This window comes from Kribbella sp. NPDC055110 (genome assembly GCF_053607525.1).
The window spans coordinates 113316-170986 of sequence record NZ_JBSGTS010000007.1; the positions used below are offsets into that span (position 1 = coordinate 113316).

At 69.1% G+C, this 57671-nt stretch carries 48 protein-coding genes and 1 pseudogene (2 of these 49 cut by a window edge); 31 read left to right on the forward strand and 18 right to left on the reverse strand.

Annotation, left to right across the window (positions count from 1 at the left end; all coding sequences use genetic code 11):
* Together ACWF0M_RS13530 and ACWF0M_RS13535 are read left to right on the forward strand one after the other, a co-directional pair.
* Window positions 1-421 carry the 3' portion of a class F sortase gene (locus ACWF0M_RS13530; RefSeq protein ID WP_452235935.1) on the forward strand. It extends 188 nt beyond the left edge of the window, so the window shows 421 of its 609 coding nt (coding positions 189-609); the start codon falls outside the window, past its left edge; its stop codon occupies window positions 419-421.
* Between the two features lie 11 nt (window positions 422-432).
* Entirely contained in the window at window positions 433-1050 is a 618-nt protein-coding gene (locus ACWF0M_RS13535; RefSeq protein ID WP_452235936.1) for an L-threonylcarbamoyladenylate synthase, read from the forward strand.
* 1 nt (window position 1051) lies between these two features.
* Here ACWF0M_RS13535 and ACWF0M_RS13540 read toward each other — a convergent pair whose 3' ends face one another.
* Window positions 1052-1699, reverse strand: a complete 648-nt coding sequence (locus tag ACWF0M_RS13540; protein ID WP_452235937.1) for a nitroreductase family protein — start codon at window positions 1697-1699, stop codon at window positions 1052-1054.
* Between the two features lie 146 nt (window positions 1700-1845).
* Here ACWF0M_RS13540 and ACWF0M_RS13545 point away from each other — a divergent pair.
* The 3 genes and pseudogenes from ACWF0M_RS13545 to ACWF0M_RS13555 all read left to right on the forward strand — a co-directional run.
* A pseudogene (locus ACWF0M_RS13545) lies at window positions 1846-1938 on the forward strand (peptidoglycan-binding domain-containing protein); the annotation flags it as partial.
* Window positions 1939-1986: 48 nt separating this feature from the next.
* Window positions 1987-2634 carry a penicillin-insensitive murein endopeptidase gene (locus ACWF0M_RS13550; RefSeq protein WP_452236099.1) on the forward strand — a complete coding sequence of 216 codons (648 nt, stop codon included), beginning with the start codon at window positions 1987-1989 and terminating at the stop codon, window positions 2632-2634.
* A gap of 13 nt (window positions 2635-2647) precedes the next feature.
* Entirely contained in the window at window positions 2648-3295 is a 648-nt protein-coding gene (locus tag ACWF0M_RS13555) for a nitroreductase family protein (RefSeq protein ID WP_452235938.1), read from the forward strand.
* Here ACWF0M_RS13555 and ACWF0M_RS13560 read toward each other — a convergent pair whose 3' ends face one another.
* A complete protein-coding gene (locus ACWF0M_RS13560; RefSeq protein WP_452235939.1) occupies window positions 3296-3787 on the reverse strand; it encodes a DNA polymerase ligase N-terminal domain-containing protein in 492 nt (163 codons plus the stop codon).
* A gap of 128 nt (window positions 3788-3915) precedes the next feature.
* Here ACWF0M_RS13560 and ACWF0M_RS13565 point away from each other — a divergent pair, with 128 nt between their 5' ends.
* Window positions 3916-4098, forward strand: coding sequence for a hypothetical protein (locus tag ACWF0M_RS13565; protein ID WP_452235940.1), 183 nt, complete (start codon window positions 3916-3918; stop codon window positions 4096-4098).
* A gap of 22 nt (window positions 4099-4120) precedes the next feature.
* Here the strand turns inward: ACWF0M_RS13565 and ACWF0M_RS13570 are convergent, their stop codons facing one another.
* Together ACWF0M_RS13570 and ACWF0M_RS13575 are read right to left on the reverse strand one after the other, a co-directional pair.
* Entirely contained in the window at window positions 4121-5182 is a 1062-nt protein-coding gene (locus tag ACWF0M_RS13570) for a serine hydrolase domain-containing protein (protein ID WP_452235941.1), read from the reverse strand.
* A 687-nt stretch (window positions 5183-5869) separates the two neighbouring features.
* Entirely contained in the window at window positions 5870-6769 is a 900-nt protein-coding gene (locus tag ACWF0M_RS13575) for a TIGR03564 family F420-dependent LLM class oxidoreductase (RefSeq protein WP_452235942.1), read from the reverse strand.
* A gap of 88 nt (window positions 6770-6857) precedes the next feature.
* Between ACWF0M_RS13575 and ACWF0M_RS13580 the strand changes: the two genes are divergently transcribed.
* The 8 genes from ACWF0M_RS13580 to ACWF0M_RS13615 all read left to right on the forward strand — a co-directional run bounded on the left by ACWF0M_RS13580 (window position 6858) and on the right by ACWF0M_RS13615 (window position 18482).
* A complete protein-coding gene (locus tag ACWF0M_RS13580) occupies window positions 6858-7709 on the forward strand; it encodes a LysR family transcriptional regulator (protein ID WP_452235943.1) in 852 nt (283 codons plus the stop codon).
* A gap of 285 nt (window positions 7710-7994) precedes the next feature.
* Window positions 7995-10634 carry an MFS transporter gene (locus ACWF0M_RS13585; protein ID WP_452235944.1) on the forward strand — a complete coding sequence of 880 codons (2640 nt, stop codon included), beginning with the start codon at window positions 7995-7997 and terminating at the stop codon, window positions 10632-10634.
* A 193-nt stretch (window positions 10635-10827) separates the two neighbouring features.
* A complete protein-coding gene (locus ACWF0M_RS13590) occupies window positions 10828-12111 on the forward strand; it encodes an SWIM zinc finger family protein (protein ID WP_452235945.1) in 1284 nt (427 codons plus the stop codon).
* 10 nt (window positions 12112-12121) lie between these two features.
* Window positions 12122-13537 (forward strand): DUF5691 domain-containing protein, encoded by a 1416-nt coding sequence (locus ACWF0M_RS13595; RefSeq protein WP_452235946.1) that lies wholly within the window; start codon window positions 12122-12124, stop codon window positions 13535-13537.
* A 115-nt stretch (window positions 13538-13652) separates the two neighbouring features.
* Window positions 13653-14735, forward strand: coding sequence for an ATP-binding protein (locus ACWF0M_RS13600; protein WP_452235947.1), 1083 nt, complete (start codon window positions 13653-13655; stop codon window positions 14733-14735).
* Complete coding sequence (locus ACWF0M_RS13605; protein ID WP_452235948.1) at window positions 14732-16900, forward strand: DUF5682 family protein; 2169 nt, start codon at window positions 14732-14734, stop codon at window positions 16898-16900. Before ACWF0M_RS13600 ends, ACWF0M_RS13605 begins: the two co-directional genes overlap by 4 nt.
* Window positions 16897-18045: a VWA domain-containing protein gene (locus tag ACWF0M_RS13610; protein ID WP_452235949.1), complete on the forward strand. Its 1149-nt coding sequence runs from the start codon at window positions 16897-16899 to the stop codon at window positions 18043-18045. Before ACWF0M_RS13605 ends, ACWF0M_RS13610 begins: the two co-directional genes overlap by 4 nt.
* 5 nt (window positions 18046-18050) lie before the next feature.
* Complete coding sequence (locus ACWF0M_RS13615; protein ID WP_452235950.1) at window positions 18051-18482, forward strand: GNAT family N-acetyltransferase; 432 nt, start codon at window positions 18051-18053, stop codon at window positions 18480-18482.
* On the opposite strand, the gene ACWF0M_RS13620 is transcribed toward ACWF0M_RS13615, so the two are convergent.
* Entirely contained in the window at window positions 18479-18823 is a 345-nt protein-coding gene (locus ACWF0M_RS13620) for a YciI family protein (protein ID WP_452235951.1), read from the reverse strand. The two genes, ACWF0M_RS13615 and ACWF0M_RS13620, sit on opposite strands and share 4 nt — an antisense overlap.
* Before the next feature lie 75 nt (window positions 18824-18898).
* Here ACWF0M_RS13620 and ACWF0M_RS13625 point away from each other — a divergent pair, with 75 nt between their 5' ends.
* Complete coding sequence (locus ACWF0M_RS13625) at window positions 18899-19468, forward strand: TIGR03086 family metal-binding protein (protein WP_452235952.1); 570 nt, start codon at window positions 18899-18901, stop codon at window positions 19466-19468.
* Here the strand turns inward: ACWF0M_RS13625 and ACWF0M_RS13630 are convergent.
* Window positions 19439-20605: a hypothetical protein gene (locus ACWF0M_RS13630; RefSeq protein ID WP_452235953.1), complete on the reverse strand. Its 1167-nt coding sequence runs from the start codon at window positions 20603-20605 to the stop codon at window positions 19439-19441. The two genes, ACWF0M_RS13625 and ACWF0M_RS13630, sit on opposite strands and share 30 nt — an antisense overlap.
* Window positions 20589-21641, reverse strand: coding sequence for a glycosyltransferase (locus ACWF0M_RS13635; RefSeq protein ID WP_452235954.1), 1053 nt, complete (start codon window positions 21639-21641; stop codon window positions 20589-20591). The genes ACWF0M_RS13630 and ACWF0M_RS13635 overlap by 17 nt, the downstream gene beginning before the upstream one ends.
* Before the next feature lie 327 nt (window positions 21642-21968).
* Between ACWF0M_RS13635 and ACWF0M_RS13640 the strand changes: the two genes are divergently transcribed.
* From ACWF0M_RS13640 to aceB, 4 genes are all read left to right on the forward strand, one after another.
* Window positions 21969-24842 (forward strand): S8 family serine peptidase, encoded by a 2874-nt coding sequence (locus ACWF0M_RS13640; protein WP_452235955.1) that lies wholly within the window; start codon window positions 21969-21971, stop codon window positions 24840-24842.
* Between the two features lie 79 nt (window positions 24843-24921).
* Complete coding sequence (locus ACWF0M_RS13645) at window positions 24922-25479, forward strand: TetR/AcrR family transcriptional regulator (protein ID WP_452235956.1); 558 nt, start codon at window positions 24922-24924, stop codon at window positions 25477-25479.
* Window positions 25476-26333, forward strand: a complete 858-nt coding sequence (locus tag ACWF0M_RS13650; protein ID WP_452235957.1) for an LLM class F420-dependent oxidoreductase — start codon at window positions 25476-25478, stop codon at window positions 26331-26333. Before ACWF0M_RS13645 ends, ACWF0M_RS13650 begins: the two co-directional genes overlap by 4 nt.
* 43 nt (window positions 26334-26376) lie before the next feature.
* Window positions 26377-27942 (forward strand): malate synthase A, encoded by a 1566-nt coding sequence (aceB, locus tag ACWF0M_RS13655; RefSeq protein ID WP_452235958.1) that lies wholly within the window; start codon window positions 26377-26379, stop codon window positions 27940-27942.
* A gap of 347 nt (window positions 27943-28289) precedes the next feature.
* Here aceB and ACWF0M_RS13660 read toward each other — a convergent pair whose 3' ends face one another.
* Entirely contained in the window at window positions 28290-28658 is a 369-nt protein-coding gene (locus ACWF0M_RS13660) for a cupin domain-containing protein (protein WP_452235959.1), read from the reverse strand.
* A 62-nt stretch (window positions 28659-28720) separates the two neighbouring features.
* Between ACWF0M_RS13660 and ACWF0M_RS13665 the strand changes: the two genes are divergently transcribed.
* Window positions 28721-28942, forward strand: a complete 222-nt coding sequence (locus ACWF0M_RS13665) for a hypothetical protein (protein WP_452235960.1) — start codon at window positions 28721-28723, stop codon at window positions 28940-28942.
* A gap of 39 nt (window positions 28943-28981) precedes the next feature.
* Here ACWF0M_RS13665 and ACWF0M_RS13670 read toward each other — a convergent pair whose 3' ends face one another.
* The 5 genes from ACWF0M_RS13670 to ACWF0M_RS13690 all read right to left on the reverse strand — a co-directional run bounded on the left by ACWF0M_RS13670 (window position 28982) and on the right by ACWF0M_RS13690 (window position 34681).
* Window positions 28982-29638, reverse strand: coding sequence for a Rid family hydrolase (locus ACWF0M_RS13670; RefSeq protein ID WP_452235961.1), 657 nt, complete (start codon window positions 29636-29638; stop codon window positions 28982-28984).
* Window positions 29635-31215, reverse strand: a complete 1581-nt coding sequence (locus tag ACWF0M_RS13675; protein ID WP_452235962.1) for an FAD-dependent oxidoreductase — start codon at window positions 31213-31215, stop codon at window positions 29635-29637. The genes ACWF0M_RS13670 and ACWF0M_RS13675 overlap by 4 nt, the downstream gene beginning before the upstream one ends.
* A 114-nt stretch (window positions 31216-31329) precedes the next feature.
* On the reverse strand, window positions 31330-32088 hold the full coding sequence (locus ACWF0M_RS13680) for a S1 family peptidase (protein ID WP_452235963.1): 759 nt from the start codon (window positions 32086-32088) through the stop codon (window positions 31330-31332).
* 35 nt (window positions 32089-32123) lie between these two features.
* Window positions 32124-34253: a bifunctional polysaccharide deacetylase/glycosyltransferase family 2 protein gene (locus ACWF0M_RS13685; protein ID WP_452235964.1), complete on the reverse strand. Its 2130-nt coding sequence runs from the start codon at window positions 34251-34253 to the stop codon at window positions 32124-32126.
* Complete coding sequence (locus ACWF0M_RS13690) at window positions 34250-34681, reverse strand: hypothetical protein (protein ID WP_452235965.1); 432 nt, start codon at window positions 34679-34681, stop codon at window positions 34250-34252. The genes ACWF0M_RS13685 and ACWF0M_RS13690 overlap by 4 nt, the downstream gene beginning before the upstream one ends.
* 260 nt (window positions 34682-34941) lie before the next feature.
* Here ACWF0M_RS13690 and glgX point away from each other — a divergent pair, with 260 nt between their 5' ends.
* The 4 genes from glgX (at window position 34942) to ACWF0M_RS13710 (ending at window position 41533) form a co-directional block, all read left to right on the forward strand.
* The gene (gene glgX / locus ACWF0M_RS13695; protein ID WP_452235966.1) at window positions 34942-37059 is read left to right on the forward strand and encodes a glycogen debranching protein GlgX; all 2118 of its coding nucleotides are present in this window, start codon (window positions 34942-34944) and stop codon (window positions 37057-37059) included.
* On the forward strand, window positions 37056-39452 hold the full coding sequence (gene treY / locus ACWF0M_RS13700; protein WP_452235967.1) for a malto-oligosyltrehalose synthase: 2397 nt from the start codon (window positions 37056-37058) through the stop codon (window positions 39450-39452). Before glgX ends, treY begins: the two co-directional genes overlap by 4 nt.
* A gap of 5 nt (window positions 39453-39457) precedes the next feature.
* The gene (gene treZ / locus ACWF0M_RS13705; protein WP_452235968.1) at window positions 39458-41185 is read left to right on the forward strand and encodes a malto-oligosyltrehalose trehalohydrolase; all 1728 of its coding nucleotides are present in this window, start codon (window positions 39458-39460) and stop codon (window positions 41183-41185) included.
* 159 nt (window positions 41186-41344) lie between these two features.
* Window positions 41345-41533: a hypothetical protein gene (locus tag ACWF0M_RS13710; RefSeq protein WP_452235969.1), complete on the forward strand. Its 189-nt coding sequence runs from the start codon at window positions 41345-41347 to the stop codon at window positions 41531-41533.
* A 93-nt stretch (window positions 41534-41626) separates the two neighbouring features.
* Here ACWF0M_RS13710 and ACWF0M_RS13715 read toward each other — a convergent pair whose 3' ends face one another.
* Genes ACWF0M_RS13715 through ACWF0M_RS13730 form a run of 4 tightly spaced genes read right to left on the reverse strand, consistent with a single transcriptional unit; the run spans window position 41627 to window position 46738 of the window.
* On the reverse strand, window positions 41627-43252 hold the full coding sequence (locus ACWF0M_RS13715; protein ID WP_452235970.1) for a right-handed parallel beta-helix repeat-containing protein: 1626 nt from the start codon (window positions 43250-43252) through the stop codon (window positions 41627-41629).
* Entirely contained in the window at window positions 43249-43890 is a 642-nt protein-coding gene (locus tag ACWF0M_RS13720) for a LuxR C-terminal-related transcriptional regulator (RefSeq protein WP_452235971.1), read from the reverse strand. Before ACWF0M_RS13720 ends, ACWF0M_RS13715 begins: the two co-directional genes overlap by 4 nt.
* The gene (locus ACWF0M_RS13725) at window positions 43887-45158 is read right to left on the reverse strand and encodes a hypothetical protein (RefSeq protein WP_452235972.1); all 1272 of its coding nucleotides are present in this window, start codon (window positions 45156-45158) and stop codon (window positions 43887-43889) included. Before ACWF0M_RS13725 ends, ACWF0M_RS13720 begins: the two co-directional genes overlap by 4 nt.
* On the reverse strand, window positions 45155-46738 hold the full coding sequence (locus ACWF0M_RS13730) for a BTAD domain-containing putative transcriptional regulator (RefSeq protein ID WP_452235973.1): 1584 nt from the start codon (window positions 46736-46738) through the stop codon (window positions 45155-45157). Before ACWF0M_RS13730 ends, ACWF0M_RS13725 begins: the two co-directional genes overlap by 4 nt.
* A gap of 68 nt (window positions 46739-46806) precedes the next feature.
* On the opposite strand from ACWF0M_RS13730, the gene ACWF0M_RS13735 reads away from it, so the two are divergent.
* The 7 genes from ACWF0M_RS13735 (at window position 46807) to ACWF0M_RS13765 (ending at window position 56015) form a co-directional block, all read left to right on the forward strand.
* Window positions 46807-47493 carry a response regulator transcription factor gene (locus tag ACWF0M_RS13735; RefSeq protein WP_452235974.1) on the forward strand — a complete coding sequence of 229 codons (687 nt, stop codon included), beginning with the start codon at window positions 46807-46809 and terminating at the stop codon, window positions 47491-47493.
* Window positions 47490-48758, forward strand: a complete 1269-nt coding sequence (locus ACWF0M_RS13740; RefSeq protein ID WP_452235975.1) for a sensor histidine kinase — start codon at window positions 47490-47492, stop codon at window positions 48756-48758. The genes ACWF0M_RS13735 and ACWF0M_RS13740 overlap by 4 nt, the downstream gene beginning before the upstream one ends.
* Before the next feature lie 81 nt (window positions 48759-48839).
* Window positions 48840-49802, forward strand: a complete 963-nt coding sequence (locus ACWF0M_RS13745) for an AAA family ATPase (RefSeq protein WP_452235976.1) — start codon at window positions 48840-48842, stop codon at window positions 49800-49802.
* 1 nt (window position 49803) lies between these two features.
* Complete coding sequence (locus ACWF0M_RS13750; protein WP_452235977.1) at window positions 49804-51858, forward strand: fibronectin type III domain-containing protein; 2055 nt, start codon at window positions 49804-49806, stop codon at window positions 51856-51858.
* The gene (locus tag ACWF0M_RS13755) at window positions 51855-52991 is read left to right on the forward strand and encodes a DUF58 domain-containing protein (protein ID WP_452235978.1); all 1137 of its coding nucleotides are present in this window, start codon (window positions 51855-51857) and stop codon (window positions 52989-52991) included. Before ACWF0M_RS13750 ends, ACWF0M_RS13755 begins: the two co-directional genes overlap by 4 nt.
* Complete coding sequence (locus ACWF0M_RS13760) at window positions 52988-55102, forward strand: transglutaminase TgpA family protein (RefSeq protein ID WP_452235979.1); 2115 nt, start codon at window positions 52988-52990, stop codon at window positions 55100-55102. Before ACWF0M_RS13755 ends, ACWF0M_RS13760 begins: the two co-directional genes overlap by 4 nt.
* An 88-nt stretch (window positions 55103-55190) precedes the next feature.
* A complete protein-coding gene (locus ACWF0M_RS13765) occupies window positions 55191-56015 on the forward strand; it encodes an SAM-dependent methyltransferase (protein WP_452235980.1) in 825 nt (274 codons plus the stop codon).
* A gap of 114 nt (window positions 56016-56129) precedes the next feature.
* Here the strand turns inward: ACWF0M_RS13765 and ACWF0M_RS13770 are convergent, their stop codons facing one another.
* Window positions 56130-57671, reverse strand: the 3' portion of a protein-coding gene (locus ACWF0M_RS13770) for a fibronectin type III domain-containing protein (RefSeq protein ID WP_452235981.1). The gene runs 756 nt beyond the window's last position; the window shows 1542 of its 2298 coding nt (coding positions 757-2298); its start codon lies beyond the right edge, outside the window — the gene reads right to left on this strand; the stop codon is at window positions 56130-56132.

The window sequence follows — 57671 nt, forward strand, 5'->3', positions numbered from 1 at the left end:
CAGAGCGAGCGCATCGGTGCTTCCGGCAACTACCGTCTCGGGTCAGCTCCAGGTGCCGGCCAAGGCGCAGCGGGTCGGCTGGTGGGACGGTGGCGCCGAGGCCGGCGATCCGTTCGGTTCGGTGGTGCTGGCCGGGCACGTCGACACGAAGACCGAGGGGCTCGGGTTCTTCGCCCGGTTGCTCGGCGTACGGCGCGGTGAGGTCGTCGTACTGAACGGGTCCGGGCATACGGCGTCGTACCGGGTCGTCTCGGTCGTGTCGGTCCGGAAGGACGCGCTTGCGACGAAGAGCGGCGCGTTCGACCAGACCACCGACCACCGGCTCGTGCTGATCACCTGCACGGGCGCGTACGACGCCTCACGCGGCGGCTACGAGGACAACTTGGTGGTGACCGCGCTGCCCATCGGCCTGGCCAAGTAGGCTCGGCCGTCATGGCCAGGTATTTCGACATCCATCCCGAGAACCCTCAGCGGCGGTCGATCGGGCAGGTGGTGGACCTGCTGCGTGAGGACGGGCTGATCGCGTACCCGACCGACTCGTGCTACGCGCTCGGCTGCCAGCTGGGCAACCGGGACGGAATCGACCGGATCCGCACGATCCGGCACCTGGACGACCGGCACCACTTCACGTTGGTGTGCGAGAACTTCGCGCAGCTGGGTCAGTTCGTGCACATCAGCAACGCGGTCTTCCGCTCGATCAAGGCGGCCACGCCGGGCAGCTACACGTTCATCCTGCCGGCCACCAAGGAGGTGCCGCGGCGGCTCCTGCACCCGAAGAAGAAGACCGTCGGTGTGCGCATTCCGGACCACGTGGTCACTCAGGCGCTGGTCGCCGAGCTGGGCGAGCCGCTGGTCTCCAGCACGCTGCTGCTGCCCGGCCAAGAGGAGCCGATGACGCAGGGCTGGGAGATCAAGGAAGAGCTCGACAACCAGATCGACGCGGTTATCGAGGGCGAGGCCGGCACCGACCCGACCACCGTCATCGACTTCTCCGAGGACGTCCCCGAGGTCGTCCGCGTCGGCTCCGGAGACCCAACCCCGTTCGAGTGACCTACCACCGGTCCCAGTGCAGCACCTGCTCGCGCGGGACCCGCTTGGCCGGCCGGAAGTCGGTCCCGATCGTGAACGCCAGCGGAATGAACGCCGCCAGCATGACCTGGTCGTAGGGAACGCGGAGGACTCCCGCGAGCTCACGTTCGAGCGGACCCTGCGCGGTGGTCCAGACCGTGCCGAGGCCACGTTCGCGGGCCGCGAGCATGAAGCTCCAGACGGCCGGCAGGATCGAGCCCCAGGTTCCGGACTGCTCGGTCGTGGAGGCCCGGTCGGTCCGTCCCTCGACGGCCGGGATCACGAACGCGGGCACCCGATGGATGTTGTCGGCCAGGTAGCGCAGGCTGTCGAACACCCGCTCGGTAGAACGAGCGTGATGGTTCATCCGCCGTACGTCGTCCGTGGTCAACGGCTGCCCCGGCGCCTGCGCGAGGGCCCGCCGGAAAATGCTCGCGACGGCCCGGCGCTGCGCGTCCTCGGTGACGACGAGGAAGTGCCAGCGCTGCCGGTTCCGCCCGGTCGGCGCCTGGGTGGCGAGGTCGACGCACTCCTCGATCAGGGTGCGCGGGACCGGCCGATCGAAGTCGAGCCGCTTCCGGACGGCGCGCGTCGTGGACAGCACGTCGTCGGCCGACAGGTTCAGAGCCATCGCCAAATCCTTCCACTAACAGATAGTCTGCTTCAGAACTATCTCACATCCTCTTGTCCCGTGGTAGCGAATGCCCGATGGTGGCGTATGTGCGTTAGTTAGTTACCTCACCCGCCCCGGAGGACGCCGGACAGTCCGTCGAAGCGGACGGGATGTTCGGCGCAACCACCGTGACCGCTGCGAAGGCGTTTCAGGCCGCCAAGGGTCTGGGCGTCGACGGGATTGTCGGACCGCAGACCTGGGGCGCGTTGGCGCCGACCGTCCGTTCCGGTGACAGCAACGCCGCTGTGAAGGCGCTGCAGGTCGAGCTGAACGCCAAGCGCCGCCTGAGCCTCCCGGTCGACGGTGTCTTCAGTACGGCGGTACGCGACGCGGTCGTGTCCTTCCAGTCGCACGCGGGGATCGGCGCGGACGGCGTCGTCGGTCCGATCACCTGGCGCAACCTGGCCTGGCACTACGACTACCCGGACTTCAGCGCGAACCTGTGCGACCAGGACCCGGACGGCAACGGTACGGCGGCCAACTGGGCTGCTGCTGCACCCATAGCGCAGCTGGAAGCCGCAGCACGCTCCTTTGCGAGCACTGGTCAGGGCAAGGTCCCGTACGGCGACGCGGGGTTCGAGCACGGTGGTGACACCCCGGGCCACGCCAGCCACGATAACGGGATGGACATCGACATCTGGCCGATCCGTACCGACAACGCCCAGTGCACCGCGGGCCGGATCACTTGGGAGTCCTCGACGTACGACCGGGCTGCTACTCGTCAGCTCATCCAGGCTGTTCGTGCCGCAGCACCGGGGCACGTGAAGTACATCTGGTTCAACGACCCGACCCTGATCAGCGAGGGCCTGACGCAGAACTGGCCGGCCCACGACAACCACCTGCACGTCCGGTACTGCGAGAAGGTCCACCCGAACAGCACCTACGTCTGCTGACACACTGCTCCGTGTGACCTACACACTCGACCTGAACCCCGACGAGTTGCTGACAACGACTCGTACCGTCCGCAAGCGGCTCGACCTCGAGCGGCGGGTGCCGATGGAGCTGATCCGGGAGTGCATCGAGATCGCGTTGCAGGGCCCGTCGGGGAGCAACCGGCAGACGTGGCACTGGCTGGTGATCACAGACGCTTCGAAGCGCGCTGCGGTGGGTGAGTACTACCGGCGCGCTGTCGAGTCGTACCTGGCCGGCCCGGGTGCGGCCGGAAAGCTCCACGCCGACGACCCCGAGCGTGGTCCGGTGCAGCGCCGAGTCGGTGACAGCGTCGCCTACCTGGGTGAGCGGATGGGGGAGGTGCCGGTGCTGGTCATCCCCTGTCTGCAGGCGCGAAACCTGCCGGCTGGGAACCAGTCCGGGCTGTGGGGCTCGATCCTGCCGTCGGCGTGGAGCTACATGCTCGCGGCGCGTGCGCGCGGCCTCGGTACGGCGTGGACGACGCTCCACCTGACCTACGAGCAGGAGGTGTCCGAGCTGCTCGGCCTGCCCGAGGACATCCGGCAGACGGTACTGATCCCGACGGCGTACTCGATCGGCACGAACTTCAAGCCGGCGCCCCGGCAGCCGCTCGACGACGTGCTGCACATCGACGGCTGGTGATCAGGACGCGGCCATCTCCTCGATGGTGAGGCCGCTCAGGACCGAGCGGGGCTCCGCGACGGTCAGGTCCAGACTCGGATCGGCGTCCGCGTCCTTCACCTTGACCAGCAGCCAGTCGCCGCCGGTGCGGGTGAAGGCCCAGGCCCCGTTCAGCTTCACGCCGTGCAGTTGCACCTTCAAGTGCCCGCGCTCGATCGCCTCGGCCGGGTCGACCAGCTGCCGCCGGTCGTCGCGGGTGAGGTTCGTGTAGACGCCGGCGTCCCACACGATCACCGCGCCACTGCCGTACTGCGCATCGCGGTGCACACCTTCGTACGACGCGTACTCGAGATCGTGGTCCGACGTGAACACCGCGAGCCGCTTCACGATCGGATCCAGCGACGGCCCGCGCGGAACCGCCCACGACTTCAACACCCCGTCCACCTCGAGCCGCACGTCGTAATGCAGCCGCCGCGCATCGTGTAGTTGAACGACGAAGATCGGCTTGGACATCGGGCTCCCTGACGAATTTTAGTTACCGCTAACGGTCTGTCATGTCGCGGTTGTACGCTTGCGACTGGTTGGGAAACCGGCCCCACAAACTTCCTCCATCATCCGCCCCTGTCCCTAAGCAGGTGCCCATGTCCGTAGCCTCTTCGACGGCGCGGCCGATCGCCGTCCAGATCCGCATCGGCGGACGCTGGATCGCGGGCCAGGAGCTGGGTCGCCGGACCGGGACGGCCGGGACCGACGAGGTTCTCGTCAGTCACCACGGCCATCTCGTCTGGATCGACCAGAGTTCCGTGCGCGAGTCCCGAAGCTGAATCCCCTTACAGGTAAGGCTTTTCAGCAAAGAGTTTTCGCAACCAGGTTACCGATCTCGACCGCCGACCCTGACCCGGTCGGGTCGTACAGCGTCCTGGTCAGCGCGAACGTGACCCCTGACCGCGTGTCCGCCCAGGCCACGCTCCCACCCATGCCCGGCCATCCGAACGACGCCGGGCTCTCCGCCGCGGTCGACCCCAGCCGGCCGATCGCGTAGCCGAGCGCCATCGTCGCCGGGTTGCCGAGCAGTTCGTCCTGTGCGACCAGCGCCGGTCCGGTGATCACCGGGACCGCTTCCGGCCGGACCAGCCGGACCCCGTCCACCTCGCCGATCAATCCGGCGTACAGCTTGGCGATTCCACGAGCATTGAGGATTCCGCTCGACGGATCCTCGATCGCGAGCTGCTCAGGCCGGTTCAGTACGGCGGCCCGCGGCTGCATCGCCCGCGGTACGACCTGCTCGAACATTCCGGCCAGCGTCGCGAACGTCTCCTCGGCGCCCTCAGGCTCCACGAGTTCGGCGAGCCGATGCCGCTGATCCACAGGCAGCGCGAAGAATACGTTTTCCTGCAGGCCGAGCGGGGTCACGATGTCCCGCAGTACATCGGAGATCGTCCGGCCCGTCGCGCGCCGGACGATCTCCCCGACGAGCAGGCCGAAGGTCTCCGCGTGGTACGTCATCTTCGTGCCCGGTTCCCACCAGGGCTTCGCCGCGGCCAGGCGCTCTGCTTGTTCGGGGAGCGTTTTCCGGGTTGTGCCGGGCGGTAGCGCAGGCAGGCCGACGGAATGCGTCAGCACGTGCCGCAGCGTCGCCCTTTCCTTCCCGCGCGCGCCGAACTCGGGCCAGACCTCGACGATCGGCCGGTCGTAGTCGAGTACGCCCCGATCCACCAGCACGTTGGCGACCGTCGCGGACGCACCCTTGCCAGTGGAGGCGGCGAAGTACAGCGTCTCCGAAGTCACGCCGTCGCCGGCCACCGCGTCCACGACGAGCTCGCCGTGCCGATACACCGCGACCTGCAGCCCGAGCTCCCTCTCCACCAGCTCGTCGACCCGCCGCTGCACCACATCCTGAAGCTCCATACAGCTACGTCGGCGCTACGGCGAGATGTTCGACATCACCTGAGGCATGAACAGGCAGCTTGGCACGATCTGCAGCTCGACAGGATGTGTCGAGTGAACAGGTAGTGCACCTGAGCGCGAACGCACCCGCGCGTACACCGTCCCACCGGTGCACTACCTGTCGAGCGTGCCCATCCCACCGCCACCAGCACCCAGCCGCTCGGTTTCCGTCCACAGCTCACTGCCATGCCGCCACCAACCCGACCACCCAGCGGGCTCCCCCGGCCGGTCAGCCTCGTGCCAGCCCGCCTGCAGATGACCACTAGCGGGTTATGTCGCCGCTGGCCTGCTGTTTCCCGCCATCGGACACATAACCCGCCAGCCGGCACCACACCCACCCACCCGTCCGACAGGAGAACGGATATCCCCTGGTGTTGTGGGTTCTCCCCTCTAGTACCAACGGAGAAGCCACAACACCGCCGGATATCCCCTCGTGTGCGGGGGCTCGTCGCCCCGGTCGAGGCCGGTGGGACGGACCGGGCGGCGCAAGCGGGGTGCGGTGGTGCGGGCGGGCGGGTGGTGCGGGCGGGCGGTGGTGCGGGCGGTGGTGCGTGCGGGCGGGCGGTGGTGCGGGCGGTGGTGCGTGCGGGCGGGCGGTGGTGCGGGCGGTGGTGCGGGTGGTCGTGTGGGTGGTCGTGTGGGTGGTGGTCAGACGTAGTTGTGGGCGAATTGGATTGTGCGGGCTTGCTCTGCGGCTGTTCCGACTGGGCAGATCAGGAACTCTGTCGTGCCGGCGTCGGCGAATCGCTGGAGTTCCTTCGCCACCGTTTCCTCGTCGCCGAGGACTGCGGTGTCCTCCGGGCCTGCTTTGCCGCCGCGGTCCAGGACGGCGCGGTACGCCGGCATGTCGCCGGCTGCTCCGAACTGGTCGTGGATCCAGCGCCGCGTCGTGTCCGGGTTGTCCGTGACCGCGACGCAGACGCCCGCGATCACCTGTGGCTCGGGCCGTCCGGCTGCGGTTGCGGCGCGGTCGATCGTGGGGCGGATGAAGTTCTCGATCACCTCGGGACCCGCCCAGCTGGTCGTTGTACCGGCGGTCAGTTCGCCGGCCGTCTTCAGCATCCGCGGACCGAGCGCGGCCAGGATGAGTTCGGGCGTCTCGGCGCCGGCGATGGCGACCTGCCCGCGGGCGGTCAGCCGTTCGCCCACGTAGTCGGTGGGCTCACCAGCGAGCAGTGGGCCGAGCGCCTCGACGTATTCGCGGACGTACGCCGCCGGGCGGTCCATCGACAGGCCGAGCATGCCCTCGACCATGTGCGGATGGCTCGAGCCGACCCCGAGCGTCAACCGGTTGCCGGTCAGTACCTGAACGCTGAGGGCCTGCGCAGCGAGCGCCAGCGGATGCCGCGGGTACACGGGCACGACGCCGACGGCGTACTCGATGGTCGAGGTGTACGGCGCGACGCCCGCGATCAGCGTCAGCGCGTCCCAGCCGAGCCGCTGACTGAACCAGATCCGGTCGATGCCGGCGTCTTCGGCGGCCTTCGCGGCGGCGCCGATCTCGTCGATGGTCTGGCCTTCTTCGTCGATCCACAGTCCGATCCTCATGTCCACCAGTCAACGGGTCCGGAGGCCGCCGACCCAGACGCAGTTACGCTGTGCAGCGATAAGGGATCGTGATCGCCGGAGGTGTCCGATGGAGCTGCGGCAACTGCGGTACTTCGTGACCGTGGCCGAGGAACTGCACTTCGGTCGCGCGGCCGAGCGGCTGAACATCGTGCAACCGGCCGTCAGCCAGCAGGTCGCCCGGCTCGAACGCGAACTCGGTCTGCAGCTCCTCGACCGGTCCTCGCGGCACGTCCGGCTGACCGGCGACGGGGAGCGGATGCTGCGCGAGGCGCGCGCAGTCCTGTCCGCTGCGGATCGGGCCGGTGAGGTCGCCGCGGAGCTTGCTTCCGGGCGTTCCGGCGTACTGCGGATCGGCACGGCGCCGGGGCTCCGGGACCGGTTGGAGCGTGGGCTTGCTGCGTTGCGAGCGCAGACGCCGGATCTCGACCTCAGACTCACTTCGGGCTCTACTGCCGAATATCTCGCGGCGTTGCGGGCCGGCGAGCTGGACTTCGCGTTCGTCCGCGGTGAGGTGGTTGCCGCCGACCTGCGGGTGATCGAGCTCTGGCGCGATCCGCTGTCTGTGCTGGTGCCGGCGTCGTACCGTCGCGACGACGGCGTCAAACTGATCGACCTCGCGGACCTGCCGCTCCGGCTGCCGTCCGACCAGTGGTTGCGGGATGAGCTGACCGCCGCCTGTCGGGCCGCTGGTTTCGAGCCGAAGATGGGCCGGCCGGCGGACGATCTCGAGGCCGCGATCGTCGAGATGGCGACCGGATCGCCTGCCTGGACAGTCGTCTACGGCACGGCGTGTGAGGCCGCCGAGGGTGCGCTCTGGATGGGGCCGTTCGCGTCGCCGCTGAGCGCACCGGGGCAGTTGGTCGTCGGACCGGGGCCGACCGCCGAGTGCGTCGACGTACTGGTGGCCGCATTTGCATGAGGACCTCCGGCGGGCCCTGACAGCTCCGCCGGAGGCCGGGTGTTGATTACTCAACAAGCACCGGATCGTACGTGGGAAATCGCGTTCCGAGGAGGGTCCGTCTCATAATGCGCCGATCAGGCGTTTGATGGCTCCCGGTGAACGGTCGCTGACAGCGCGGGATTAAAGTTGGTAGTTGCAACCAAATAGTCAGGTCGGGTGAGGGCATCGCCGGCCGCTTCCGCCTCGGAGCAGCACACCCCGCTGCTCCGGTCGTCGCGTTCCCGCAGTACGAAACGGAAGCTGATGTCTGCCACCAAGGCCTCGCCGGCCACACCTGCCGCCGGCTCCACACCGACCCGGTACCGCTCGCGGTACGCCGACGACGACCCCGCCCCGCCCGCGCCGCCGTCGGCCGGCCCACCTGCCGGCCCACCTGCCGGCCCACCTGCCGGCCCACCTGCCGGCTCAGCTGCCGGCGACCCGGAGCTCTCGCACCGCGAGATCCTGGAGATCCTCGCCGGGCTGCTCGCCGCGCTGTTCACCGCGGTCCTGAGCTCGACGATCGTCAGCAACGCGCTGCCGACGATCATCGCGGACCTCGAAGGGACCCAGACGCAGTACACGTGGGTGGTCACCGCCAGCCTGCTCGCGATGACCGTGTCCACGCCGGTCTGGGGCAAGCTGTCCGACCTGATGAGCAAGAAGCTGCTCGTGCAGCTCGCGATCATCATGTTCGTGACCGGCTCCGTGCTGGCCGGCGCCTCGCAGAATGTGCCGTTCCTGATCGGTGCGCGGGTCGTGCAGGGGATCGCGATGGGCGGGCTGATGGCGCTCGCGCAAGCGATCATCGGGGCCGCGATCCCACCCCGGTCGCGCGGTCGGTACTCGGGCTACATGGGTGCCGTGATGGCGCTCGCGACCGTCAGCGGTCCGCTGGTCGGCGGGGTCATCGTCGACACCTCGTGGCTCGGGTGGCGCTGGTGCTTCTACGTGTGCGTGCCGCTCGCCGTACTGTCGTTGATCGTCCTGCAGCGGTTCCTGCACCTGCCGGTGGTGAAGCGCAAGGTCAAGATGGACTACCTCGGCGCGCTGCTGATCGCGGGCGCGGCCAGCCTGCCGCTGATCTGGGTCTCGTTCGCGGGCGAGCACTTCCCGTGGTGGTCGTGGCAGACCGGTGCCTATCTCGGCGGTACGGCGGTACTCGCGATCCTGGCCGTGGTGGTCGAGACGCACGCGACCGAGCCGCTCGTGCCGATGCGCGTCGTCCGGGAACGTACGACGGCGCTGGCGATCCTCGCGAGCGTGGCGGTCGGGATGGGGATGTTCGGGAGCGCGGTGTTCCTGGGGCAGTACTTCCAGGTCGCCCGCGGGTACAGCGCGACCGAGGCCGGGTTGCTGACTATCCCGATGATGCTCGGGTCGTTCTTCGGATCGGTCGGGTCGGGGCAGTTGATCACCCGGTTCGGGAAGTGGAAGCGGTACCTGGTGATCGGCGCGTTGTTCCTGACCGCGGGGCTCGGGCTGCTCGGGACGATCGACCACACGTCGCCGTACTGGTATGTCGGCCTCGGGATGCTTGCCATGGGCATCGGGATGGGCATGACGATGCAGAACCTGGTGCTCGCGGTGCAGAACACCGTGGACGTCAGCGAGGTCGGGGCCGCTAGCGCGTCAGTCACGTTCTTCCGGAGCCTGGGTGGTGCGGTTGGTGTGTCGGTGCTGGGGGCGATCCTGGCTACGCGGGTTACTGATTTGATTACCGAGCATCTGCGTGAGCTCGGTCCTGGAGCCGCGGCTGCGGCGCAGGGCGGGTCGGGGAGTTTGCTGGACGTGAACTCGCTGCCGGGGCCGGTCCAGGAGATCGTGCGGCACGCGTACGGCGACGCAACCGGCCGAATCTTCGTGATCGCGGCGGGGGCTGCTGCGGTGAGCTTCCTCGCGGTCCTGTTCATCCGCGAAGTCCCCCTCCGCCAAACCGTCGCCATACGCACCTCAACCGAAGGCACAGGCGATGGCGCGAGCGAAGGCGTGGCCGGCGCGACTGGTGTCGGCGGAGCGGGCAACGGTGCGACTGGTGCGGGCGCAGTTGGTGGTGTCGCGGGTGACGGCGTGGGCGGGGATGGCGCGGGTGGTGGGGTTGCTGACGGTGCGGGTGGCTTGCGTGGTCCGGCGTACCGGGAGACGGTGGACGATCCGGCTGAGCGGGCTGCGGTGGTTGCGCTTGATGTGATTACCTCGGCGGAGCGTACGGCGCGTGAACGCGAGCGGGAGGCCAGCGAACGGGTTCAGGCCGCCGCGAACACGATCCGGCAGATGCGGACCGACGTCGCGGACCTGTTCACCCGCGTGGACCAACAGATCGCCGACCTCGAGGGCACCCTCCCGGACGCGATCCCGCAGCCGGCCGCGGCGATCCTCGACGCCCACCGTCCCGCAGGCGAACTGGTCGACGAACTCCGCCGGTACGAACTCAGCGTCCTCAGCGCCAGCCAACGCACCGCCGATCACCTCCGCGAAACCGCCCGCACCGAAGCCGACCACCTCCGCGGCACCGCGCGCGCCGAAGCCGACCACCTCCGGGGAACGGCCCAGGCCGAGGCCGACCAGCTCCTGTCCGAGGCCCGCGCCGAGGAACACGAAATCCGCACCCGCATCACCGAACTGGAAGCCGTAGAACACCGCCTCCTGGCCGCAGTCCGCGACAACCTCTCCAACACCCCACCTCCACTTGCCCACGAACCCGACTCATCCACCCAGGCGCCGGCGCAGGAAACTGCCCCACCCAGCCACGCACCGGCGTACGAAACGGCCCGGCCCACTCACCCCACCAGCCCGTCCGCGCATCAAACCCACCCACCGACCCACGGACCGGCAAGTCACGAGGCGGCGTCCTCCGGCAACGGCTATCCCGAGGAACTCCACAACCGCCAACCCTTCGGCTGATCCGCAGGTCGGGTTGTTGCCGAGTCGTGGAGAACGGTTCCGGCCGCACTCGGCGAGTCGTGGGAATCGGTTGTCCCAGGCAGCCCATATCCACGACTCGGCGAGCGAGCACCCGGTAGGGGGTGGGGGTGTCGGTGGGGGGTGGCATGCTTCGGGTAGGGACGTGGTGAGGAGTGGCGTGGGGTTGTGGGACGTGGAGCAGGTGGTGGGACTGGCGCCTGATCCTGCGTCCGCGAAGGCTGGGCAGGGGCTGGCTCGGGGGGAGAAGTGGTCGGCCGCCGGCGCGACCGATCGTGCGGTCTGGGGTTTGTGCCAGGGCAGCGGCAAGCAGCCGTACCAAACGGCCGTGGATCTCGGCGGTCCGGCGTACAAGTGCTCCTGTCCGTCGCGGAAGTTTCCGTGCAAGCACGCGCTCGGGTTGCTGTTGTTGCTGGCGAAGGACGAGATACCGCCGGCGGACGAGCCGGACTGGGTGAAGACCTGGGTCGACCAACGAGCCGAGCGAGCCGACCGGCCGGAGCGGAAGCCGGGCGAGGTCGCGGACCCGGTTGCGGCGCAGCAGCGGGCGGCCCGGCGCGCGGATCGGGTGTCGGCGGGGCTGGCCGAGTTGGCCGGTTGGCTGGACGATCAGGTGCGCCAGGGACTCGGCGGATTCGATCAGCGCGCGTATACCGAGCTGAGCCGCCTAGCCGCGCGGATGGTCGACGCGCAGGCGCCGGGCGTGGCAGGTGCGGTACGTCGGGCGGCGGGTGTCGTCGGCCGTGGTCACGGTTGGCCGGGCGAACTGCTGGAAGAGCTGTCCCTCGTCCACCTGGTCGTAGCGGCGCACGGTCGTCTCGCGGAGCTCCCGCCGTCGCTCGCCGACACGGTGCAGAGCCGGATCGGCTGGACGACCGAAACGGCGCGTGTCCGTCTCGAGGGCGAGAAGGTCGAGGACGACTGGCTCGTACTGGGCCGCGTGATCGAGCCGGACGAGCATCTCACCGTACGCCGCGTATGGTTGCGTGGGGCAACGACTGGACGGATCGGGCTGATCCTCACGTTCGCAGCCGCCGGGCGCCCGTTGGACCCGCTTCCGGCTCGTCCTGGTGAGTACGTCCCCGGGGCGCTCTCGTTCTATCCAGGCGCTCTCCCGATGCGCGCTCTCCTCACGCAAACCGATCCGCGCCTGCCCGCACCGCGCCCCGCCGGTCTCACGGTCCGCAGGGCGTCGGCGTCGTACGTCGAATCGCTCGCCGCCGACCCGTGGAACGAGCGCTGGCCGCTGGTGCTACAGGACGTACGACCCGCGCGGCACGGTGACGGCTGGGCGCTCGTCGACGAGGCCGGCGACGGACTCGAGATCCTGCCGGGCTGGGATGCGTTGAAGCTGCTAGCGGTATCCGCAGGCGATCCGATTACCGTGGCCGGTGAGTGGAACCGCGCCGGCCTCCGCCCGATGACCTGTTGGCACGCCGACCGGCCGGTGATCCTGTGAACGGCGATCGGTGGGTGCGGAAGTGAAGGGCTGGGACGGGCTGGTCAGTTCGGCGTTGCTCGGCACCGACCGGCGGCCGCCGCACTTCGACGAGCTGCCCGAGCACATCCAGGTGCGCCTCGGCGACGGCAACCTGCTCGATGCTGCCGCGCTGGCGACCGTGTACAGGCGGGCCGGACGCAAGCCGCTGCACGATCTCGAACCGCTTGCAGCTGCGCCGGGCGAGGATCGGCCGTTGCCGCGGGCAAACGCGGTGCGGCGGTTGGCCGCGATGCTGGGCGGGTTCCAGACGTCCGCGCTGGGTGAGTGGTTGCGTACGGCGGACGCGCACGGTTGGGGTGTTCCGCCCGAGCACCTGCCGGCGTTGGCGGACTTCGCGCGCAATCGTGCGGAGTACCGTCCGCTCGTCATCACCGCCGCCGGTCGTCGTGCGCGCTGGCTCGCGGATCTCAATCCCGAGTGGCGATTCCTGCACGCGGCGGTTGCTGAGAGCAACGATCCGGAGTTGTGGACGCACGGCAACGCGATCCAGCGACGTACCTGGTTGCGCGCCGCCCGCACCCAAGATCCCGCCGCCGCACGGGACGCGCTCAAAGAGGTCTGGCCGAGCGAGTCCGCCGCGACCCGGGCGGATTTTCTCGGACTCCTGCAGGACAACCTCGGGCCGGCGGACGAGGAGTTCCTCGAGTCCGCGCTCGACGACCGCTCCCGTGAGGTACGGCGGGTGGCCGCGCGGCTGCTTGCGCGGTTGCCGGGAGCGCAGTACGGCGTACGGATGACGGAACGTCTGCACGCGCACCTTCTGCCCAGCCAAGGTGTGCTCGCCGTCGACCTTCCGCGCAGCCTCACGCAGTCGATGGAGCGTGACGGGATCGACTCGCAGAACCCCGAAGGCGTCGGCAAACGCGCGTGGTGGTTCCACCAGATCCTCGCCAACACGCCCTTGCAGGCAATGGATATCACCTGGCTCCAGACGCCCGTCGAGGGCTGCGCCGCCGAGGTGCTGCAGTCCGCCTGGACCGAGGCCGCCATCCGCGAGAGCTCAGTCGAGTGGTCCCGCGCGATCCTGCAAGCCGGATCGAATACCGGCAGTCGGGGTCCGGCCGAGCTGTTGCGGTTGTTGCCCGCCGAGGAGTGGGCGAGCGCCGTCGACGTACTGCGGAAGAACGTCGACGTCGCCGAGTTGGTCGGTGGATTGCCCGTGCCGTGGCCCGCTCCGCTCGCGAGCATGATCCTCGACCAACTCGCCAAGGTCGGCACCAACCGCGCCTGGGCGCGCCTCGCCAGCATCGCGGCCCGCGCCGCGCCGCCCGACGTACTCGACCACCCGATCACCCGCGAACCCACCGGCGAGGAAGACACCTGGCGCCGCCGCCTCGTCGAAACCCTGACCTTCCGCCGCGAAATGTACGAGGAGCTCACATGAAAGTACTGATGCCACGCCTCCGGCGCGGCGGGTCATGGGGCTGTGGCTCCTGGCCTTCCCTCGTCGCTCCAGTCGCTCCGCTCCCTACGCTCCTCAGTCCAGGCCAGGAGGCCCCATGACCACTGAAGTACTGCGCCCGCACGCGGAGGTCGAGTACGCCGACGAGTTGCAGGCGTTGCGCGCGACGGACGACAAGCCGCGGCCGCCTGCTTGGCTGATGTCGCCGAGTGCCGTGGTCACGTATCTACTCGGTGGGCAGGCGGGGGACACCGAGATCTCACCGAAGTACGTCGGCCCGCGCCGGCTGGTCGAGGTCGCGGTCGCCACCCTCGCGACGGATCGGGCGCTGTTGCTGCTCGGCGTACCGGGTACGGCGAAGACGTGGGTCAGCGAGCACCTCGCGGCGGCGATCAGCGGCGACTCGACGCTGCTAGTGCAAGGTACGGCGGGCACCGCGGAGGAAGCGATCCGCTACGGCTGGAACTACGCCCAGTTGATTGCCCAGGGCCCCAGTGAGGCGGCGCTCGTGCCGAGCCCGGTGCAGCGCGCGATGACCGGAGCGAAGATCGCCCGGATCGAGGAGCTGACCCGGATGCCGTCCGACGTCCAGGACGCGCTGATCACGATCCTGTCCGAGAAGACGCTGCCGATCGCCGAACTGGCCACGGAAGTCCAGGCCCGTAAGGGATTCAACGTCATTGCCACCGCCAACGATCGCGACAAGGGCATCAACGAACTCTCCAGCGCACTGCGCCGGCGCTTCAACACCGTCGTACTGCCGCTGCCCGATTCCGCCGAGGACGAGGTGGAGATCGTTTCGCGCCGGGTGTCGCAGCTCGGCTCGGCGCTCGAGCTACCGCAGCCGGATGACGCGCTCGACGAGATCCGCCGCGTGGTCACGATCTTTCGCGAGCTCCGGTCGGGCCGAACCGAGGACGGCCGTACGGCGGTCAAGTCGCCGTCCGGCACGCTCTCCACCGCGGAGGCGATCAGCGTCGTCACCGGCGGTCTCGCGCTCGCGGCCCACTTCGGTGACGGCGTACTGCGTCCGACGGACGTGGCCGGCGGCATCCTCGGCGCGGTCGTCAAGGATCCGTCCGCGGACCGCGTCGTCTGGTCGGAGTACCTCGAAACCGTGGTCCGCGAACGCGACGACTGGGCGCCGTTCTACCGGGCCTGCCGAGAGATCTCCGGATGACCGTTCACCTGCTCGGGATCCGGCATCACGGGCCGGGGTCGGCGCGGGCGGTGGCGACCGCGCTGGCCGAGCTGCGTCCTGATGTCGTCCTGATCGAGGGGCCGCCGGAGGCCGACAAGATCGTCGAGCTGGCTGCGTCGGAGGAGATGGAGCCGCCGGTCGCGCTGCTCGCGTACGCGGTGGATGACTCGACGCGGGCGGCGTTCTGGCCGTTCGCGGTGTTCAGCCCGGAGTGGCAGGCGGTCCGGTACGGGTTGGCCGCCGGGGTGCCGGTGCGGTTCTGCGATCTCCCGGCGGCACAGCAGTTCGGCTCCGCGGGCGGGCGGTCGGTGTCGATGGATCCACTCAAGATGCTGGCCGAGGCGGGCGGGTACGACGATCCCGAGCGCTGGTGGGACGACGTGATCGAGTCGCGGCGCGGTGGTGCCGAACCGTTCACGGTGATCGCCGACGCGATGCGAGAGCTACGGCGCGGTGAGGAAGCGACCGGACGCGAGGCGCAACGCGAGGCCTATATGCGCACGGTTCTGCGGAAGGCGATTCGTGAAGGATTCGAGCGGATCGCGGTCGTCTGCGGTGCCTGGCACGTGCCTGCTCTGGAGCTACCGTTGCCTCCGGCAACACATGATGCACGGATCCTGAAGGGTCTGCCGAAGCGGAAGGTCGCGTGTACGTGGGTGCCGTGGACGCACGGCCGGCTGGCCGCGGCAAGCGGGTACGGCGCCGGCATCACGTCACCTGGCTGGTACCACCACCTGTTCACCGCGCCCGACCAGATCACGACCCGTTGGCTCTCCAAGGTGGCGCAAGTACTGCGCAACGAGGATCTGCCGGTGTCCAGCGCGCACGTGATCGAGGCGGTCCGGCTCGCGGACACGCTGGCAGCGTTGCGTGAACGTCCGCTCGCCGGGTTGAGTGAGGTGACCGAGGCGACGCGGGCGGTGCTCTGCGGCGGGAACGACGTACTGCTGGATCTCGTGACGCGCGAAGCGGTGGTCGGTGAGCTGCTCGGTTCGGTGCCGGGGGAGACGCCGCAGGCGCCGGTGGCGGCGGATCTGGCGGCACAGGCGCGGCGGTTGCGGATGAAGCGGGATGCGACCGAGCGGGTGATCGAGCTCGACCTGCGGAAATCGAACGACCTGGAGAAGTCCAGACTCCTGCACCGGCTGCGGATTCTCGGCGTTCATTGGGGTGTGCCGGCCGCCGACGAGCGGCGGGCGCAGGGCACGTTCCGGGAGATGTGGCGGATGGCGTGGGATCCCGGACTGGAGGTCGAGCTGGTGGCCGCAGGCGCCCACGGTACGACGGTGCTCGGCGCCGCGACGTCCGTGATGCTGAAGTCCGCGGACTCCCCGACGCTCGCCGATGTCACGGCTGCGTTGGAGAAATCGCTCCTCGCCGACCTCGCTGAGGCGCTACCGCCGCTGCTCCAAGGAATCGACACCCGCGCGGCCGCCGACGCCGACGTCGGGCATCTGATGGCGGCACTGCCCGCGCTCGCACGAGCCTCGCGGTACGGCGACGTACGCGGGACCGACACGGCCGGCCTGGCCGCGGTCGCGGGGCGGATGGTGTCGCGCGTGTGTGCTGGTCTCGCGCGCACCGTTCACGGACTGGATCCGGATGCGGCGGCCGCCGTACAGGAATTGATCGACGGGGTGCAAGACGCGACGGTTCTGCTGGCCGAGAATGTGCGGTCGGAATGGCTGAATACGCTGCAGGGGTTGAGCGATCGGGCCTCGGTGCCGCCGTTGATCCGGGGGCGGTTGACGCGGTTGATGCTGGACACGTCGCGGTTGCCGGATCACGAGGTTGCGTTGCGGCTGGGGCGGTCGCTGTCACCTGGTACGGCGACGGCGGACGCGGCCGGGTACGTCGAGGGGTTCCTGGCCGGTGGCGGATTGTTGCTGGTGCACGACGAGCGGTTGCTGGCGATGGTGGACGGGTGGCTGGCGGCGATCCCGGATGATGCGTTCGTCGAGGTCCTGCCATTGCTGCGGCGTACATTCGGGACGTTTGCGGCACCGGAGCGCCGCTCGATCGGCGCGCGAGCCCGGGTGCTGAGCGATCCGGCGTCCGTGGTTGTTGCTGACGACAACGATCTGGATGCCGAGCTGGCGGCGACCGCGTTGCCGGTGGTCGCGCAGTTGTTGGGGGTCTCATGACGGATGAGCGTTTGCGCCGCTGGCGTTTGGTCCTTGGCGGTGCGGCCGAGGAGGAGACCGGTACGACGTTGTCGGCCGAGGACCGGTCCGTCGATGCGGCGTTGGCCGCGTTGTACGACGCCGCGGAGGGAGAGTCGGGTACGCAACGGTCGGCCGGGTTGGGTGCTTCGGCGCCTCGGGTGGCGCGGTGGTTGGGCGACATCCGGCAGTACTTCCCGAGCACCGTCGTACAGGTGATGCAGCGGGACGCGGTCGAGCGGCTCGGGATCACGCGGATGCTGATGGAGCCGGAGTTGCTGGGGGCGGTCGAGCCCGACGTACATCTGGTGTCCACGTTGCTCGCGCTCAACGAGGTCATGCCGGAGGAGACCAAGCAGACCGCGCGGGACGTGGTCGGCCGGGTGGTGGCCGAGCTCGAGGCGCGGCTCGCCGAGCGGACACGGGCGGCGGTGACCGGAGCGCTTGATCGGGCCGGGCGGACGGCGCGGCCGCGGCATTCGGACATCGACTGGGACCGGACGATCCGGGCGAACCTCAAGCACTTCTCGCCGGCGCTCGGGACGATCGTGCCGGACCGGCTGGTCGGGTACGCGCGGCGGAACCACAGTGTGCAGCGGGACATCGTGCTGGCGATCGACCAGTCGGGATCGATGGCTGAGTCTGTCGTCTACGCGTCGCTGTTCGGTGCGGTGCTCGGGTCGATCCGGACGTTGCGCACCTCGCTGGTCGTGTTCGACACCGCGGTTGTTGATCTGACCGATCAGCTCGAGGATCCGGTCGACGTACTGTTCGGGACGCAACTGGGCGGTGGGACCGACATCAACCGGGCGCTCGCGTACTGCGAGGAGCTGATCACGATGCCGGCCGAGACCGTGCTCGTGCTGATCTCGGATCTCTACGAGGGCGGGGTCCGGGAAGAGATGTTGCGCCGGGCGCGTTCCTTGGTGGAGTCCGGCGTACAAGTGATTGCTCTGCTGGCGCTCGCGGACTCGGGCACACCGTCATACGACGCCGAGAACGCGGCCGCGCTCGCCGACCTCGGCGTACCGACCTTCGCCTGCACCCCGGACAAGTTCCCCGACCTCATGGCCGCCGCCATCCGCCACGAAGACATCACCGGCTGGGCAGCAACCAACCTAACCTGAACCGCATGGAGATCAGCGGCATTCGGCCGGACGAGTACGAGCGGGCGGCGGAGTTGTGGGAGGCGTCGGTTCGGGCTACCCATTTGTTCGTCACCGAGGCGGATCTCGACGTGTTCCGGCCGTTGGTACGGGCGTCGTTTCCGGAGATCGCGCAGCTGGCCGGCTTGCGCGGTGACGACGGGCTGCTGATCGGGTTCATCGGGGTGGCGGACGGGAACGTCGAGATGCTGTTCCTCGATCCGGCGTACCGCGGGCGCGGCGGCGGGAGCCTGCTGCTGCAGCACGCGTTCACGCATTTCGCCGCCACGTGGGTCGACGTCAACGAGCAGAACCCGGCCGCGGTCGGCTTCTACGAGCACCACGGGTTCCGGTTCGAGTCACGCAGTACGCACGACTCGACGGGCAAGCCGTACCCGATCCTGCACATGCGGCTCTAGCCCGCGATCTCCAGGATGTCGATCGGGGTGTACGGGTCGGCCTCGGCGAAGCGGAGGGCCCACTGGACGGCCTCCTCCTTCGTGTCGACGCGGATGATCGAAACCCCCGCGACGAGCTCCTTGGTCTCGGCGAACGGCCCGTCGATCACCCGCGGCTGCCCCGGCGCCGGGAACGTCACCCGGGCGCCGCGCGAACTCGGCATCAGGCCCTCGCCGAGCACCAGCACCCCGGCCTGACGCATCTCCTCGAGCACGGCGTCCGCCCGCTCGAGAATCTCCGGATCCGGCGGATTCCCGGCCTCCAGGCTGTCATTGGTCTTGTGCAGCAACATGTACCTCATAACGCTGACCTTAATGCGGTCCAGAACGCTTGCGGACTCTTCCCTCGGTGTGTGCGGGCGCGGGACCATGCGGGGATGGGTGAGATCGCGGAGCGGTACCGGCGGCGGGCCGAGGCTTTCGAGCAGAAGGTCGCGGCGGTGCGTCCCGATCAGTGGGGGAACCAGTCACCGTGCGCGAAGTGGACCGCGCGGGACGTGGTCGAGCACGTCGTCACGATGCACGCGGTGATGCTGACGCCGGTCGCGCGCAAGCTCGAGCCGGCGGACGACCCGCTGACCGCGTTCCAGGAGGCACGGGCCGCGGTCGAGGACGTACTCGACGACCCGGTCGCCGCGCTGTCCGAGAGCGACACCCCGGCCGGGCGGCTGACGACCGAGCAGCACATCGACCAGGTGGTGTCCGACGATCTCGTCCTGCACGGCTGGGATCTGGCGCGCGCGACCGATCAGGACGAGACGATGGACCCGGTCGACGTCGAGCGGCTCTGGGCGACCGCGGTGGCGATTCCGCCGGAGCTGATGTTGAAGTACCGGACGCCCGGCGCCTTCGGCGAGGGCATCGAGGTGTACGGCGCCGAAGTACCGGTAGAGCCTGATGCGCCGCTGCAGGACCGCTTACTCGGGTTGCTCGGCCGCGAGCCGTGACAGGCTGCTCGGCGCGTAGTAGCTGCTCGGGTCGTCACAGAGCGGCGCCTGGCTCAACTCCCGCGGATCACGCATGAGGAGCGCGTGACCCTTGGCGATCGCCGGGTCCAGGTACTCGTGCCCCGGGAGGTCCGCCACGGCCGTACGGCAGCCGAGCGCCATGCCTTCGAACAGCGCGGTGGTCGAGACGCCGACCTGGTACGTCGCGGTCGCGAGCAGATCGAGCGTACTGCCGCCGGTGGAGAGCTTTACGCCCGACGGAATCGTGTAGTCCTCGGGGCGCTCGCTGGGGTGCAGGCGGAAGAGAACCTCTAGGTCCGGGTATTCGACGGCGACCGCCCCCGCGACCTTCACCAGCTCGCTCCCGACAGTGCCCTGCGACAGGAAGACCACCCGGTGCGGGTCTTTCGGGCCGGGCGGCGGCAGGAACGGGGCGCCCATCACCTCGGTCCGCATCACGGCGGGGAGGTCCGCGACGTCGGTCCAGTACGACCCGAAGCACCACAGCTCGTCCGGCTGATCCGCGACCACGGGCCGGTCCGGGTAGCTGTACCCGAGGTGGAACGGGCTGATCGCGCCGTGCTGCAGCTCGACGACCCGGATCCCGAGATCGCGGGCGGCGCCAACGATGTGCTGGTGGAAGTACGCGACGACCAGGTAGACCGTCTTGATCCGGTGCTTCCTGAGGAGCGCGCGGTACAGGGCGCGGAGCCGGAGGTGCTTCGGGACCTCACGGGCCAGCAGCGCGCCGATCGGGATCCGGACACCGGTCAGTTTCTCCAGCGCGGCCGCGATCCCGCGGTCGTCGACGGTACGGCGATGGAGCGCACCGGCGGCCGACGTGAAGAAGTCCAGGTTCTTGCTGCCCGGAAGCGGGGATCCGTTGATCCCGGAGTCCAGGATCAGGGCGCGGTCGCCGAGCGCGACACGCAGCTCGTCGGTGTAAATCTCGACACCGTTCGGTTTCCGCGGATGCGGTACGACGAGGGCGTCGTACGCGCCGGGGAACGGGGTGCGCGTGACGATCCCCGCCACGTGTTTCCCGACCAGGGCGGCCTTGTCGTACGGCGTACGACGTACCGGATGGGGCGCGCCGTGGATGCCGGTGCGGCGGGTCAGCTCATGAAAGACGCGCATCCGGATGATCGGCCAGGGATGGGCTCCCCGGATCTGCCACCCGAGCAGCTCCAGGTCCCGTTCCACCGTCCAGATCGCCCGGCACAGCTCCGCCACCGTCGGCCGAACCGTGCCGTTCCCGGTACTCGTCATGGTTGATCCCTACTATCCCGGCGAGACTCCCGACGCCCGAGAAGAACCGGCGGACTGCCTTCAGCAGGTGCGTCTTCCGGCCGAGCAGCAGCCCGGCGAGGGCGAACCCGATCGCCGAGATCACCCGGGCCGAAGCATAGGCCAGCACCAGGACGTAGCTGACCGCGCCCGGGCGGATCAGCAGGCGGCTGATCGTGTCACCGCTGCCGGAGCGGAACGCCCGCCGTACCAGCCAGCGCAGCGTCGTGCGGCCGACAGGCACCTCCTCGGCGATGCAGGCCTCCTCGCACCAGACGATCCGGAACCCGGCGCGGTGCACGCGGAGGAAGAAGTGCAGATCGCTGGAGCCGGTGTACCGGAACGCGGGGTGGAATCCCGGGGTGACCGCGTGGTAGACGCGGCGGCTGACCAGCGTGTTGTTCGTGTATGCCTTGCGGAGCTCCTCGCCGGTGGTGTGCCGGCCGGTGGAGTCGTGTACGTCGCTGTAGGCGTTCCACGGCGGCGCGCCGGGCGGGAGATTGCCCTTCACCGGGCCCGTCACCACGTCAGCGCCGGTCGACTCCCACGCCTTGAGCAGCGTCGTCAGCCAGCCGGGCGGGGCGACCTCGTCGTCGTCCACGAAGATCAGCGCGTCGTCGTTCCAGCACAGCTCGACGGAGCGCTCCCGCGCGAAGGGGATGCCCGGCTCCGGTTCCACGACCGACTCGATCGGGTACGGCGTACCGTCCCCGAACTCCTCCAGCACCCGCGCCGCCGCCCCCTCCGCGTCGTTGTCCACCACGACGATCCGGATCGCGTACTCCCCGCCCGAGGGCAGCTCCTGAGCCTGCAAACTCGTCAACAACCCCCGCAACAGAGCAGGTCGCCTGAAGGTAATCACCGCGATGGCGACACTCGTGCTCATGCCGCCCGAGACTATCGGTCCCCACCCACAACCGCCCATCCAACGCGTGTGACATTCCCAGCCCACGCCCCCCGCGCCGCCCCCCGCGCCGCCCCCCGCGTCGCCCCCGCGCCCACCGCCCGGCCGCCGCCGTGCCCCCGCCCCGCCGAGATACCGGAACAAGCCCCAGGGACTGGGAACAAGCAATTGCCCATCCCCACCCCCCGAGGGTTGTTCCCAGTCCGGCCGACGGAGCGTAGTTTCGGGCGGGTTGTAACGCTGAGGGGTGATCCAGCGATTTAAGGCGAGGACCGAAAGTGGTCGGTTCACTCATCTTGGGGGTCCCTGTTGTCCCGTCCCACTCAATTGCTGCGCCTGGTCGTGCCCGCGGCGCTCGTCGCGGCCGGTCTGGTCGCGCTGTCCGGCTCGTCCGGTACCGCCGCGACCTCCGCCGGGCCGAACGTTCCGCACGCGAAGTTCCGTCCTAGCGCTGCTAGCGGTCCCGCGTACGACGCGAAGTCCGTGATCGTGAAGTTCAAGCCGAAGGCGACGACCTCTGCCCGGAAGGCCGCGCTGGCGAAGGTCAAGGGCACGCCCGACGTGTCCGTGACCTCCGACGTGGTCACCGTCACCGGTGACACCCCGGCGCCCGAGCTGCTGAAGAAGGTCAAGGCCGATCCGTCGGTTGAGCTTGCCTCGCTCAACTACATCCGGCAGAAGTCCGCCACACCGAACGACTGGCTCTACACGAACTACCAGAAGTACCTGTCGACCGTCCGCGTCAACAGTGCCTGGGACCTCTCGAAGAGCGCCGGCGACCAGACGATCGGTGTCCTCGACACCGGTGTCGACGCCGGCCACCCGGACCTGGTCGGGCACCTGCTGCCGGGCTACAACACGTTCAACACCGCGCTGGCGCCGAACGACGGCGACGGCCACGGTACGTCGGTGACCGGCATCATCGCGGCCGGTACCAGCAACGGGATCGGCATCGCCGGTGTCGCCTGGAACGCGAAGGTCCGCCCGGTCAAGGTGCTCAACGACCGCGGCGAGGGCGACGACTCGAACCTGATCAACGGCATCAACTGGGCGGTCAAGAACCACGTCCGGGTGATCAACATGTCGCTCGGCGGCGAGGGTGACAACCCGGTCCTGCACCAAGCGATCCAGAACGCGGTCACCGCCGGCGTCGTACTGGTCGCCGCGGCCGGCAACACCGGCTCCTCGGACCTGCACTACCCGGGCGCGTACCCGGAGGTCCTGTCGGTCGGCGCCACCACTCCGGCCGGCGTACTGACCAGCTTCAGCACCTGGGGTGACTCGGTCGACATCGCCGCCCCGGGCACCGACATCACGAGCACCGCGCCCCGCGCGAAGACCCCGGCCGGCTACGAGCCGTACCTGCTCGGCCTCGGCGGTACGTCGTTCTCGTCCCCGATCGTCGCCGGTGTCGCAGCCCTGGTCCGCAACAAGTGGCCGACGCTCACGCCGGCCCAGGTGATGGCGCGGCTGAAGGCGACCGCCCGCGACGCGGGCCCGCGCGGCAACGACCCGTACTACGGCGCCGGCATCCTGGACGCCTACCAGGCCCTCGGCGGCAAATGGACCACGGACTTCCCGCAGGGCACCGCGGACACGAACGACCAGCCCGCCCGCGCGACCGAGCTGACCGCCGGCGTCCCGATCTCCTCGACGATCGGCGTCGAGGGCGACGTCGACTGGTACAAGGTGCAGTCGGACGCGCTCCACCAGGCGCGCATCGAGGTCACCGGCCCGATGTTCGACTCGGGCGCCTACGCGCAGAACTTCGGCCCGGTGGTCTCGGCGTACGACGGGACACTCAAGCCGCTCGCCTTCGTGCAGAACCCGGAGCCCCCGGTGGACGCCGACGGGTACGAGATCCCGCAGCCGCTGACCGCATCGACGTACGTCAACGTCCCGGCCGGGACGACGTACGTCGCGGTCCGGAACGCCAACGGCTCCCGGGACAGCCGCCCGTACACCGTGAAGCTCACCAACGCGTCCGGCACCGTCGGCGCCGCGCCGATCGACCCGTACCCGATCCTGGATGCCTTGCCCGTGGATCTGTCCACCATCCAGAGCACCGAGATCCAGCCGGTTGTCACCTTCGCCCCGGACGTCACCGCGGAAAGCGTCGTCAGCGGCCTGAAGCTGCTGAACGGCAAGACCGGTGCGGTGGTTCCGGCCGGAGTGACCTACGACTCGTCGTCGCACCAGGCGATCCTCACCCCGCAGGCCTCGTTGCTTGAGGCAACGCCGTACAAGATCTCGGCGTCCGGCGTGGTGGGGACCTCGGGTGACCCGGTGCCGCCGTTCACCACGGTCTTCAGCACCCCGGACCTGGTACCGCAGAAGCTGGCCACGTTCACGGGCAGTGGCGCGTACCTGGCCGCGAGCCTCGCCTGGGACATCCCGCCGACGACGGACTTCGGTGAGGTGATCGTACGGCGGAACGTTGGGAGCAAGGCGCCGACGCCGAGCACCGGCACGCTCGTGTACGCGGGCGGCGGGACCTCGGTGAAGAACACCGGCCTCGCGCAAGGTACGACGTACACGTATGCCGCCTGGGTCGTCGACCGAGGCGGTAACTACAGCCCGATCGCGGTCAAGCAGCTGTTCGGGATGAAGTCGGGGATCGGTGTGACGTCGACGCTGATCAACTACGGCGGGGCGATCACGATCAAGGGCAGTACGCTGCGGATCGACAACCTGGCGTACGCCGGGTTGCCGGTGAACGTGTACGTGCGGCCGAAGAACTCATCGAAGTTCACCCTGCTCGCGGCGCTCAAGACGTCGCCGACCGGGACGCTGTCGGTGACGCACAAGCCGCTCGTGTCGTCGGTCTACATGCTGACGTTCCCGGGCAACGCGACCCTGATGGGCACCCGCACCGTCGACGTGACCGTCCAGGTCAAGCCGACGATCTCCGCTGCCCTGTCGCCCGCATCGATCCGCCTCGGCGGAACGACCGCCTTCACCGGGTACGTCGCCCCGGCGCACTACGGGCAGTCGGTCTACCTGCAGCAGTACGGCAGCAAGGTGTGGAAGTCGATCGCCTCCGTGAAACTCAGCACCTCCGGCAAGTACGCCTTCGGCATCAAGCCGGCCGTCCGCGGCCAGATCGCCTACCGCGTCTACTTCCCGGGCGACGCCGACCACGCCCCGGCGTACTCGGTGAACAAGATCGTCACCGTCAGCTGAGGGTTGGGGAGGGCTCTGTGCCGATTCGGGTACAGAACCCTCCCCAACTTCACCTGTACCTGTGGGTACAGTGGGGTGGGTGGAGACGGTCGAGCGGTTGATCCGCAGTACGCAGGAGCTGTTGTGGGAGCGGGGGTACGTCGGAACCTCGCCCAAGGCGATCCAACGCGCTGCGGATGCGGGCCAGGGGAGCATGTATCACCACTTCACCGGCAAGGCGGAGTTGGCGAAGGCCGCGATAGAGCGCTCGGGCGCCGAGTTGCGGGCGGCTGCTGAGGTGCAGCTGGCCGGCGAGGGTACGCCGGCGGAGCGGATCAGCGGATACCTCGGGCGCGAGCGGGACGTGCTGCGCGGGTGCCAGGTCGGACGGTTGGCTGCGGACCCGGACGTCGTTGCGGATCCAGAGTTGCGGGCACCGATCGCGGAGACATTCGAGTGGCTACGTGCACGGTTGGCCGAGGTGGTTGCTGAGGGCAAGCGTACGGGCGACTTTCCCGAGTCCCTCGACCCGGAGCGGACCGCCGCGACGATCGCCGCCGTACTGCAGGGTGGGTATGTGCTCGCCCGCGCGGCCGGATCCACCGAACCGTTCGAGCTCGCCGTCCGAGGACTCGTCGACTTGCTAGGAGCGAAATGAAGATCGGTGCGGTGTTCCCGCAGCTCGAGATCGGCGCGGACCCGAACACGGTGCGCGACTGGGCGACGACTGTGGAGGACGCCGGGTACAGTCACGTGCTCGCCTACGACCACGTGCTCGGCGCCGATCCTTCGAACCGTCCCGGCTGGACCGGGTACACCGACAAGTCCTTGTTTCACGAGGTTTTCGTGCTGTTCGGCTACCTGGCTGCGATCACCACGGAGCTCGAGCTCGTCACCGGCGTACTCGTCCTGCCGCAGCGCCAGACCGCGTTGGTGGCGAAGCAGGCGGCCGAGGTCGACGTACTGAGCGGCGGCCGGCTCCGCCTCGGCGTCGGCATCGGCTGGAACCACGTCGAGTACGACGCTCTCGGCGTACCGTTCGAGAAGCGTGGCGCGCGGTTGACCCAGCAGGTCGAACTGCTGCGCAGGCTGTGGGCGGATCCCGTCATCTCGTACGACGGCACGTTCGACCGGGTCGAGGAGGCCGGGCTGAATCCGCTGCCTGGTAAGGAGATCCCGATCTGGTTCGGCGGCACCGCGGATGCCGTACTACGTCGTACCGGGCGGATCGGCGACGGCTGGATGCCGCAATCGGCACCGGACGAGAAGGCCCGCCAGCAGATCGCGATGATCCGCGAGGCCGCGGAAGCAGCCGGCCGCGACCCACAGTCCATCGGCATCGAAGCGAGGCTGACGCTGGGCGCCGTACCCGAACAGGACTGGCGCTCCTTCGCCGACGCCTGGCGAGCCCTCGGCGCAACCCACCTCTGCATCAACACCATGAACCTGGGCCTCTCCCATCCGGACGAACATGCTCGCGTCCTCCGCGACGTACTGCCGAGGCTCGGCTGAAGGTACCGTCTGGGTAGACCACTACTCACGAGGGAGCCCTTCAGTGTCTGTTGATGTCACCGGCCCGATGAACGCGCGGTACGACGAGATCCTCACCGAGCGGGCGCTCGGGCTGATCGAGACGCTGCATCGTGCGTACGACGGGCGGCGGCGGGAGCTGCTCGAGCGGCGCAAGGAGCGGGTCGCGGAGATCGCGGCCGGGGCGTCGCTGGGGTTCCTGGCGGACACGAAGGACGTGCGGGACGACCCGGAGTGGCGGGTCGCGCCCGCTGCTCCGGGGCTGGTCGACCGGCGGGTGGAGATCACCGGGCCGACCGACCGGAAGATGACGATCAACGCGCTGAACTCGGGCGCCAGGGTGTGGCTGGCCGACCAGGAGGACGCGAACACGCCGACCTGGGAAAACGTTGTCGGCGGCCAGCTGAACCTCCTCGACGCGATCACCCGGCGCATCGACTTCAGCACCGACACGAAGAGCTACGCGCTGAAACCGGACGAGGAGCTGGCGACCATCGTCGTACGGCCCCGGGGCTGGCACCTGCCGGAGAAGCACATCCTCGTCGACGGTGAGGAGACGTCCGGCTCGCTGGTCGACTTCGCGCTGTACTTCGCGGCGGCCGCACAGCTGCAGCTCGGTCGCGGCCAGGGACCGTACTTCTACCTGCCGAAGATGGAGTCGCACCTCGAGGCACGGCTGTGGAACGACGTGTTCTTGACTGCCCAGGAAACGCTCGGTATCCCGAGAGGAACGATCCGCGCGACCGTGCTGATCGAGACCTACCCGGCCGCGTTCGAGATGGAGGAGATCCTGTACGAGCTGCGCGAGCACTCGGCCGGGCTGAACGCGGGGCGCTGGGACTACATGTTCAGCGTGATCAAGACGCACCGGACCCGTGGCAAGGACTTCCAGCTGCCGGACAGGAACAGCGTGACGATGACAGTGCCGTTCATGCGCGCGTACACCGAGCTGCTGGTGCGGACCTGCCACAAGCGCGGCGCGCACGCGATCGGCGGGATGGCGGCGTTCATCCCGAGCAAGGACCCGGCGGTGAACGAGCAGGCGTTCGCGAAGGTCGAGGCCGACAAGACCCGCGAGGCCGGCGACGGCTTCGACGGTTCGTGGGTCGCGCACCCGGGAATGGTCGAGACCGCCCGTAAGGTCTTCGACGCGGTCCTCGGCGAGCGTCCCAACCAGGTCGACAAGCTCCGCGAGGACGTCTCGGTGACCGCTGAGCAACTGCTGGACGTGGCCGCCACGCCAGGCTCCATCACCGAACAAGGACTTCGCAGCAACGTGAGCGTCGCGATCCAGTACCTGGCCGCCTGGCTCGACGGCACCGGCGCCGTCGGCATCTTCAACCTGATGGAGGACGCGGCGACCGCCGAGATCTCCCGGTCGCAAATCTGGCAGTGGCGCCGCAACGAGGTCACGCTCGATTCCGGGGATACGGTCACCACCGAATTGGTCGAGCGGATCGCCGACGAGGAGATCGCCAAACTCGGTACGCCGGAGCGCTACGACGCCGCTCGCGCCCTGTTCCTGGAGGTCGCCCTCGCCGACGAGTACGTCGACTTCCTGACGCTCCCGGCGTACGAACGCTTCAGCTGACCTAGCGTGCGCCGGGAGTTGTCGGCTGCCGCCGACGGGCTGTCTGCGCCGGCTCCGGAGGAGGTTGCGGCTGCGTTCGGGCCGCCATCGCCAACAACCTGCGAGCCCTCCCCGGCAAGCTCGACCACCTCCGACAGCTCACGTCCAGCACGTGATCAAGGGCCGGGTTGGGGAGGATTTCTTCCCGTTTTGGGTGGACGATCCTCCCCAGATGACGGTTTTAGCGGCTAGCGCGGTGTGCCGTCGGCGGGTTGGGAGTGTGTGGAGACACCGGCTGGGGGCTGCGGACAGGAAATACCGGGTGCCTGCTCTCCACGGCCTGTCTCGTGGGTCGGCACACCGTCGGGTTAACGGGGTGGGTCGACGTTGACCGTTGGGATGCCGCCGCCTGCGCGGGCGATTATTGCCAGGGACGGGTCGGCGGTCGGGTTGCTTTCGCGGTGGACGGTGAAGGCCGGCACGTGCACGAAGTCGCCGGCGACCGCGTCGAGGTACTCGTCGGAGCCCTCGAACTCGAGCCGCAGTACCCCTGACACGATGTAAAGGCTGCTCTCGTTGCGGTCGTGGTGGTGCCAGCCGGAGATCGCGCCGGGCTGCGTGACGACCTGGCCGGCCCACAGGATCGGCAGTTCGAAGGCTCGCATCCGGAGCATGCCGGTCGTCGGGTCGGCGGCGACCAGATCACCGGCTTTGATCACACGGACTGGCTCACTCATGGCAATCAGTCTGCCCCGCGCGGGCCGCCCCGGCCATCGGGGGCGGCGCGTAAGGTTCGGCTATGGCGAGGATTGTGTTCCGGATCCGGATGATGAGCGGCGACCACCTGGATGTCATCTACGAGGAGTCCGGGGTGGCGGACGACGTGACTGTCCAGCATGCCGTCACAGCTCTCGCGGGTGACAACGGACTGCTGCGGTGCAGACATGGCGACCGGGACATGGTGCTGTACGCCCGCGGAGTCGCCGCCGTCGAGATCGCACCACTAGGCGCTGTCCTGTAACGCCGGATGCCCTGGCCTAGGTCAGGGCATCCGGCAGGTTCAGCGTTTCGGGTAGGCCGTGTCGACTTCCACCTCGACGAGCCAGCCGCCGACCGGGAGGTTCTCGATCTCCAGGGCGAAACGCGACGGGCGGGCCTTGTTGACCACGAACGGTTTCGCGGGCGCCGCCGTACCGAGGGGGACCGGGACGTAGGCGCCGGTGGTGAGGTCGGTGTTCGCGAAGTACTGGCGGTACGCGCGATTCCATCCGGCGAAGTCGGCGACCGTCGCGCCGGCCGGGTTCTGCAGGAAGACCCGCATCGTGTAGACGTCGGCGTAGGACAGTCCGGCGGCCGCGAGGTTCTCGCCGATCCGCCGGAGTGCGTTGATCCCTTGGGCCTCGGTGATGGTGACGCCCGCGGGCAGCGTCCCGCCCGGGAAGATCGCGGTGTCGATGTACGCCGCCTCGGAACCGGCCGGTGCGCCGGTGTTGAGTGCTGACGGACCGATCCCGCTGGTTTTGTAGATGGGGGTGTTGGCGCCGATCCCGACGCCGGTCGCGATCATCGGATTGGACTGTCCTGCGGGCAGGGCGGGTACGACGGTGCCAGGCTTCGGTGGCTTCGGGCCGTCCCACCAACCCAGAGCAGTACCAGCTCCCGCACTGAAGGAGACGACGACCGCGACCACACCGACGAGGACACGTGATCGCTTCATCGGCTCGCCACCCGGCTGTGCAGGGCGGTCACGGCCGCGCGGGCGGACACCATCGCACCGTGCTGCCAGGCGATGGCGTGCGACAGGTGGTCGCCGGCGAAGTAGATGTTGCCGGTGGCATCGAGCAGCCGGGCGTAGATCCCGTCGGTCTGCGACGGCCAGCTGACCCAGGACGCCTCGGAGTACTTGGTGCCCATCCAGTTCACCGAGAACGACGCCTTCACGTCCTTCGTGTAGACGTCACCGTGCATCTTGGCGCCTTGCATCAGCGCGCGCTGCAGCCGGGCCGGCGGCGTCAGAGCGCCGTACGCGTTGGCGTTGGCGCCGGTGTTGTAGTAGCCGATCACGGTGCCGCGCTCGCCGTGGAAGTTGTACGACGGGTACCAGGTGTTCACCGTGTCGAGGTTGCTGTTGGTGATGCCGCCGTAGATCCGGTGGTCCTCCTCCCACCAGCGGCGGCCGTACTCGATGCCGATCTTGCCCGCGTTCGTCGGCCGGGCGTACTTCAGTGCCTCGACGATCGGCGCGGGCAGGTTGGACGGGACCTTCGCGGCCAGGTGCGGTGGCAGCGTGCAGATCGCGTAGTCCGCGGTGATCATTCTGGTTCGCGACCCGGTCTTGTAGGTGACCTGCACACCGTTGCCGGTGTTGCTCAGCCCGGTCACCTCGGCGCCGTACTGGATCTTGTCCTTGCCGACGGCCCGCTCGAACGCGTACGGGATCCGGTCCATCCCGCCGACGGGCTGGAACATCATCACCGCCTGGTCCCAGCCGAACTCGAACGAGAAGTAGTTCCCGACACCACTGGCGAAGACGTCGCTCAGCGCGTACGGCGCGGCCGTCGTACCGCCTTCCATCCCGGCGCCCGGCTCGACCGTGTAGCCGCGCCGCCCGTCGGTCCCGGTGTAGGCGAACCCGGAGGCCTTGTTCCCGATCGAGCCGAAGCTGGTCAGGAACCCGATCAGCGCCTCCTTGTCGGCCGCCGTCAGTTGGCTGTCGAGCGCGCCCTGATCGGCGGCCGTGGCGAGCAGTTCGGCGACGTACCCGTACACGTCCGCCTTGGCGGTGCGGTGGCGGATCGGCTTGTTCGACAGGCTCGTGGTGCCTTCGCGGTAGAGGTACGCGTCCGCGTTCTGGTTGACGAACGGCTCGATCGCGACGCCGAGCTCGCGGCAGTAGTCGAGCGTGACGTGATGCTGGGGCAGTCGTGCCGGGCCGGCGTTCATGTACTGACCGGACGAGAACGTCGCGCGCTGCGTGTTTCCGGCCAGATCGGTCTCGACGGTGCCGCCGCGAACGGTCCAGTTGCGGCCGCCCGGGCGTTGCCGCGCCTCGAGGAGGGTGACCTTGTAGCCGGCCTTCAGGAGTTCGTACGCCGACGTGAGGCCGGCGATCCCGGCGCCGAGGATGACGACGTGCTTGGCGCCTCGGCCGTTGAGATCGGCCCGCGACGGAGCGGCGTACGCGGGAGTTTCGGCGACGCCCGTGAGGCCGAGCGCCGACATGCTGGAGTAGAGCACCCCCGCCCCACCGGTGATTCCGACCTGCTGCAGGAATTGACGACGAGTCTGCGCCATACCTTCTCCTCACTGGGCAACTGGGTAGCTGACCAGAAAGGTAAGGACATGGTGTTTTGACCGCGTGTCATGACCGTAACGAGGAGACGCTCGTACTGCCAGGTATGTTTCGGGTTAACGAACCTGTTGGAGCACGGCCTTCGCCGCGCCCGCGATCTCCGTGTAGACGCCGGGCTTGCCGGGTTGGGCGCAGCCCTGACCCCAGGAGACGACGCCGAGCAGCCGGCCGTTCAGGACGAGCGGGCCGCCGGAGTCGCCCTGGCAGGCGTCGGTGCCACCCGCGAGGTAGCCGGCGCAGACGTTGGTCGCGGCGGCGTACCCGTTGGAGACGTAGCTCTTGACGGCCAGGCAGGCCTTGTCGCCGAGGTCCGGTACGGCGGCCTTCTGGAGGGTCTCGTCCGGACCGGTGTCCTGCGTGTCACCCCACCCGTAGACAGTCGGTACGGCGCCCGTCCGGTCCGCTCGCGCACGGGTCTCCAGCGGCAGTACCGGTACGCCGGTGAACGGCTTCGCCAACGTCAGCACCGCAACGTCGTACCGGTGGTCCTTGTTGTTGTAGCCCGGGTGGACCCATGCCTTGCTGATCGCCGACACCCGCCCGGCCGACTGGTCCTCGAGGTCCGCCCGCCCCTGCACCGCGTAGTACGTCGACACCGGCTCGTCGATGCAGTGTGCGGCGGTCACGATCTTGTTCGGCGCCACCAGGGCGGCTCCGCAGTACCGGCCGCTCGAGGACATGGACTGCGTGTTGTTCAACGCGATGGCCCACGGCGCCTCGGTCGGGCTCGCCACCGTCCCACCGACGATCACCGGCTTCGCGCCGGCCGTGACAACCAGGAGTACCCCGACAAGTAGTGCAGCCCGCTTCAACATTCCATAACCCTACGTGGGACGACTGTCACAGTAGGTTAGCGGACCTCGGGCCCTACGGGTGCCTGGAGGCTGCCGTAGCGCTCCATGCGTTGCCAGCGGAGCCTGGTGCCGGCCAATGCGGTGAAGACCGACTGGATGACCACGAGGTACATCAGCTGCCGGTAGACGAACTGCTGCAACGGCAACGTCCACAGCGGTCCGGCCCGCTCCCCGTCCAGCCGGAAGGCGTAGAAGCCCATGGCCACCTGCAGTACGACGAAGCCGGCCCAGACCGACAGCACGCGGACCGGGTTGAGGAAAATCAGGCCGTAGATCGCGAACACGTCCACAACAGGTGCCAGCAGCGGCAGCAGTACCTGGAAGAGCATGAGGTACGTCAGACCGCGACGGCCGAACTTCCCGGCCCGACCGCCCTGCACCATCGCCCCGCGGTGCTTCCACATCGCCTGGAGCGTCCCGTAGCACCAGCGGTACCGCTGCCGCCACAGTGCGCCCAGCGACGCCGGCGCCTCGGTCCATGCCACCGCACTCTCCTCGTAGACCACCCGCCACCCGTCCCGGCACAGCGCCATCGTCAGGTCGGTGTCCTCGGCCAGCGTCACGTCACTCAGTCCACCGATCCGCTCCAGCGCCGTACGACGGAACGCGCCGACGGCACCGGGCACAGTCGGCATGCACTCGGCGAGGTCGAACAACCGGCGGTCCAGGTTGAACCCGATCACGTACTCGATGTGCTGCCAGCGACCGAGCAGACCGCGCCGGTTGCCCACCTTTGCGTTGCCGGACACCGCCCCGACAGCGGGGTGCCCGAACGGCTGGATGAGCTTGCGGACGGCGTCCTGCTCGAACACTGTGTCGCCGTCGACCATCACGATCAGCTCGAACCGCGCCGCGCGCAGCCCGGTGTTCAGCGCGATCGGCTTGCCCGAGTTGGCCTGCCGGATCACGCGGACCCCGGGGATGTGCAGTGCCTCGACAAGGTCCGCCGTACCGTCCGTCGACCCGTCGTCGACGACGATCACCTCCAGCGGATGGTCCGAGGCGACGAGCGAGCGGATCGCGGCCTCGATACCGGCACTCTCGTTGTACGCCGGAACGATGACGCTGACCGGTTCCGTCACCGGGGGCCCGTAGCTCCAGTCACGCATCTTCACGTGCCGTCGGGCCGCGATGACCGTGGTGATCGCGCGCAGCACGCTCAGCGCGCCGGCGGCGTACAGCAGCCAGCCGATCAGGGCCATTACGGCGTCGCTGATCCGCATCGCCCAGATCACCGCGAGACCGCGGCCGCGGTCCAGCACACTCGCCTTGCGCGTGGGGTCCGGTAGGCCGACCGAGTCGCTGACGGTGGCGAACCGGAAGCCACGGGCCTTCAGCCGGGGGAGGAGTTTGCTCAACGCCTCGAGGGTCTGACTGCGGTCGCCGCCGGCGTCGTGCATCAGCAGCACCTGGCCGGCTGAGCTGCGCGGCATCGAGTTGGCAATCACCTGGTCGGTCCCGGGCCTACGCCAGTCCTCACTGTCCTGGCTGGTCAGAACAGCCAGGTAGCCGGCCTCCCGGGTCTGCTGGAGTGCTTTCCAGTCGCGGTCGGTCAGCGCGCTCGGCTCGCTCGAGTACGGCGGCCGGAGCAGCGTCGTACTGACACCTGTGGCACCAGCGAGGATCAGTTGGCTCTGCTTGAGCTCCAGCGAGCGTCGCCAGGAGGAGGCGGTCGACAGGTTCGCGTGCGTGAAGCTGTGCACCGCGATCTGGTGACCTTCTGCCACGATCCGGCGGGCCAGGTCGGGGTGCGCGGCGACCGCCGTACCGACGACGAAGAACGTGGCGTGCACCTGCTGTTCCCGCAGCAGGTCCAGGACTCTCGGGGTCCAGACGGGATCCGGACCGTCGTCGAAGGTCAGCGCGATCGTGCGGGCCTTCGGTGACACGGACCGGGGAGTGCCGTCGCCGGCGTCGATGACCGGTCCGCCGGTGACGATCTGCCGCGGCACCGATCCGGTTCCGCCGGTCGGCTGGACCGCGCCGTCGGGCGCCGTACCGAACATGTGGTGCGTGTAGCCGTTCAGCAACAGCATGCTGGCCAGACAGACCAGCAACATGGTCAGCACGATCCAATGCGTGCGAAGCGGGACCTGCTTGGCCCGCCGCGCCGGGGCTCTGCTCACGGGGTCGGCGTCTTGGTCTTACCGGGCGGAGCGGTTGGCTTGTTGCCGTGCGTCGTGGTCGTGGTCGTCGGCGTCGGTGTGGGGGTGGCCGTCGGCGAGTTCGTCCGGCCCGGCGGTGTGGTCGTGGTGGTCGTCGGTACGACGGTCGGCGGCGGCACCGGCGTCACCGGCGGGATGCCGGTCGGCACGGTGGTCGGACCTGAGGTCGGGCCGGCAGTCGGTACGCCGGTGGGGGTCGTCGACGGACTCTGCGGGGTGGAGCTTTCGCTCGGCCCGTCACCCGGCGTACCGGAAGTGTTCGTCGGCCGGGCCGACTCGATCGCGATCTCGGCCGGCGGGGCGGTCGGCCGGTGCTTGGTTTTGGCCGCCTCGGGGAGCGGGATGAGCGGGGTATCCATCCGCGGCCCGCCGAGAAGACTACTGACCATGAGGATGATGTAACCGACAGTAGGTACCGCGAGGAAGATGCCGGATCTTCGGATGGTGCGGCGGCGACGGCCGGTCGCATCCAGGAAAACCGGCCGCCGGGGGGAATGCGGTTTCACAAGGGCGAGAGCTTAGCCGAATCGAGTGAAAATTGGGACGTTCCAAGACTTGCAACAAGCTGCAAGCCCTTGCCCGGTGAATTCTCGAAACCGAAACACCAGGCGGTGCGGTGGCTGGGGTCCGGGGTGGCTACTGTCGTCAGGTGCAGAAATGGCCTGGTCGTTCTTACCCTCTCGGCGCCACGTTCGACGGCGCCGGGACGAACTTCGCGGTGTTCTCGGAGGTTGCCGATCGAGTGGACCTGTCGCTGGTCGGTGACGACGGCACCGAGCAGTTGGTGCAGCTGACCGAGGTGGACGGGTTCGTCTGGCATGCGTACCTGCCGGGAGTGCAGCCGGGACAGCGCTACGGCTTCCGGGTGCACGGGCCCTACAACCCGGACGAAGGCGACCGGTGCAACCCGTCCAAGCTGCTCCTGGACCCGTACGCGAAGGCTGTCGACGGGCAGATCGACGGTGACGAGTCGCTGTTCAGCTACCGGTTCGCGAAGCCGGACGAGCTGAACACCATGGACAACCGCGAGCACACGATGCTCTCGGTGGTCACCAACCCGTTCTTCGACTGGAGCAACGACCGCCCGCCGGGCCACGCGTACCACGAGACCGTGATCTACGAGGCGCACGTCAAGGGCCTCACCAAGACCCATCCGGGGCTGCCGGAGAACATCCGCGGCACGTACGCCGGTATCGGGCACCCGGCGATCATCGAGCACCTCAAGGAGCTCGGAGTGTCCGCGATCGAGCTGATGCCGGTGCACCAGTTCGCCCAGGACGGCCACCTGCAGGAGCTCGGCCTGTCGAACTACTGGGGTTACAACACGATCGGCTTCTTCGCGCCGCACAACGCCTACTCGTCGACCGGTACCCGCGGCGAGCAGGTGACCGAGTTCAAGGCGATGGTGAAGGCGCTGCACGAGGCGGACATCGAGGTGATCCTCGACGTCGTCTACAACCACACCGCCGAGGGGAACGAGTTCGGTCCGACCCTGTCGTTCAAGGGCATCGACAACGCGGCGTACTACCGCCTGGTCGACCAGGACAAGTCGCACTACTACGACACCACCGGCACCGGCAACAGCCTGCTGATGCGGCACCCGCACGTGCTGCAGCTGATCATGGACTCGCTGCGCTACTGGGTCACCGAGATGCACGTCGACGGCTTCCGCTTCGACCTCGCGGCGACGCTGGCCCGCCAGTTCCACGAGGTCGACCGGCTGTCGGCGTTCTTCGACCTGGTCCAGCAGGACCCGGTGGTGAGCCAGGTGAAGCTGATCGCCGAGCCGTGGGACGTGGGCGACGGCGGGTACCAGGTGGGCAACTTCCCGCCGCTATGGACGGAGTGGAACGGTAAGTTCCGCGACACCGTGCGGGACTTCTGGCGGGGTGAGCAGTACACCTTGGCCGAGTTCGCCTCCCGGCTGACCGGCTCGTCGGACCTGTACCAGGACGACAGCCGCCGGCCGCTCGCGAGCATCAACTTCGTCACCGCCCACGACGGCTTCACGCTGCGCGACCTCGTGTCCTACAACGAGAAGCACAACGAGGCGAACGGCGAGGGCGGCAAGGACGGCGAGAGCCACAACCGCTCCTGGAACTGCGGTGTCGAGGGCGCGACGGACGACCCCGAAGTACTGCGATTGCGCGCCAGGCAGCAGCGCAACTTCCTCACCACGCTGCTGATCTCGCAGGGCGTGCCGATGATCGCGCACGGCGACGAGCTCGGCCGGACGCAGAGCGGCAACAACAACGTCTACTGCCAGGACAACGAGATCGCCTGGGTGGACTGGGCGCTCGGAGAGCCGCAGAAGCACCTGCTCGAGTTCACCCGGTCCGTGGTGCGCCTGCGCAACAACCACCCGGTGCTGCGGCGCCGCCGCTTCTTCCACGGCGACACCGGCATCGACGGACTCGGTGACCTGGTCTGGTTCGCGCCGAAGGGCGCCGAGATGCAGAACGGCGACTGGCAGCAGAACGACGCCCGGGCGATCGCGGTCTTCCTGAACGGCGACGCGATCTCCGAGCCGGATCTCCGCGGCGAGCCCGTGGTCGACGACTCGTTCCTGATCCTGCTGAACAGCAACTACGAACCGGTCGACTTCCTCCTGCCACCAGAGGAGTACGGCGAGAACTGGACGGTCGTCGTCGACACGACGAGTGCCACCGGTGCCGGAACCGACGAACCACACGCTGCGGGGACCACGGTCCCGCTGGAGGCCCGCAGCACGCTGGTCCTGACCCGCCCGAGGCAGGCTGCCGGATGAGGGCGGTCCCGGAGGCCACCTACAGGTTCCAGCTCCGCGCTGAGTTCGGCTTCGACGCCGCCGCCGCGGTAGTGCCGTACCTGGCCGGCCTCGGGATCTCCCACGCGTACCTCTCGCCGATCCTCCAGGCCGCACCCGGTTCCACCCATGGGTACGACGTGGTGGACCACAGCCGGCTGTCCCAGCCGATGGGCGGCCGTCCCGCGTTCGAGCGGTTGTCCGCACAGCTCACCGAGCACCGCATGGGTGCTGTCGCGGACGTCGTACCGAACCATGTCGCCGTACCGACGCCGGAGAGTCTGAACAAGGCGCTGTGGTCGGTGCTGCGGCTCGGGCCTGGTTCGCAGTACGCGGACTGGTTCGACGTCGACTGGGGTGCAGGGAACCAGCCGTTGCTGATGGCGGTGCTGGGGCAGCGGATCGGGAAGGTGCTGGCGGACGGCGAGTTGTCGGTCGACGGCGACGTACTGCGGTACTACGACCACGAGTACCCGCTGCGGCCGGGGACCGAGGAGCTGCCGATCCAGGAGCTCGTCACCGAGCAGTGGTACCGCCTCGCGCACTGGCGAGTCGCTGACGAGGAGCTGAACTACAGGCGGTTCTTCGACGTCGACACGCTCGCCGCAGTACGTCAGGAGACGCAGGAGGTCTTTGACGCGACGCATCAGCTCCTGCTCGCGCTGCTGCACGAGGGCAAGCTCAACGGCTACCGGATCGACCACCCAGACGGTCTCGCGGACCCGCGTGGCTACCTGCGCCGGCTGGCCGAGCGCACCGGTGGCGCGTGGGTCGTGGTGGAGAAGATCCTGGAAGGCGACGAGCAGCTGCCACGCGACTGGCCCTGTGCCGGCACCACCGGGTACGACGCCCTGCTGCGCGTCGGGGGCCTGTTCGTGGACCCGGCCGGCGCTGCACCGCTTGCAGCACTCCACTCGGAGCTCACCGGTGCACCAGCCGACTTCGGGCCGGTGGTGGAGGAGGCGAAGCGCGAGATCGTCCAGCACGGGCAGTACGCCGAGGTGCATCGACTGGTCGAGTTGCTGGCCCGCATCTGCCAGGACGACGTACGACTGCGTGACCACACCAGGCGGGCGTTCCACGAGGTCATAGCCGAGTTGCTCGTCCATTTCGATGTCTACCGCGCGTACGTCGTACCAGGTGAAGAAGCGCCCGCTACTGCGGTTGCGGCGATGGAGCGTGCAGCCGAGAAGGCACGGGCCAATCTCGACGAGGACCGGCAGGAAACGCTGGACGTAGTACTGCACCTCCTGCTGGGACGTGAGACGAACACGATCGACGAGCAGGCGCGGGCCGAGCTGATCGTGCGCTTCCAGCAGACCTGTGGGCCGGTGATGGCCAAGGGCGTCGAGGACACCGCGTTCTACCGCTGGCTGCGGCTCACGTCGCTCAACGAGGTCGGTGGGGACCCGGAGCACTTCGGTGTCACGCCGGAGGAGTTCCACGCGTACGCCTCCCAGCTGAACCGGGACTGGCCCAAGACGATGACCACGCTGTCGACTCACGACACCAAGCGCTCCGAGGACGTCCGCGCGCGTCTCGGCGTACTGTCCGAGCAGCCGGCCGCCTGGTCGGAGGCGGTACGTGAGTGGCGCAGGCTCTCGGAAGACCACCGGAGCCCGTTGCTGGACGGCGCCACGGAGTACCTGTTCTGGCAGACGCTCTTCGGCACCTGGTACGACGGACCGCTCGCTGAGGACCGTCTACAGGCCTACCTGCTCAAGGCGATCCGCGAAGCCAAGCGGCACACTTCGTGGACGTCACCGGATGATGAGTACGAGCAGACCGTTGCAGCCTTCGCGACCGCGGTCCTGCACGACAAGACCGTGCTCGACTCGGTACGCCGCTTTGCGGACGAGCAGACCGACTACGTGCGCGCAGCCACGCTCGGACAGAAGCTGGTGCAGCTGACAATGCCCGGCGTACCGGATGTGTATCAGGGGACCGAACTGGTCGATCTGTCCCTCGTGGACCCCGACAACCGACGTCCCGTGGACTACGAGCAGCGCATCGATCGGCTGCAGCGTCTGGACGACGGCGGCAAGCCGGAGGACCTGTCCGACGAGAAGCTGCTCGTCACGTCGCGGGCGCTCCGCCTCCGCCGCCAGTACCCGGAAGCCTTTGCCGGCAGCTACACGCCGCTCCCGACGTCAAACGGACATGCGGTTGCATTCGCTCGTGGAGACGCAGTCATCACCGTGGCGACCAGACTGCCGGCCGCACTGCAGCGTCTGGGCGGCTGGGGTGAGAGCACGGTCGTGCTGCCTGCAGGCCAGTGGAAGAACGTGCTGACCGGCCGGGACGTCGGTAGCGGCGCTGCACGGATCGTCGACCTGCTGACTGACCTGCCGGTTGCCCTGCTGGTCAGGAGCTGACAGTCATGCACACGTTCCGTGTCTGGGTACCCGAGGCGACCAACGTCGACCTGGTACTGCGGGACGGTGTACTGCCGATGCGGTCCGTCGACAACGGCTGGTGGGAGCGCCAGGTGATCGAGGCGCACCACGGCACCGACTACGCGTACTCCGTCGACGGGAGCGACCCGCTACCCGATCCACGCAGCCCCTGGCAGCCGGACGGCGTGCACGGGTTCAGCCGGGTCTTCGACGCGGACCGCATCGACTGGAACGACGACAGCTGGACAGGTCGCGACGTACGCGGTGCTGTCTTCTACGAGCTCCACCTGGGCACGTTCACGTTGGAAGGCACGCTGGACGCGGCCGCCGAGCACCTGGACTACCTGGCCGTGCTCGGCGTAGAGGTGGTCTCACTGCTGCCGGTCGCCGCGTTCCCCGGCGTACACGGCTGGGGGTACGACGGCGTGGACCTCTACGCCGTCCACGAGCCGTACGGCGGCCCGGAAGCACTGCAGCGGTTCGTGGACCGGTGTCACGACGCCGGGCTGGCCGTCTGTCTCGACGTCGTCTACAACCACCTGGGCCCGAGCGGGAACTACCTGGCGAGCTTCGGTCGGTACTTCACCACTCGCCACACCACTCCTTGGGGTCCCGCGGTCAACCTCGACGACACGGGCAGTACCGAGGTACGACGGTGGATCTGCGACAACGCACTGCGCTGGTTCCGCGATTTCCACATCGACGTACTGCGTCTGGACGCCGTCCACGCGCTGGTCGACGACAGCCCGACCCACCTCCTCCAGCAGCTGTCGACGGAGACCGCCGCGTTGTCCAAGGAAGTGGGACGGCCGCTGGGGCTGGTGGCCGAGTCCGATCTCAACGACCCCCGCACCGTCGAGCCGGTGTCGCAAGGCGGGATGGGCATGACCGCGCAGTGGAGCGACGACTTCCACCACGCACTGCACGCGCTGCTGACCGGCGAGCGCTTCGGGTACTACGTGGACTTCGGGGATCCGGCTGTGTTCGCGAAAACGTTGACGCGGGTGTTCCTGCACGACGGGACGTACTCGACGTTCCGCGGCAAGTACTGGGGCCGGCCGGTCGATCCACGCAAGCAGCGTGGTGACGAGTTCCTCGTGTACACGTCGAATCACGACCAGATCGGCAACCGGGCGCTGGGTGACCGCCCGGCGCTGACGCCGGGGCAGCTCGCGATCGGCGCCGCGCTGGTGATGACCTCGCCGTACACGCCGATGCTGTTCATGGGCGAGGAATGGGGTGCGTCGACGCCCTGGCGGTTCTTCACCGATTTCACCGAGCCGGCGCTGGCCGACGCGGTGCGGACCGGCCGGCGGCGGGAGTTCGCGGAGTTCGGCTGGGACGCGGACGAGATCCCGGACCCGCAGGACCCGCAGACTTGGCGGAGCTCGGTGCTCGACTGGTCCGAGCTGGACGAGACGCCGCATCGCGACGTACTCGCCTGGTACCGGCACCTGCTGACGTTCCGGGCCCGGATGCCGGAGCTGCGCGACGACCGGCTCGAGTCCGTCGGGATCGCGTTCGACCCGGCCGGGGCCTGGCTGGTGGTGACCCGCGGCAGCCTGCAGGTGGTCGCGAACCTGACCGCGTCCGAGGCGGTGGTACCGGTCGACGCGGTCCCGGAGTACCTGGTGATGTCGTTCGCCGGGGCCGAGCTGATCGCCGACGGTGTCTTGTTGCCCGCTCACGGCGTCGCGATCCTCGCGGTCTGAGAGTTTCTTCACAAACAGCACGTTTGTGGGTCAATCCAACACAAGACGGCGTTCGAGCGTGTTGATCCGTGGTGATTTCCGGAATCGCTTGCTGCGGGGGCTCCGGTGACGGACTGTTGATGAGCCAGCAGGGGACGGGGGGTTTGACGGGAGGACCGGATGACAGTCGGAGGCGTCGACACCTACTACGATTACGAAGAGAAGCAGTGGAAGAGCCGGAAACTGGGTGGCGGCCCGATCCGCCGCGGCCCCGTCTGCCCGGCCCCACGCACTCCGGACCACGCGGTGCACGACACCCGCTCCGAGCACCGTCGCGACCACGACGTACCCAAACACACTCTCAACTGAACCCACCCGGTGGCAGGGCCCGCCAGACCAGGTCACCGCTCAACTCCAGCGGCCGTCGCACCAAACCCCGACGGCCGCTGTGGCCTGCCCTGTTCAGCCGGCGGCGGTGATGACGTCGGCGGCCAGGAGGGCGCGGAGTTCGTCCATCGACGGGCGGCGGCCGAGGGCGCGGAGGCGTTGGGACTGGGCTTTGCGCATGCCTTCCACCAGGCGGCGGGCCTCGCGGGCGTTGCCGAAGTTCGGGCCGTCGGCGATCCGGTCGAAGTACGACGTCAGCGGCACGCCGGCTGCCGGGTCGAGGAGATAGTCGCCGCCGGCAACCATCCGGTCGGTGATCAGCAGCAGCTCCTCGGCGCTGTAGTTCTCGAACTCGATCGTCTTCGAGAACCGGGACGCCAGGCCGGGGTTGGCGGCCAGGAAGTCGTTCATCTCGGCGGTGTACCCGGCGACGATGATCGCGATCTCGTCGCGGTGGTCCTCCATCAGCTTCACCAGCGCGTCGATCGCCTCCTGCCCGAAGTCGCCGTTCCCGGCCGCGCGGGACAGCGTGTACGCCTCGTCGATGAACAGCACGCCGCCGAGCGCCTTCTCGAAGACCAGCGCGGTCTTCTCCGCGGTGTGCCCGATGTACTGACCGACGAGGTCCCGCCGCGACACCTCGATGAACCCGCCGTCCGGCAGTACGCCGAGCGCCTTCAGCAGCTTCCCGTACAACCGCGCGACGGTGGTCTTTCCGGTCCCCGGCGCACCGGCGAAGATCAGGTGGTGGCTGACCGCGCCGATCGACAGCCCGGCGGAGCTCCGCCACTCGTTGACCTGGATCTCGTCGACCAACGCCCGTACCTCGGCCTTCACGCCGGGCAGCCCGACCATCGTGTCGAGTTCGCCGAGTAGATCGTCGACCGGGCCGTTCTCGGCCGACGCCGTGCTCTGCTCGATCACCTCGACGGTGCTGCCTGCCGCGATCGACAGCGCGGGCTCCGCGGTGTTCGTCGCCCGCAGCCCCTCGACCGCCCCGCCGCAGCCGGGCGCGAACGTGATCGCCGGCCCACGAGTGTCGTGAACGACAGGACGGCGGACCGTCGGCGTACTGCCGTGCGCGACGCCGATGCCTTCGGTCCCGGTCCGGCCGATCTCGACGTCGACGAGTTCCGGCCGGCTGTACTGGTAGATGTATACGCCGCGTCCGCCGCAGCCCGTGATCGTGCAGCCGCGGATCAGCGGATCGGCGCCCAGGGCAACGACTATGCCGTCGCCGGAGATGTCCCGGACGGTCGTGTCCAGGATCTGCCCGCCGGCGCCCTCGACGACGATTCCGGTCTCCGCGCCGCGCACCGTGCAGTGGTCGATGATGAAAGAGGTCGAAGCGTGCACGCTGACCGCCGGCCGCGTCCGCCCGACGACGGTGCACCGCGTGAGCGTCAGCGCCGTACGGTCGGCCGAGACCGCGATCCCGTCCGTCGCGCGGATCTCCAGTCCACGCAGGGTCAGAGTGCCGTCGACGGCGCGGATCGTCGGCCAGTCGGCGCCTGATCCGTCCAGTACGACGTCCGCGCCGTCCTCGGCCTGCAGCGTCACCGAGCGCCCGGTGAGCTCGAGCGTCTCGGCGTACGTCCCGGCCGCGATCGCGACTGCGGACCCGTCCGGCGCATCGAGAAGCGCGGCGCCAACGGTCTGATAGGCGCCGGGACGGTCGGCGGCGACGGACAGGATCCTCATGACGCGCGCTCGAGGAGCCAGCCGCGGTCGGCAGCCTTGACGCCGGCCTGGAAACGGCTGCGGGCGCCGAGGCGGTTCATGATCTGCGCGACCATCCGGCGTACCGTCCGGACCGAGATGTCGAGGTGCGCCGCGGCCACCTCGTCGGTTGCGCCGAGCGCCAGCAGCCGCAGCATCTCCTGCTCACGCAGCGACAGGTCGGCCTCGTCGGGCAGGTCGCTGTCGGCGAGCGGTACGGCGTCCGGCCAGATCCGCTCGAACAACTCCAGAGCGGTCACCACCACGCTGGTCAGCCGCAGTACCGCGATGCTGCCGTTGGTGGAGTCGGCGGGCAGTACGGCGACCGAACCGTCGATCACGATCGCGTTCATCGGCACAAGCGGGATCGTTCGTACGGCGACACCGGAGAGCGACAACGCCCCGAGGTGCCGGCCGACGGTCGGCGTGGTGCGCGCGTGGTCGGGGAAGATCGCCCGGTAGCGCACCCCGTGCTTGACCTCGCGCGGCCCGAACGTCGGACCGGCCAGGGTGCTCATGGTCATCACCTCGTCCTCGGCGGACGCGAGCAACTCCGCAAGCCCACCGTGGGCGGGAATCTGCTGAAAGCCAGAGGGGCGGTTGAGCATGGTTACGGTCATGAGAGAGGGACCCCCAGAGGTAGCGTGGCGGCGACGCCGGCGGCGTGCCGCCCGTCGAGGCGTTCGGGCTCGACCCCGAAGGAGCGGGCCAGCGTGGTCAGGACGGAGAACGCCGTGTCGAGCGTGGCCGGATGGGATGCGGCCAGGCGGAGTACGACGTCGTGGCGGGCGGAAGTCGAGTGGGCGGAGCTGGAGGTGGCGGTGACAGCGATCGTTTGCGCGGCACCGGTTCCGGTTCCGAGCATCGTGCCGATCAACGCCTGAGTAGTTGCTGCAGGCAAGGACGCGGATCCGGCCAGTCGCACGGACAGCTGCCGGACCGGACCGCACGACCACGAGGTCCAGCGTTCGTGAAGTTGTCCGCGGCCGGCGTTCGCATGGGCCAGCGCGCCGAGGGACGCGAGTACGTCGGACTCGTCGAGCGGCATGTTCTCGATCTGCTCGCGGTCGAACCGCCGGACCAGTCGACGGACCGTGTTGGCGAGCACCTGCCGCAGCTGCTCGTCGGTGGCGATGTCCGGCGTCCGCTCGGCCGCGACCGCGATCCACGCCCGCGGCGGCTGGTTCTGCTTCACCCCGGTGTGCAGGATCAGCTGTACGCCGATGGCGACCGGCTGCTCGTCCGACGCCTCCGCGAGCTGCCCCAGTTGCGGCAGCAGCCGGTACTGCGTGTCCGGACCGAGCCGCAGCGCGACACTCGCACCGGCAGGTCGACTCAGAACGCCGTACGGCTGCTCGCGGACGACCACCTGATCGGTCGAGGTCCGGCCGTGGAACGTACTGACCAGCCGGACCGCGATGTCCTCGCCGAGGTCGTGCTTGCGTCGCCGTACCAGGAACACCAGCAGGACGCCCGCCCAGCGGTACAGCCAGAGGCCGCGGATGCGGACGGCTGTGAGCAGGACCAGTGACACAGCGGCGACCGAGGTCAGGATCAGTACGGTCCGGGACGCGGTGGTGGCCGCGCCGACCGCCACCACAGCCAGCTGCCAGCAGATGATCTGGCCGACGTGGACTGCCCGGTCCGGTAGCTCGACGGTGTCGGCGACCGGCGCCGGAGCGGGCGGCTCGGCGGCCAGGTGCAGCTTCTGTTCGGACGGCTTCACCGAGCCGACCGACGCGATCAGGGTGCGCGTCGGCGGCTGCTGCACCCTGGGCTGAGCTAGCGGCGTCCCGACCGCGGTCGCCTGCGGGAGGGTCGTGGTGGTCGCGGCGTACTCGGCCTGGCCCTCCTGCTGAGGTGCCGCGCCGTACGCAGCGGACTTCATGCGACCAGCTCCGCTTTGGGTCCGGCGACGACCAGGAGTTGGCCGGTGTGATCGCGGACGATCGGGTGGAGTTCGAAGCGTCCCGGTGCCGGCTCGGTGACCAGGTTGAGGTCCATCAGCTGATCGATCATCAGTTCGGCGTCGGACTGGCTGGTGCCGGCGAGCCGGGCCGCCTGGCGCAGATCGAAGCGCGGCGTCATCCCGATCAGCCGGTACAGCCGCTGGACCGGGCCGGGGAGCGCGTCGTACGCGGCGTCGAAACGGGCCAGGACCTCGCCCAGCGCCTGGCACCGCGCCGCCTGATCCTCGAGGCGGGCGGCCATCCGCGCGACGGTCCACGGCTGCCGGTTGCGCAGTCGCTCGACCAGGTGCCGGATCGCGCCCGGGTGTCCGCCGCAGCAGCTCAGGATCTGTTCGAGGTCGGTGAGTTTCGCAGCCTCGTCCGGCCTCAGTACGTCGAGTGTGAGCGCCGCCGTACGGTCGAGATCGGCGAGCCGGCGGCGGCTGATCACCAGCACCAGCGCGCGCGGGTCGTTCGGCAGCAGGTGCCGGATCTGGTCGGCGTGCTCGACGTTGTCCAGGATCAGCAGTCCGGTTGCCGACGGCAACGACGTGGGGCGGTTCAGGTCGACGTACTGCTGGGTCTCGAAACCGGACGCGGCGGCGACCTCGAGCGCGAACGTGGTCTTGCCGATGCCTGGCATCCCATCGATCGTGACCACGCCGGTGGCGCCGCGCAGGGCGCGCAGTTCGGGACCGCGGCCGACGAAGGTGCGGACCCGCGGCGGCAGATTCGAGCTGACCGGCGGGACCGCGGGAGACTCCTCGCTGAGGATCTGCTGGTGCAGCGCGGTCAGCTCGGCGCCCGGCTCGATCCCCAGGTCGCGGACCAGCGCGGTCCGGGCCCGCTGGTACGCCGCCAGCGCGTCGTGCCGTCGCCCGACCTGGCGGTACGCCGCCATCAACCGGGCCCACGCCAGCTCCCGGAGCGGCTCCTCCTCGGTCAGCGCCCGCAGTACGGCGATCGCCTCGGCGGGCCGCTCCAGCAGCAATTGTGCGTCCGCCAGGTCCTCGCGGAGTGCCCGATGCAGCTCGGTCAGCCGGTCCACCGCCGACGTGGCATCGGCCGTCAAACCGTCGTACGGCGCACCGCGCCACAGGCTCAGTGCGCGCTGGACGACCGTGACCGCCTTCGCCGCAGCCCTGTCCCTGAGCAGTTCGCGCGCCTCGTCGCACAGGGCGGCGGCGACATCGGCGTCGAGCTCACCGGGCAGGACGCGCACCCGGTACGCGCCCGGGCGGCTCTCGATTCGCTCCTCGGGAAGCGAGCGGCGGAGCTGCCAGACGTACGTCTTCAGGTTGTTCTGTGCCGAGGCCGGCACGTCCCGGCCGGCCCAGACCGCGTCCACGAGCTGCTCGGTGCTGACCCAGGCGTTGCGGTGCAGCAGGAGCAGGGTCAGCACGGTCGCCGGCTTGCCGCCGCAGAGGTCCAGCGGGTGTCCGTCGGGCCCGTCGACCTCGAGCGGGCCCAGCACCCGGAAGCTCAACCGGTCTGGTGTGTGCGCTGCGTGACCGTTCATGACACATACGATCCGGGGAGACGATGACATTTCGATGACACACGAGACGGTGCTGATTGAGGTGGGCCGTGCGCGTACTGGTGGTTGAGGACGACAGGGAGCTGCAGGTGGCCGTCCCGGCGGCGCTCCGCTCCGCCAATCTTGCGGTCGATCTGGCCGTCGACCTGGACGACGCCGACGAGAAGCTGTTCGTGAACTCCTACGACTGCGCCGTGTTCGACCGGATGTTCGAGATCGACGGCCGCAAGGTCGACTCGCTCGCCTACGTCAGCCGCCGCCGGAAGGAGGGCTGGACACTCCCGGTACTGTTCCTGACCGGACGGGACACGCTGGCCGACCGGGTGGACGGGTTCGAGCACGGTGGCGACGACTACCTGGTCAAGCCGTTCGCGGTCGAGGAGCTCATCGTCCGGGTGCTCAGCCTGGTCCGGAGGGGCCCGACCATCCGCCCGCCGATCATCAGGTACGCCGACGTGGAGCTCGACACCGCCCGGCGTACCGTGCACCGGGCCGGCGTGCTGGTGACCCTGCGAGGCAAGGAGTTCTGCGTGCTGGAATACCTGATGTCGCGGCCCGAGCAGCTGGTCACCCGGGCCGAGCTGATCGACCACTGCTGGGACGGCGACGGCCCGATGTCGAACGTCGTCGACGTGACGATCACCCGGCTGCGGAACCGGCTACGCGGCGGTCCGGATCTGGTCCAGGCCGTGCGCGGCCAGGGGTACCGGCTGCACAACCCCGGTGGTGCCGGATGAGTCAGCGCGGGATGCGCGGCACGTCGGCCGATCGCCTGCGGCGGCTGCGCTGGTGGCTGACCGTGCTGTTCACCGCCACGAACACCGTCGCGCTGATCGTGCTGGCGCCGGTCATCCTCGTCCTGGACGCGCAACGCGGTGCCGATCAGCTCGACCACGACCTGAGCGTGGTGACACAGCCCGTGCTGCGGTTGATCGACGAGAACCACGGTGCGCTGGTCACCGCGCGGATCCCGCCGGACCCGCTGGCGTCGGACTGTCCTCAGTTCGCCGTCATGGCAGGGCAGAAGTCAGGGTTCGATCCGTACTTCAGCACGCGGGACTGCGTACAGATCGATCATCAGATCCTCGCGGACCTCGCCGTTCAGGCCGTGCAGAACGGCGGTCCGCTGACCGCCGACAAGGAGGCGGTGAACGGGCACCAGGTGCACATCGCGGTGCAGCCGTTCAAGGACTCCAACGACCGGTACTTCGGCGCCGTACTCGCCTGGCAGGACACCCATGACCAGAGCGAGCAGCACCAGCAGCTCACGATCGCGGTGCTGGTCGTCTGCACGATCCTGATCGGCGCGGCCGCGCTCATCGGCTACTGGCTGTCCGGTCGCGCGATCCGGCCCGCGATGGCCGCCCTCGAGCAGCAGGAGACGCTGCTCGCCGAGACCGCTCATGACTTGCGTACGCCGGTTGCCGCACTGCGCGCTCTCGCCGAGACAGCGGCGCGGGATCCCGAACAGCGCGCGGAACTGCTGCCGCGGACCGTCCGGTTGGCCGGGCGGATGGGCGACATCATCGACGGACTCCTGGTCCGCGCGCGGCTCGCGGCGGGCGTGGAGCACCTTGCGATGCAGCCGGTCTGGCTCGACCAGCTGGTCGCCGGCGTGGTCGAGGACATGCCGGCCGGGGACGCCCGGTTCTCGCTGGTGACCGCGCCGACCATGGTGCGTGCCGACCCGACCCTGCTGCAGCGGGCGATCGGCAACGTGCTGGGCAACGCGATGCGGCACGGCCGGGCGCCCGGCGCGGACCAGGCGATCATCACGGTGACGGTCGCCGACGGCCGGGTCACGGTTGCCGACCAGGGCCCGGGGATCGATCCCACCGTCGGCGCGGACCTGTTCGAGCCGTACACGACCGGCAGCTCCTCGACCGGCCTCGGCCTGTCGATCGTGCGCTGGGTGGTGCTCGCCCACGGCGGCGACCTGAAGGTCTACAACGCGGACGAAGGCGGCGCGATCTTCCAGATCCAGCTGCCTACCGTCCAGTAGTAGACCGGTTCTGTACGGCGGATGGACCAGGGCTGAGTATGGTCACTCAGTGCAGTCCGGCGTACACCACGGGAGACATCTATGAGCGCGACGATTCCGCCCGGCGAGGCGTATCGGTTGGTGGCGGACAACCTGGGGAAGGTCATCCACGGGAAGCCCGAGGTGATCCGGCTGGCGCTGACCGCGCTGTTCGCCGAGGGGCATCTGCTGATCGAGGACGTACCGGGGCTCGGCAAGACCACGCTGGCCCGGTGCATCGCGCGCAGCATCGACGCGAGCTGGAACCGGATCCAGTTCACACCGGACCTGCTGCCCGGCGACATCACCGGCGTGATGGTGTACCACCAGGGCACCGAGGCGTTCGAGTTCCACCCGGGCGGCATCTTCGCCAACGTGGTGGTCGCCGACGAGATCAACCGGGGTACGCCGAAGACGCAGTCCGCGCTGCTCGAGGTGATGGCCGAACGCCGCGTCACGGTCGACTCGAACACCCGCGCCGTACCGGACCCGTTCCTGGTCATCGGCACCCAGAACCCGATCGAGATGGAGGGCACGTACCGGTTGCCCGAGGCGCAGCTCGACCGGTTCCTGATGCGGATCGAGATCGGCTACCCCGACCATGACGCCGAGGTCCGGATCGTGCTCGGCGACACCGGCCGGATCGGCCCCGACTCGCTCAGCCCGGTCATCGACGTACCGGCGCTGCGGAACGCGATCGCCGCCGTCCGGTCCGTCCACGTGGACCCCGCGATCAGTTCGTACGCCGTGAAACTGGCTGCCGCGACCCGCGAGCACACCGCGGTCCGGTACGGCGCCAGCCCGCGCGGCAGCATCGCCCTGGTCCGCGCGGCCCGGGCCTTCGCGGCCACCGACGGCCGGGCGTTCACGACGCCCGACGACGTCAAGCAGGTCGCGCATCCGGTGCTCGCGCACCGGTTGGTGCTGACACCGGACGCGGAACTGAGCCAACGGCCGCCGTCGTCCGTGGTCGACGAGGTGCTGTCCGCCGTACCGGCGCCGACGGCCGGCGCGACCGCGAGCTGACATGCGGCATCGGATCGGGGGCAAGGTCAAGGAGTTCCTGCGGCAGGAGGCGTGGCGCTCGCGGGCGGCGCTCGCCGCCGTGGTGACGGTCTGCGTGGTGGCCACCACGCTCGCCGTGACCGGCGCGGGCGCGGACACCAGCGGGTTGAAGTTCCTGCAGACCGGCCATCTGATCTACAACAGCACGCTCGGCAGCGTCTTCCACATCGACGGCGGGACGAAGGCCGTCGACGGGCAACTCCCGTTCCCGGGTCTCGGCCCGGGCGTCCGGACTGTGCAGACCGACAAGCAGGGGTTCATGCTGGCGCGCGGCAGCATCATCGAGTTCGGCAAGTCCGATCTGGTGGTCGAGGACCCGATCAAGGCGCCGTCCGAGGAGCAGCCGACCGCGCTCGAGGCGCCGGGCGCGGCGTACGCCGTGTACCGCGAGGCCGGCGCGATCGCCCGGCTCAGCGAGGATCCGGTGACGTTGCCCGGCAGCGGCTCGCTCGGTCCGCCGGTGACCACCGCCGACGGAACGTTGTGGGTGCACCGGCTGACCAGCCGCGAACTCTGCCGGCTGCCGATCAAGGCGGACCGGTTGACGTGCCCGGCCGAGGTGCCGAGCGGTCACACCGGCGCACTCACTGTCGTGTCGGACCAGGTCGTGTTCGTCGACACCACAGCACGCGAACTGCGCGCGGTCGACGCCGACGGCTTCGGCCGCAGGGTGCCGATCCCGGATGTCGCGATGACGCCGGCGGCGATGGTCGCGCCGTACGACGTGAACGGCCGGATCGCGATCGTCGAACCGACGAGCAACGAACTGCACCTCGTCGACGCCGCGCCCGTGATCGGCGACCAGCAGGCGGCGGCGCCGGTGGCCCGGAAGCTGCCGGCCGGCAAGTACTCGCAGATCGCGTCCAGCGGACACGGTCTGGCACTCATTGACGCCACCAACGACACGCTGGTGACCTTGGGTGCCGACGGCAAGGAAAAGTCCGTCCAGCGGATCCCGCCGCCGACGAGCAAGGCCGAGCCGGACCCGAAGGACGAGCCGACGCTGTTCCGCGGCGCGGACAAGCGGCTGTACGTCGACAGCGTGACCGGCGAGCACTCGATGGTCGTCGACGACGACGGCGAGGTCACCGAGGTGGAGGCGGTCGGCCCGGCCCGGAAACCGGAGAAATCCCAGCCGCCGAAGGCCGAGGAGACCACCACTCCACCCTCGACCCCACCCTCGACGCCGCCGCCGACCGAGGAGACGCAGAAACCGCCGCCACCGCAGAACACCCAGGGGTCGGACGGCGACAAGCGCACGCCGCAGCGGACCGAACCGCCGACCGAGAAGCCGCAACGCAAGACCACGCCGCCGCCGTCGAAGCCGACGACCAGACCGACGACCACGAAGCCGACGACCACCAAGCCGACGCCGCCGCCGAGCAAGCCGACGACGCCGAAACCCAAGCCGAAGCCGCCGCCGGTGAAGGCGAGCCCGGCCGCCGCTCCGCCCGGGTTGAAGGCGACGCCGGGCGACAACGAGGTGACGCTGGGCTGGCGGCGCCCGAACCTGAACGGCGGGACGTTCGTCAGCTACAGCGTCAGCCAGGACAGCGATCCGGAGTCGACATCGTCGACCAGTTACACCTGGGGCGGGTTGACGAACGGTACGGCGTACACGTTCGAGGTCCGTGCGGTGACGCGCGGATCCAACGGTGAGCTGCTGATCGGGGTGGCCGCGAGGGTCACCGCGACGCCGGGTTCGGGACGGTTCTCGATCACGTACGGGCCACAGGTCACCAAGTTCACCGACTCGAACTGCCCGGAAGGCACCGAGCAGGACTGTCACTACATGGTCCTGCACGCCAGGGGATTCGAGCCGAACACCGACTACACGTTCCGTGCGTATTCGAACGGCACGCAGATCCATGACACGTACACGCTGACCACCGACGACAACGGCGACCTGGATCAGGAGAAGTTCCACAACTCCCGGGTCGGCGAAACGGTCTACGTGACGGCGACAGGTCCCGGAGGGCCGTACAAGTCCAACTCGTTCACGTGGCCGCCCGGATGAGGCTCACGGGACGCGGGGTCGCCGTACTACTCGGGTCGATCGCCGCCTACGCACTGGGCGAAGTGGCTGGGTACTCCGTCTTTCGCGCACTGGCCGGGATCGGTCTCGGGGCGTTGATCGCCGCGACCGTACTGACGGTGCGGCAACCGCAGGTGACTGTGCAGCGAGTGCTGTCGCCGGACCGGGTCGTGCGCGGCCGTCCGGCGCTGGCGACGTTGCGCGTGCGGAACGAGGGCACGCGTTGGCAGGCCGCGTTCGCCGCGCACGACTCGGCGGGTGACGAGCGGCAGGAGGTCAAGATCCGGCGGCTCGGTCCGGGCAGCGAGGCGACGTACCGGTATGAGCTGCCGACCTTGCGGCGCGGGAAGATCGCCGTCGGCCCGCTGACGCTCGAACGGCGCGACCCGCTCGGCCTGGCCCGCAACAGCAAGGCGACCGGCGAGGTCGCGACGTTGTGGGTGCACCCGAAGCGGCATCCGACCAAGACCGTGGTCGCCGGCCGGCCGCGGCACCATCACGTCGGCCGGACCGCGGACGACTCGCTGCGCGGATCGGCCGACCTGCGCGACGTTCGCCCGTACGTCGTCGGCGACGAGGTCCGCCACCTGCATTGGAAGGCGACCGCTCGCACCGGGCAGCTGATGGTTCGCGACTACGCCGATCCGGATCAGCCGCGGCTCACGGTGCTGCTCGACACCCGGCGCGGACCGTTGTCCGAGGCAACTTTTGAAGAGGCGACCGAGGTCGCGGCGTCGATCCTGTTCGCGGCGTCGACGGCCGGCCACCGCTGCCGGTTGGTGACCACGGCCGGAGCCGATCTCGCTGCTCCCGGCGGCGCCGTCGCGTCCCGGATGTTCCTCGACGAGCTGTGCGTGGTGGACCAGCGGGACGACAAGTCCGGCCTGGTGCCGCTCGTGCTGACCACCGGAATGTCCGCGGGTGGCGCGATCGTCGTCGTCACCGGTGCACGCGGATCGGCCGCGGACTTCGCGCCGCTGCTCCGGCGGTACTCGTCGGTGACGGTGATCGGCCTAGGCGAGGCGCAGGGCGTCGCACCGATCCTCAGCGCCCAGGTCGTCCTCGGCGGCTCGGCCCAGGAAGCGTTGCAACAGTGGACAGGAGTCCTGCGATGAGCCGCCGGCAGACGATCGCGGTGCTCGCCTCCGTGCTGATCGGCGGGCTGTGCTTCGGGCCGGTGTTCGGGCTGCGCAACCTCTGGCTGCCGGTGGGATCGGTGTGTCTCGTCACCTTCGTCGTCACGGAGATCTGCAGGCAGCGGCTCGCGGCGTGGCGGCCGATCCTGATCGTGCTCGGCGGTCTGCTCGCCGTTGCCGAAACGGTGCTGCGGGCAACTACTGTGGCGGGACTGCCCACGGCGGCGTCGATCCGGGCGCTCGGGAACGGGTTGACAGGCTGGCGGTTGACCCTGGAGTCGACCTGGCCGGCGCGGCCGGATCCGGAGCTCGTGGTGTTCGTGCCGCTGCTGACGTTGATCGCCTGCCTGCTCGCGGTCGAGCTGCTCGACCGCGCGCCGCCGCTGGTCGCGTTGATCCCCGGACTCGGTGTCGTCGGTGCGAGCCAGTTGTACATCGCGGCGGACGGGTGGGGCGCCGTACTGATCGCCGCTGCGCTCGGGCTGATCGTCGTCGCGCTGCTCATCCCGGACAATTTGGAGGTACGGCGGATCGCGCCATGGCTCGCGACCGCGGTCGTGACGATCGCCGCGATCGTGTGCGGGATCATCGTGAGCACGATCGATCCAGTCGGGCGTACGCCGTACTCCTTGCAGAAGGTGCAGTCCGCGACGGCTCCCGGCGTTCGGCAGACGAGTCCGCTGGACGAGCTCGCGAGCCGGTTGAGCGCGCGGGAGCGCGACGAGGTGGTGTTCAAGTACACGGCCTCGAAGCCGGTCGATCGGTGGCGGCAGGTCGCGCTCGACGACTTCGACGGCGCGAACTGGACGACCGACCACCCGTTCCTGCGGATGGGGTCCGAGGTGGGTTCCGACGTCACTGTGCCGACGTCGCTCGAGTCGGCGAACGTGCAGCTCGAGGACCTGGACGGGCCGTGGTTGCCGAGCCAGTTGCTGCCGGCAACGGTCAGCGGCGTGACGGATCCGCAGGTGGAGCCGATCGGCGGGACGCTGATGTCGTCCGGACGGCCGGACGACTACAAGCTGACCTGGCGGAAGCCGGACATCGATGCGCAGTACCTGCTGAACGCGGGGATCGACGGGGACGCGTCCGGCGGGTTCGAGCTCCCCGCGGTACCGCCGGAGATCGCGTCGATCGATCCGTTGCAAGGGAAACGGGCGACGTTCGCGACGGCGATCGCGCTGGAGAAGTACCTGCGGCAGAACTACACGGTGGCGGTCGGCGACGTCCTGCCGACCGGGTACGGGTGGCCGCAGCTGAAGAGCTTCCTCCTCGACGAGAAGCCGGGCGGGGCGCAGGCAGAGACGAAACAGCCCGGAACGAGCGCGCAGTTCGCGGCGGCGTACGTCGTACTCGCGCGGCTGAACGGGATCCCGGCGCGGCTGGTGGTCGGGTTCCGCGCGCCCGCGAAGCCGGAGGCGGACGGGTACTACACGGTGCGGAACTCGGACGCGTTCGCCTGGCCCGAGGTGGCGGTCGACGGCCTCGGCTGGTGGCCGCTGGATCCGGCCGAGGATGCGGCCACCGGCAAGACCACGGTCGCCGGGTCGATCGACGACATCACCAGCCAGGCGCGGGCCGCCGTACCGCCGGTGGAGAAGATCAAGGACCCGGAGGTTCCGCCGCAGACGGATCGGGGCGACGACACGGGCAGGCCCGTCCTACCGCCGATTTCGCCGACGGCCGTGTTCTCGGTGTCGGTGGGGTTGTTGCTGCTGTGGCTGGTCGGCGTACCGCTGGTGAAGCTCGTCCGGTCGGCGCGACGCCGACGGCGGGGCGGGAGCGCGGCGGTGGTCGGGGCCTGGGCCGAGGCGCGGGACCGGTTGCGCGCGCACGGCGTACCGGTGACTGCCGGTATGACGGTGCGGGACCTCGCCGATGCGGCGAAGGAGTTGCCGGGGACCGCGGGTGGGCTGACGCGGGTCGCGCAGGCGGTCGACCGTGCGTTGTGGTCCGGGGGAGCGACGACGCCGGACGTGCAGAACGACGCGTGGGCGGGTGTTCGCGAACTGCAGAAGGCGCTGCGCGGACGGCCGTGGATCGACAGGTTCCAGGCGTCCCTCGAACTGCGAACGCTGTTCACTCGCTAGCGTCGGCGAGACTTGCCGGGGCCGGAAGCGAGGTAGTTTCCGGGTCGCATAGAGTGACATCTGTCTCGACAAGGAAGGATTCCGCGCGATGGCCGATGCAGACGAGCACGTGACGGAGAACTCGCCGTTCCCGGGCTTCGACACGACCAAGCCGAGTATCGCCCGGACGTACGACTACCTGCTCGGGGGCAAGGACAACTTCGCCGTCGACCGCGCGTTCGGGGACCGGTTCATCAACGAACTCCCCGGATCCCGCGTGATCGCGTACGACAACCGCGGTGCGCTGATCCGCGCGGTCCGCGAGATCGTCACGAAGACGCCGGTCCGGCAGTTCATCGACCTCGGCAGCGGCCTGCCGACCGCGGACAACGTCCACCAGGTCGCCCAGCGGTACGCACCGGACGCGAAGGTCGTGTACGTCGACAACGACCCGATCGTGCTCGCCCACGGCCGCGCGCTGCTCGCCGAGAACGACAACACCACGGTCATCCAGGCCGACCTCCGCGAGCCGAAGGCGATCATCGAGCACCCCGACACCGTGCGGCTGATCGACTTCGGCGAGCCCGTCGGCGTCATCTTCAGCGCCACCCTGCACCACGTGAACGACGACGAGGACCCGGCCGGCATCGTCCGCTTCTGGAAGGACCGGATCGCCTCCGGCAGCCACGTCTTCATCAGCCACTTCCGCAGCGAGAACGACCCCCGCAGCCAAGAGCTCGAGCAGGTCCTCCAAGGCTCCCTGGGCCGCGGCCGCTGGCGCACCGACGACCAGATCCTCGCCCTGTTCGGCGACGGCTTCACCGTCCTGGACCCCGGCATCGTCCCCGCCACCGAATGGCGCAACGAAAACGCCCCCGACGACCTGACCGACTACCAACACCTAATAGCCGCAGTCCTAGCAGTAAAGGACTGACCCGTCGCCGGAGCGCCGCCTGACGCCCGAGCAGCTGACGAGTTACCTCAACCGACGCGAGTACGCGGTAGTCGGCACCACCAGACCGAGCCGTAAGCACGCCCGCCAGGTGGGTCAGGTGCCGGATTTCCAGAAGAATTTGTTGGAGGTGTAGGTGCCTTCGGGGCCTTGGACTGTTACCCAGGTGAGTTGGCCGACGGCGCTGCAGGGGAACTGGTCCGGGACGAGGAGTTGGCCCTGGGCGTCGGTCTTGGTGCTGTAGCCGGGGTTGAAGTTGCCCCACCCGGATGTGTACGGCTTGATGTTGTACGTCGTACTCGGCGTCAGGTTCTCGATCCGGACCTGGACGAACGCGCATTCCGGGTGCCGGCAGTCGTTGCCGTACGTCGTACCGTTGCCCCGCGATGCCACCACCCGCTTGGTGGGCTGGTCCTTGCCGACCGAGGTCGCGCGCAGGCTGGTGTACTTGCCCACCACCTCCTGCCCGTCCGACGCCTTGGTGATCGCGCGGACGAAGAAGTTGGAGTACTTCCCGTCGGTCAGCCCACTGATCGTCGCGGACATGGTGGTCGACTTCACCCGGACCGGCGCGGTGCTGGACCCGATCGAAACCTCGTACCGCAGGAAGGTCCCGTCGCCCATCGTCGGCTGCATCCAGCCGAGCGTCAGCGACCCGCTCGTACCGTCGGTCTGCACCAGGAGCTCCCGCGGTGACTCGGCCGGGTTCCACTTCAGCTCGACCTGGTTCGACTTCACGGCGGGCCCGTTGCCCGCGCTGTTCACCGCGTAGATCGTGAAGGAGTACGGCGTTTTCGTCTTCAGGCTCGGGATCAGCGCCGACCGCGTCGACCCGCTGACCGTCGTCGTTCCACCGGTCCAGCTCAGTGTGTACGCCGTGATTGTCGCGCCATGTGCCGCAGCCGCGCCCCAGCTGACGACCGCACCGCCGTCGATGATCCGGGCTGCCACGTTCAGCGCGGCACCGGGCCGGCCCGGCTTAGCAGCCGGGGGCTTCGGCGGTGTCGGCGGTGTGGTCTTGCGGGTCGGCGGCGGCGTCTTCGTCTTGCCGGGATCCGGTTTGTCCGGCGTGTGTTCGGTGCCCGGCCGATTCGTCGGCGTGGTCCGCCGCGGCGTCTCCGGCTTGTGCGTGCTTGGGGGAGTGCTCGGAGGAATACTCGGGGGCGTGGTCTTCGGCTTGGCCGGCGGGAGAGTCGGCTTGGCGGTGTTCCCGGGTTTCGTCGGCACGGTGGTCGGCTTGCCGCCGCTCTCGCTGGTGCCGATGTCCACGGATTCGGTCTCGCCGTCGCGGTCGACCACGACGACGCGGTCGCCGATCCCGTTCTCGACGTACACCCGGGAGTCGTCGCCGCGGTACAGGTTCGCCTCGGGCTTCGCACCCCCGCCCGCCGGCCGGCTCGGGAGCTTGGCCTCGCCAACCTGACGGCCGTCGCGGCCGAGCGTGATCAGGTTGGAGTTCTTCCTGTCCAGCAAGGCGATCCCGGCACCGGAGGAGGCGACCTTGTCGAAGTTCCCCTTGGGGAGCGGCGTGCTGATCGGCGCCTCGGGCTTGTCCGGGTGTGCGATGTCGACGAGGTGCAGCCGGTTGTGGTCCCGGTCGACGATCGCCAGCCGACCGTCGACGTCGTTGCCCGCGAC

Bases quoted from the DNA above. Each gene is read 5' to 3' on its own strand.
- ACWF0M_RS13665 (WP_452235960.1), top strand. From the start codon at position 28,721: ATGGCGAGGATTGTGTTCCGGATCCGGATGATGAGCGGCGACCACCTG.
- ACWF0M_RS13560 (WP_452235939.1), bottom strand. From the start codon at position 3,787: ATGTCCAAGCCGATCTTCGTCGTTCAACTACACGATGCGCGGCGGCTG.
- ACWF0M_RS13575 (WP_452235942.1), bottom strand. From the start codon at position 6,769: ATGAGGATCGGACTGTGGATCGACGAAGAAGGCCAGACCATCGACGAG.
- ACWF0M_RS13740 (WP_452235975.1), top strand. From the start codon at position 47,490: ATGAGTCAGCGCGGGATGCGCGGCACGTCGGCCGATCGCCTGCGGCGG.
- ACWF0M_RS13580 (WP_452235943.1), top strand. From the start codon at position 6,858: ATGGAGCTGCGGCAACTGCGGTACTTCGTGACCGTGGCCGAGGAACTG.
- ACWF0M_RS13680 (WP_452235963.1), bottom strand. From the start codon at position 32,088: ATGTTGAAGCGGGCTGCACTACTTGTCGGGGTACTCCTGGTTGTCACG.
- ACWF0M_RS13760 (WP_452235979.1), top strand. From the start codon at position 52,988: ATGAGCCGCCGGCAGACGATCGCGGTGCTCGCCTCCGTGCTGATCGGC.
- ACWF0M_RS13765 (WP_452235980.1), top strand. From the start codon at position 55,191: ATGGCCGATGCAGACGAGCACGTGACGGAGAACTCGCCGTTCCCGGGC.
- ACWF0M_RS13630 (WP_452235953.1), bottom strand. From the start codon at position 20,605: ATGCGCGTCTTTCATGAGCTGACCCGCCGCACCGGCATCCACGGCGCG.
- ACWF0M_RS13635 (WP_452235954.1), bottom strand. From the start codon at position 21,641: ATGAGCACGAGTGTCGCCATCGCGGTGATTACCTTCAGGCGACCTGCT.
- ACWF0M_RS13540 (WP_452235937.1), bottom strand. From the start codon at position 1,699: ATGGCTCTGAACCTGTCGGCCGACGACGTGCTGTCCACGACGCGCGCC.
- ACWF0M_RS13690 (WP_452235965.1), bottom strand. From the start codon at position 34,681: ATGGTCAGTAGTCTTCTCGGCGGGCCGCGGATGGATACCCCGCTCATC.
- ACWF0M_RS13625 (WP_452235952.1), top strand. From the start codon at position 18,899: ATGGGTGAGATCGCGGAGCGGTACCGGCGGCGGGCCGAGGCTTTCGAG.
- ACWF0M_RS13605 (WP_452235948.1), top strand. From the start codon at position 14,732: ATGACCGTTCACCTGCTCGGGATCCGGCATCACGGGCCGGGGTCGGCG.
- ACWF0M_RS13660 (WP_452235959.1), bottom strand. From the start codon at position 28,658: ATGAGTGAGCCAGTCCGTGTGATCAAAGCCGGTGATCTGGTCGCCGCC.
- ACWF0M_RS13610 (WP_452235949.1), top strand. From the start codon at position 16,897: ATGACGGATGAGCGTTTGCGCCGCTGGCGTTTGGTCCTTGGCGGTGCG.
- ACWF0M_RS13715 (WP_452235970.1), bottom strand. From the start codon at position 43,252: ATGAGGATCCTGTCCGTCGCCGCCGACCGTCCCGGCGCCTATCAGACC.
- ACWF0M_RS13620 (WP_452235951.1), bottom strand. From the start codon at position 18,823: ATGAGGTACATGTTGCTGCACAAGACCAATGACAGCCTGGAGGCCGGG.
- ACWF0M_RS13730 (WP_452235973.1), bottom strand. From the start codon at position 46,738: ATGAACGGTCACGCAGCGCACACACCAGACCGGTTGAGCTTCCGGGTG.
- ACWF0M_RS13755 (WP_452235978.1), top strand. From the start codon at position 51,855: ATGAGGCTCACGGGACGCGGGGTCGCCGTACTACTCGGGTCGATCGCC.
- ACWF0M_RS13720 (WP_452235971.1), bottom strand. From the start codon at position 43,890: ATGACCGTAACCATGCTCAACCGCCCCTCTGGCTTTCAGCAGATTCCC.
- ACWF0M_RS13745 (WP_452235976.1), top strand. From the start codon at position 48,840: ATGAGCGCGACGATTCCGCCCGGCGAGGCGTATCGGTTGGTGGCGGAC.
- ACWF0M_RS13585 (WP_452235944.1), top strand. From the start codon at position 7,995: ATGTCTGCCACCAAGGCCTCGCCGGCCACACCTGCCGCCGGCTCCACA.
- ACWF0M_RS13615 (WP_452235950.1), top strand. From the start codon at position 18,051: ATGGAGATCAGCGGCATTCGGCCGGACGAGTACGAGCGGGCGGCGGAG.
- ACWF0M_RS13675 (WP_452235962.1), bottom strand. From the start codon at position 31,215: ATGGCGCAGACTCGTCGTCAATTCCTGCAGCAGGTCGGAATCACCGGT.
- ACWF0M_RS13650 (WP_452235957.1), top strand. From the start codon at position 25,476: ATGAAGATCGGTGCGGTGTTCCCGCAGCTCGAGATCGGCGCGGACCCG.
- ACWF0M_RS13570 (WP_452235941.1), bottom strand. From the start codon at position 5,182: ATGGAGCTTCAGGATGTGGTGCAGCGGCGGGTCGACGAGCTGGTGGAG.
- treY (WP_452235967.1), top strand. From the start codon at position 37,056: ATGAGGGCGGTCCCGGAGGCCACCTACAGGTTCCAGCTCCGCGCTGAG.
- ACWF0M_RS13670 (WP_452235961.1), bottom strand. From the start codon at position 29,638: ATGAAGCGATCACGTGTCCTCGTCGGTGTGGTCGCGGTCGTCGTCTCC.
- ACWF0M_RS13600 (WP_452235947.1), top strand. From the start codon at position 13,653: ATGACCACTGAAGTACTGCGCCCGCACGCGGAGGTCGAGTACGCCGAC.
- ACWF0M_RS13710 (WP_452235969.1), top strand. From the start codon at position 41,345: ATGACAGTCGGAGGCGTCGACACCTACTACGATTACGAAGAGAAGCAG.
- ACWF0M_RS13565 (WP_452235940.1), top strand. From the start codon at position 3,916: ATGTCCGTAGCCTCTTCGACGGCGCGGCCGATCGCCGTCCAGATCCGC.
- ACWF0M_RS13750 (WP_452235977.1), top strand. From the start codon at position 49,804: ATGCGGCATCGGATCGGGGGCAAGGTCAAGGAGTTCCTGCGGCAGGAG.
- ACWF0M_RS13725 (WP_452235972.1), bottom strand. From the start codon at position 45,158: ATGAAGTCCGCTGCGTACGGCGCGGCACCTCAGCAGGAGGGCCAGGCC.
- treZ (WP_452235968.1), top strand. From the start codon at position 39,458: ATGCACACGTTCCGTGTCTGGGTACCCGAGGCGACCAACGTCGACCTG.
- ACWF0M_RS13535 (WP_452235936.1), top strand. From the start codon at position 433: ATGGCCAGGTATTTCGACATCCATCCCGAGAACCCTCAGCGGCGGTCG.